General features: G+C 31.7%; 46 protein-coding genes and 1 pseudogene. 6 read left to right on the top strand and 41 right to left on the bottom strand.

Going from position 1 to position 49,613, the window contains the following annotated elements:
• Positions 1-73 precede the first annotated feature (73 nt).
• From ACFCYN_RS19320 to ACFCYN_RS19275, 10 genes and pseudogenes are all read right to left on the bottom strand, one after another.
• The gene (locus ACFCYN_RS19320) at positions 74-226 is read right to left on the bottom strand and encodes a hypothetical protein (RefSeq protein ID WP_375951116.1); all 153 of its coding nucleotides are present in this window, start codon (positions 224-226) and stop codon (positions 74-76) included.
• Between the two features lie 33 nt (positions 227-259).
• Positions 260-553 carry a putative quinol monooxygenase gene (locus ACFCYN_RS19315; protein WP_172444605.1) on the bottom strand — a complete coding sequence of 98 codons (294 nt, stop codon included), beginning with the start codon at positions 551-553 and terminating at the stop codon, positions 260-262.
• Positions 554-588: 35 nt separating this feature from the next.
• Positions 589-1,227, bottom strand: coding sequence for a nitroreductase family protein (locus tag ACFCYN_RS19310; RefSeq protein ID WP_172444604.1), 639 nt, complete (start codon positions 1,225-1,227; stop codon positions 589-591).
• Between the two features lie 27 nt (positions 1,228-1,254).
• Positions 1,255-1,707 (bottom strand): MarR family winged helix-turn-helix transcriptional regulator, encoded by a 453-nt coding sequence (locus ACFCYN_RS19305; RefSeq protein WP_375951114.1) that lies wholly within the window; start codon positions 1,705-1,707, stop codon positions 1,255-1,257.
• Between the two features lie 875 nt (positions 1,708-2,582).
• Positions 2,583-3,395, bottom strand: coding sequence for a VOC family protein (locus ACFCYN_RS19300; protein WP_375951112.1), 813 nt, complete (start codon positions 3,393-3,395; stop codon positions 2,583-2,585).
• A 127-nt stretch (positions 3,396-3,522) separates the two neighbouring features.
• Positions 3,523-4,725: an aminotransferase-like domain-containing protein gene (locus ACFCYN_RS19295; RefSeq protein WP_375951111.1), complete on the bottom strand. Its 1,203-nt coding sequence runs from the start codon at positions 4,723-4,725 to the stop codon at positions 3,523-3,525.
• A gap of 221 nt (positions 4,726-4,946) precedes the next feature.
• Positions 4,947-5,348 (bottom strand): annotated as a pseudogene (locus ACFCYN_RS19290) (aminotransferase class I/II-fold pyridoxal phosphate-dependent enzyme); the annotation flags it as partial.
• Between the two features lie 251 nt (positions 5,349-5,599).
• Positions 5,600-6,004 (bottom strand): arsenate reductase (thioredoxin), encoded by a 405-nt coding sequence (arsC, locus tag ACFCYN_RS19285; RefSeq protein ID WP_375951109.1) that lies wholly within the window; start codon positions 6,002-6,004, stop codon positions 5,600-5,602.
• 22 nt (positions 6,005-6,026) lie between these two features.
• Complete coding sequence (gene arsB, locus ACFCYN_RS19280; protein ID WP_375951107.1) at positions 6,027-7,085, bottom strand: ACR3 family arsenite efflux transporter; 1,059 nt, start codon at positions 7,083-7,085, stop codon at positions 6,027-6,029.
• An 11-nt stretch (positions 7,086-7,096) separates the two neighbouring features.
• Positions 7,097-7,447: an ArsR/SmtB family transcription factor gene (locus ACFCYN_RS19275; RefSeq protein WP_375951105.1), complete on the bottom strand. Its 351-nt coding sequence runs from the start codon at positions 7,445-7,447 to the stop codon at positions 7,097-7,099.
• 495 nt (positions 7,448-7,942) lie between these two features.
• Here ACFCYN_RS19275 and ACFCYN_RS19270 point away from each other — a divergent pair, with 495 nt between their 5' ends.
• On the top strand, positions 7,943-8,647 hold the full coding sequence (locus ACFCYN_RS19270; RefSeq protein ID WP_375951103.1) for an FHA domain-containing protein: 705 nt from the start codon (positions 7,943-7,945) through the stop codon (positions 8,645-8,647).
• A gap of 131 nt (positions 8,648-8,778) precedes the next feature.
• Here ACFCYN_RS19270 and ACFCYN_RS19265 read toward each other — a convergent pair whose 3' ends face one another.
• From ACFCYN_RS19265 to ACFCYN_RS19170, 20 genes are all read right to left on the bottom strand, one after another.
• Positions 8,779-8,946 carry a hypothetical protein gene (locus tag ACFCYN_RS19265; RefSeq protein WP_375951102.1) on the bottom strand — a complete coding sequence of 56 codons (168 nt, stop codon included), beginning with the start codon at positions 8,944-8,946 and terminating at the stop codon, positions 8,779-8,781.
• Between the two features lie 621 nt (positions 8,947-9,567).
• Positions 9,568-11,232: a beta-N-acetylhexosaminidase gene (nagZ, locus tag ACFCYN_RS19260; protein ID WP_375951100.1), complete on the bottom strand. Its 1,665-nt coding sequence runs from the start codon at positions 11,230-11,232 to the stop codon at positions 9,568-9,570.
• A gap of 343 nt (positions 11,233-11,575) precedes the next feature.
• Positions 11,576-12,811, bottom strand: coding sequence for an MFS transporter (locus tag ACFCYN_RS19255; protein WP_375951098.1), 1,236 nt, complete (start codon positions 12,809-12,811; stop codon positions 11,576-11,578).
• Positions 12,812-12,966: 155 nt separating this feature from the next.
• Positions 12,967-13,347 carry a VOC family protein gene (locus ACFCYN_RS19250; RefSeq protein WP_375951096.1) on the bottom strand — a complete coding sequence of 127 codons (381 nt, stop codon included), beginning with the start codon at positions 13,345-13,347 and terminating at the stop codon, positions 12,967-12,969.
• Between the two features lie 137 nt (positions 13,348-13,484).
• Positions 13,485-14,507, bottom strand: a complete 1,023-nt coding sequence (locus ACFCYN_RS19245; protein WP_375951094.1) for an ROK family transcriptional regulator — start codon at positions 14,505-14,507, stop codon at positions 13,485-13,487.
• A 218-nt stretch (positions 14,508-14,725) separates the two neighbouring features.
• On the bottom strand, positions 14,726-14,851 hold the full coding sequence (locus ACFCYN_RS19240; RefSeq protein WP_375951092.1) for a hypothetical protein: 126 nt from the start codon (positions 14,849-14,851) through the stop codon (positions 14,726-14,728).
• 434 nt (positions 14,852-15,285) lie between these two features.
• Entirely contained in the window at positions 15,286-16,662 is a 1,377-nt protein-coding gene (gene fumC, locus ACFCYN_RS19235; protein WP_375951090.1) for a class II fumarate hydratase, read from the bottom strand.
• A 361-nt stretch (positions 16,663-17,023) separates the two neighbouring features.
• Positions 17,024-17,422 (bottom strand): DoxX family protein, encoded by a 399-nt coding sequence (locus ACFCYN_RS19230; RefSeq protein ID WP_375951088.1) that lies wholly within the window; start codon positions 17,420-17,422, stop codon positions 17,024-17,026.
• A 128-nt stretch (positions 17,423-17,550) separates the two neighbouring features.
• Positions 17,551-17,949 carry a DoxX family protein gene (locus ACFCYN_RS19225; RefSeq protein ID WP_172444590.1) on the bottom strand — a complete coding sequence of 133 codons (399 nt, stop codon included), beginning with the start codon at positions 17,947-17,949 and terminating at the stop codon, positions 17,551-17,553.
• A gap of 64 nt (positions 17,950-18,013) precedes the next feature.
• Positions 18,014-18,436, bottom strand: coding sequence for a MarR family winged helix-turn-helix transcriptional regulator (locus ACFCYN_RS19220; protein ID WP_375951086.1), 423 nt, complete (start codon positions 18,434-18,436; stop codon positions 18,014-18,016).
• 346 nt (positions 18,437-18,782) lie between these two features.
• Positions 18,783-19,013, bottom strand: coding sequence for a hypothetical protein (locus tag ACFCYN_RS19215; protein ID WP_098118324.1), 231 nt, complete (start codon positions 19,011-19,013; stop codon positions 18,783-18,785).
• A 113-nt stretch (positions 19,014-19,126) separates the two neighbouring features.
• Positions 19,127-20,197, bottom strand: a complete 1,071-nt coding sequence (gene pseI / locus ACFCYN_RS19210; protein ID WP_375951084.1) for a pseudaminic acid synthase — start codon at positions 20,195-20,197, stop codon at positions 19,127-19,129.
• A complete protein-coding gene (gene pseH / locus ACFCYN_RS19205; protein ID WP_375951082.1) occupies positions 20,190-20,747 on the bottom strand; it encodes a UDP-4-amino-4,6-dideoxy-N-acetyl-beta-L-altrosamine N-acetyltransferase in 558 nt (185 codons plus the stop codon). The genes pseI and pseH overlap by 8 nt, the downstream gene beginning before the upstream one ends.
• Positions 20,734-21,849: a UDP-2,4-diacetamido-2,4,6-trideoxy-beta-L-altropyranose hydrolase gene (gene pseG / locus ACFCYN_RS19200; protein ID WP_375951080.1), complete on the bottom strand. Its 1,116-nt coding sequence runs from the start codon at positions 21,847-21,849 to the stop codon at positions 20,734-20,736. Before pseG ends, pseH begins: the two co-directional genes overlap by 14 nt.
• Positions 21,839-22,585 (bottom strand): cytidylyltransferase domain-containing protein, encoded by a 747-nt coding sequence (locus ACFCYN_RS19195; RefSeq protein ID WP_375951078.1) that lies wholly within the window; start codon positions 22,583-22,585, stop codon positions 21,839-21,841. The genes pseG and ACFCYN_RS19195 overlap by 11 nt, the downstream gene beginning before the upstream one ends.
• A 36-nt stretch (positions 22,586-22,621) precedes the next feature.
• Positions 22,622-23,827 carry a UDP-4-amino-4,6-dideoxy-N-acetyl-beta-L-altrosamine transaminase gene (pseC, locus tag ACFCYN_RS19190; RefSeq protein WP_375951076.1) on the bottom strand — a complete coding sequence of 402 codons (1,206 nt, stop codon included), beginning with the start codon at positions 23,825-23,827 and terminating at the stop codon, positions 22,622-22,624.
• Positions 23,820-24,788: an NAD-dependent epimerase/dehydratase family protein gene (locus ACFCYN_RS19185; RefSeq protein WP_375951074.1), complete on the bottom strand. Its 969-nt coding sequence runs from the start codon at positions 24,786-24,788 to the stop codon at positions 23,820-23,822. Before ACFCYN_RS19185 ends, pseC begins: the two co-directional genes overlap by 8 nt.
• Positions 24,789-24,799: 11 nt before the next feature.
• On the bottom strand, positions 24,800-25,804 hold the full coding sequence (locus ACFCYN_RS19180) for an SDR family NAD(P)-dependent oxidoreductase (RefSeq protein ID WP_172444582.1): 1,005 nt from the start codon (positions 25,802-25,804) through the stop codon (positions 24,800-24,802).
• Positions 25,804-27,222 (bottom strand): CDP-glycerol glycerophosphotransferase family protein, encoded by a 1,419-nt coding sequence (locus ACFCYN_RS19175; protein WP_375951072.1) that lies wholly within the window; start codon positions 27,220-27,222, stop codon positions 25,804-25,806. Before ACFCYN_RS19175 ends, ACFCYN_RS19180 begins: the two co-directional genes overlap by 1 nt.
• Positions 27,219-28,001 carry a glycosyltransferase family A protein gene (locus tag ACFCYN_RS19170; RefSeq protein ID WP_375951070.1) on the bottom strand — a complete coding sequence of 261 codons (783 nt, stop codon included), beginning with the start codon at positions 27,999-28,001 and terminating at the stop codon, positions 27,219-27,221. Before ACFCYN_RS19170 ends, ACFCYN_RS19175 begins: the two co-directional genes overlap by 4 nt.
• 311 nt (positions 28,002-28,312) lie before the next feature.
• On the opposite strand from ACFCYN_RS19170, the gene ACFCYN_RS19165 reads away from it, so the two are divergent.
• Both ACFCYN_RS19165 and ACFCYN_RS19160 read left to right on the top strand, forming a co-directional pair.
• Positions 28,313-28,528, top strand: a complete 216-nt coding sequence (locus tag ACFCYN_RS19165) for a hypothetical protein (RefSeq protein WP_172444579.1) — start codon at positions 28,313-28,315, stop codon at positions 28,526-28,528.
• Positions 28,529-28,531: 3 nt separating this feature from the next.
• Entirely contained in the window at positions 28,532-29,500 is a 969-nt protein-coding gene (locus ACFCYN_RS19160) for a CgeB family protein (RefSeq protein ID WP_375951068.1), read from the top strand.
• A gap of 106 nt (positions 29,501-29,606) precedes the next feature.
• Here ACFCYN_RS19160 and fabF read toward each other — a convergent pair whose 3' ends face one another.
• On the bottom strand, positions 29,607-30,839 hold the full coding sequence (fabF, locus tag ACFCYN_RS19155) for a beta-ketoacyl-ACP synthase II (RefSeq protein ID WP_375951066.1): 1,233 nt from the start codon (positions 30,837-30,839) through the stop codon (positions 29,607-29,609).
• 107 nt (positions 30,840-30,946) lie between these two features.
• Between fabF and ACFCYN_RS19150 the strand changes: the two genes are divergently transcribed.
• The gene (locus ACFCYN_RS19150) at positions 30,947-31,786 is read left to right on the top strand and encodes a helix-turn-helix transcriptional regulator (RefSeq protein WP_172444576.1); all 840 of its coding nucleotides are present in this window, start codon (positions 30,947-30,949) and stop codon (positions 31,784-31,786) included.
• A gap of 132 nt (positions 31,787-31,918) precedes the next feature.
• A complete protein-coding gene (locus ACFCYN_RS19145) occupies positions 31,919-32,356 on the top strand; it encodes a VOC family protein (protein WP_375951063.1) in 438 nt (145 codons plus the stop codon).
• A 454-nt stretch (positions 32,357-32,810) separates the two neighbouring features.
• On the opposite strand, the gene ACFCYN_RS19140 is transcribed toward ACFCYN_RS19145, so the two are convergent.
• The 4 genes from ACFCYN_RS19140 to ACFCYN_RS19125 form a co-directional block, all read right to left on the bottom strand.
• Positions 32,811-36,758: a S8 family serine peptidase gene (locus ACFCYN_RS19140; protein ID WP_375951061.1), complete on the bottom strand. Its 3,948-nt coding sequence runs from the start codon at positions 36,756-36,758 to the stop codon at positions 32,811-32,813.
• A 485-nt stretch (positions 36,759-37,243) separates the two neighbouring features.
• Complete coding sequence (locus tag ACFCYN_RS19135) at positions 37,244-37,534, bottom strand: SAV0927 family protein (protein ID WP_375951059.1); 291 nt, start codon at positions 37,532-37,534, stop codon at positions 37,244-37,246.
• 599 nt (positions 37,535-38,133) lie between these two features.
• Positions 38,134-39,135, bottom strand: coding sequence for an HD-GYP domain-containing protein (locus tag ACFCYN_RS19130; protein WP_375951057.1), 1,002 nt, complete (start codon positions 39,133-39,135; stop codon positions 38,134-38,136).
• A gap of 167 nt (positions 39,136-39,302) precedes the next feature.
• Positions 39,303-39,863: a GNAT family N-acetyltransferase gene (locus ACFCYN_RS19125; RefSeq protein ID WP_375951055.1), complete on the bottom strand. Its 561-nt coding sequence runs from the start codon at positions 39,861-39,863 to the stop codon at positions 39,303-39,305.
• A gap of 343 nt (positions 39,864-40,206) precedes the next feature.
• Between ACFCYN_RS19125 and ACFCYN_RS19120 the strand changes: the two genes are divergently transcribed.
• On the top strand, positions 40,207-41,004 hold the full coding sequence (locus ACFCYN_RS19120) for a formate/nitrite transporter family protein (protein WP_375951053.1): 798 nt from the start codon (positions 40,207-40,209) through the stop codon (positions 41,002-41,004).
• Positions 41,005-41,128: 124 nt separating this feature from the next.
• Here ACFCYN_RS19120 and ACFCYN_RS19115 read toward each other — a convergent pair whose 3' ends face one another.
• The 6 genes from ACFCYN_RS19115 to ACFCYN_RS19090 all read right to left on the bottom strand — a co-directional run bounded on the left by ACFCYN_RS19115 (position 41,129) and on the right by ACFCYN_RS19090 (position 49,558).
• The gene (locus ACFCYN_RS19115; protein WP_375951051.1) at positions 41,129-42,364 is read right to left on the bottom strand and encodes an MFS transporter; all 1,236 of its coding nucleotides are present in this window, start codon (positions 42,362-42,364) and stop codon (positions 41,129-41,131) included.
• Positions 42,365-42,515: 151 nt separating this feature from the next.
• Positions 42,516-42,989: a MarR family transcriptional regulator gene (locus tag ACFCYN_RS19110; protein WP_375951049.1), complete on the bottom strand. Its 474-nt coding sequence runs from the start codon at positions 42,987-42,989 to the stop codon at positions 42,516-42,518.
• Between the two features lie 194 nt (positions 42,990-43,183).
• Positions 43,184-44,206: an NADH:flavin oxidoreductase/NADH oxidase gene (locus ACFCYN_RS19105; RefSeq protein ID WP_375951047.1), complete on the bottom strand. Its 1,023-nt coding sequence runs from the start codon at positions 44,204-44,206 to the stop codon at positions 43,184-43,186.
• A gap of 202 nt (positions 44,207-44,408) precedes the next feature.
• Positions 44,409-46,043 carry a hypothetical protein gene (locus ACFCYN_RS19100; RefSeq protein WP_375951046.1) on the bottom strand — a complete coding sequence of 545 codons (1,635 nt, stop codon included), beginning with the start codon at positions 46,041-46,043 and terminating at the stop codon, positions 44,409-44,411.
• 3 nt (positions 46,044-46,046) lie between these two features.
• Complete coding sequence (locus ACFCYN_RS19095) at positions 46,047-46,844, bottom strand: ABC transporter ATP-binding protein (RefSeq protein ID WP_375951044.1); 798 nt, start codon at positions 46,842-46,844, stop codon at positions 46,047-46,049.
• A 608-nt stretch (positions 46,845-47,452) separates the two neighbouring features.
• Positions 47,453-49,558 carry a HelD family protein gene (locus ACFCYN_RS19090; RefSeq protein ID WP_375951042.1) on the bottom strand — a complete coding sequence of 702 codons (2,106 nt, stop codon included), beginning with the start codon at positions 49,556-49,558 and terminating at the stop codon, positions 47,453-47,455.
• Positions 49,559-49,613: the final 55 nt, after the last annotated feature.

The raw sequence follows: 49,613 nt of genomic DNA, 5'->3' as shown, positions 1-49,613 counted from the left end.
TGGAAAAAGAGTCCAAAATCTTTAGTTTTGGACTCTTGGATTTTATCTTTCACTTTTACTTTTGAAAATAAGTTCAAGAATGGTTGATTTGTATAATGATTTTCTTGAGGTTATGTCGATACTCCTCGTTGCCATAAACATCATTTTCTATATCTTCTAAATTTCTATCTAGCTCAGTACGTTGATTTAGGTTAAATGTTTCAAAATATTTTTCTAAGTTTTTCATTAAACTTTCTCCTAAATTTAGAAAGTTAATAAATTACTTTATTTTATTCGCTTCATAAATATTTAATTGAATTGGCGCAGTAAGATAAACTTTAGCTTTTTCAGCAAACGATGTAAAATGAGCACTCGTATTATGTGCCGCAACAGCACTTAAATCTTTCCAGATTTCTACCATAATGTATTCATTTTCTTTATGTGAAGTTTTTGTTAAATCGTATGAAATATTACCTTCTTCTGATCTTGATGCTTCTAAAAGTGAAGTCATTTCCTCTAAAAATATATTTTCTTTTTCTGAATCAATTGTCATTGTCGCATGAATAATAATCATTGTATTTACCTTCTTTTCATTGTATTTTGTATTATTTATTTCCACTCTGCTACACGTTCAACTGGTAAACGTACAGATTGATATCCTGCATCAACAGCTTTACCAATTGAGATCAACATAACAGGAACATATCGATTTTTATCCATACCGAATGCTTCTGCAATTTTGTCTTTTTCGAATCCACCGATTGGACAAGTGTCATAGCCATAAGCACGTGCAGTTAGCATAAATTGCATAGCTACCAATCCACCATCAATTAAAACAGTATCTTTCATTTGCTCTGTTGTAATGTTTGCAAAGAAGCCACTAAGTGTTTCAAGTTGTTTTTCTTTAACATCTGCTGGCATATAACCTAATTCAACTGCACGACCATAAATTTCTTTTGCATAGTCAAAATTATTTAAGTCACCGAACAGCGCAATCATCGCAGAAGATGTTTCAACTTGTGATTGATTAAATCGAGCTAATGGTGCTAGTGTCGCCTTTGCTTCGTCACTTTCAATTACTAAAAATCTCCACGGTTGCATGTTTACTGAAGAAGGTGCTAAAGTAGCTGTTTCTATAATTTCATGCATTTCCTCCATTGAGATCTTTACATTAGTATCATATTTGCGGATTGAGCGTCTTCCTTTTAATATTTCGTTAAAATTATTAGTTAATGTTGTTAAAGTCATTGTTGTGTTCTCCTCTGTTACTAATTTTTAGGAATTGCTAAGAGTATCTCGATCCGAATTAATTTGATTCATATTAATTTGAATACGGTTTAAATAGTCAAGTGTTAAGTCAATTTCTTCTACGGAAAAACCTTTAAGCATGTTCTCTACAAACTCTACTTTTCCCTTCCATAATCCAGACATTTGATCTTGTCCGATTTGAGTTAAGCTTACTAAGGTTATTCTGTTATCAGTTTCACATTTTCTTCTTGTAATCTTTCCATTTAACTCAAGTTGTTTTAAGTGTCTAGTAATTGCTGCACTATCAATTTTTAAAGTTTTTTGAAGTTGGGATTGACTCATTTCACCGCACTCAAACAATTGATTCATAATTTCTAATCGTGATTGACTAATACCCATACATTTTTCAAATGTTGTTTCAATTTGAACTTTTAGTTCTTTTAATAATGATAAAACTTCGGTTTCTTTTGAATCAGGCACGCGCTACCTCCAAAAAAATATGATGAATGTTTATTAACGGTTAATAATGATTGATATATCAATTGTTGATGGGTCAATGATTGATATATCAATTAATATATACCTTCGATCTAAATGAATCAAGTATAAAATCAAACATTCATGAAGTTTTAAATTTCAGATGATTCAATTCATTAAAAATAATTGATTCAATGCATAGCAATTAAACTACTTAAATGAGCTTTACGAGGATAAATAAGAAGTTTAAGTAAAATAACCAGTATTGTTTTTGTTTGATTAGGAAGGTTACTAATGCACACTATATATACCAGTGGGAGTCATTATGTGGCTTAGATTTTGGCTCCAGTAATTAAGAAGTATGCATCTAAAAAACAGAATGAATAATTAAGGTTAATTGCTTTTTTTATATGCTATAGTTTTTATTATTGCTAATTTATTTTATCTCAAATCTGGATTTCTTTTCCCTATTGATCGTGATAGGTATAATCATAAAACCATATAAAAAATGGTCAACAAGAATGTTAACTGTTTCACTTTATAATACGAACGTATACTTTAATTGAATAAGATCATGTTTAGAATCGCTCTTTAAAGAAGGCAATTTTAATATAATTAGTTCAATAACAGCATTGAATCAGAAATCATTTATAATTTATTGATTTCCTATGTAGAAGAATCCATTTATGTAAATATAACTAATCTTTAGTCATCGAGAACAAGAAGATAACGAGAAAATTAAAAAAGCGTCAAACCGGTATTTCACCAAGAATTTGACGCTTGTTTTTAATGAATAAGAGAATGGCTCCGCTGCCACTTTCAAACTTATGTAAAATTATTATTGTTTTCACCATCAATCAACTAAGCTTTTGAAAATATTATTGGAAATTCCAATATCCATCCAACATTTCAAAAAAGTGACTTTGATTCGTGTCTGTAAGGTTCACTAAGAAAGGAGTCTCCCCTTTATCTTTTAAAACCATAGCAGCAGGCCCATCTCCAATTGGTGTGCAAAATAATAAATTAGTTCCGTTTAATTTTAATATTGCACATCGAGCATTGATTTTTTTATCAATAAACTCGGCGCCTTGTTTAAGGTCAAATAAATTCTTCCAAATTTCTAATGTCTTATCTAAATTATTTACGACAAAACCAACACTTTCCAATTTCGGCTCGCCTAATATGTGTGAACTTATAAGCCCTTGGTCTTCTAATTCCGAATACCTTTCTTCATCTGGTTTTTCCCATTCAATAAAAAATGGTAAACTAACCTTCTTTTCCACATATTCAGGAAATAACAATGACCACTTAATTAATTGACCATCAGCACGAACTCTCTCACCAGTAAGTGGTCCGTATAATTTAAGTCCCTTTGCTTTAAGTTTTATTGCTAATTCTTCAATTTGATTAGTTCGGATCGCAATTGTCGCAGGACCTTCCTGATTTTCTTTTGCTAGCTGTTCAACGATTTGTGTAACCAATCGATTTTCACTATGTTTTTCAGCTATTGATAAATTTTCAATTCCTAAAAATTCAATATAATTTAAGCCAAAATAGCTTAGAGTATTATATGTTCCCCAAGATTCATGACGTCCTCCCTTCGCAACATGAATTCCTTTTTGTTTTAAAGGTATTATTGCATTCTCTGGTTCTTTAAAGAACCAAACAAGGTGATCAAAGTATAAATCCATTTTCGTACTCCTTTCACTCAACAATATGTGTTGCTTGAGGAGATAAACGACCGTTATGTCCTCATATCTACGCCACTTTCTTGTTTATGTTGTTCCACCTTATTGACTATTCGTAAACAACTCTGAATTATATAAGCGTGGTTTCTTTTTCTAATTCACGATGCAATACTTCTCCTAATAGCTTTATACCTTCTGAAATTTTTTCTTTAGGCATATTCGAGTAATTTAATCGTAAAGTATTTTTCGTTGTTCCATTTGGAAAAAATGGAGCTCCAGGAACAAACGCAACATTATTTTCCAAACATTTAGTGAATAATTCCCCAGAATCAACATGTTCTGGAAGTTCAACCCAAATAAATAATCCACCCTCTGGCGTGCTATAGTTAATACTTTTCGGGAAATATTCTTTGATACAAGATAACATAGTTGTGCATCTTTCTTTATAAACAACTTTGATTTTATTAATGTGTTCTTCGATATTGTATAGCTCCAAATACTTCGCTGTAATTCTTTGAGCAAAGCTATCAGTATGTAAATCGGCAGTTTGCTTAAAAGCAATGTACTTTTCAATGAAAGATTCGTCAGCACAAATCCACCCAAGACGAAGACCTGGTGTAAAAATCTTTGAAAAGGTACTTAAATAAATTACTCTATTCTCAGTGTCAAAAAATTTCACAGGTGGGAGCTCCTCTCCAGCAAACCTTATAGCTCCATAAGGATTATCCTCTACAATCAGCACATCATATTGATTAGCAAGTTCAATCATTCTTTTTCGTCTTTCTAGTTTTAATGTACGGCCAGTAGGATTTTGGAAGTCTGGAATCGTATAAATAAATTTTGTATTAGAGTTCTCTTGTAATTGTTTCTCTAGCTCCTCCATAATCATTCCATCATCATCCATTGCTACTTCAACAAAATTAGGATTGTATAACTTAAATGCATCGATTGCTGCAAGATAGGTTGGGCTTTCACAAATAATCGTATCTCCCTCATTTATAAATAATCTTCCAGTAAGGTCGATTGCTTGCTGGGATCCTGATGTGATAAGAATGTTTTCAATTTTAGGATTAATTCCAAGTAAACCCATCCTTTGACAAATTGCTTGTCTTAAAGGTATGTATCCTTCAGTCGTGCTATATTGTAGAGAAGCTGCACCTTGTTCATTCAATACTGCATTGCATGCATCCTTTAGGGCTTCAACAGGAAATAGCTCTGGTGCAGGCAGACCACCCGCAAAAGAAATAACTTCGTGTCTTTCTGTAACTTTCAATATTTCACGAGTCTCAGATGAGATTACTAATTCAGTTCGATCAGAAAATTTATTTTTCACTTAAAACCATTCCTTTTTTTATAATTTGTGAGTGATTACATTTAAGCATATTCTAAAATTATTATTCGCTAACCTATAACCATTAAACCAATCATTCTATAAAACTATTTCTATTTCATATATTTCACCATATTTTCAAACATCTTAACATGCACAAAAAAGCCATACAACATTATAATTGTATGGAACACAATTTTATGATAAGCGTTACATAAGTAATTTTAATTAAGATTTTTTAGTAAACCTTTAAGAATAATCAATCCTCGCTCAAGCTCTTCATGGGTTTCTGCTGCACTGATTGAAACTCTAACAGCCCGCTCTGGACAACTATTTCCAACGACAAAATGTTCCGCCGCATACACTTGCACCCCTTGTTGTGCAGCTAACTTTTCAAATTCAGCACCAGTTATGTTTACTGGTAATAGCAACCAACAAAATATACTTGTTTCAGAACCTAAACAAGTATATTCTGACAAATGTCTATTTACGATTTTGTTTCTAAGTATCGCTTCTTCCTGGAGAACCTTAATGATGTTTTCAAATTCATTGGAAACTATCGTACGTGCAGCTAATTCTGAAAATAATGGAGAAACTGATATATTTAAATTATAAAGTACCTTTGATTTTGATGAATTTTTTAAAATACATTCTGAAGAATATCATCAGCATCTTCTTTGTTTTTAACTTTTCCTCGTATAAAAAATAATAACTTATCACTAAATACATTCCAGCGTTCTACAGTTTGAATTTCCATGATCTCACTCCTATATATAATTCAATACTTCAATTTTTAAATTTCACGTTCTTATGTCTCTAAACTTCCTATAAAAAAAGCCGAGAATTAACTCGACTTTTTTGATTGAATACGAATTATTTACCAGTTTTTTGCAAACGTTTTGATTCGATCTCCAATTTGGTCTCGAACCTTTTGGAATACTGCCCATTCTTGACCTGCTGGATCATCAAACCCCCAATGTTCACGTTTAACATGAGAGGGAGTAACTGGACATACGTCATTCGCATGGCCACAAAGTGTAACAACTAAATCTGCATTATTTAAGATTTGATTATTTATAACATCAGAAGTTTGGTTACGTATATCGATTCCTACTTCGTCCATTGCTTTAATTGCATTTGGGTTTACCCCATGTGCTTCAATCCCAGCAGATAAAACATTCCATTCATTTCCTAAATAATTTTTGCCCCAAGCTTCAGCCATTTGGCTTCGGCAAGAGTTACCAGTACACAAAAAGTAGATTGTTTTTTTGTTGTTTGACATGATTTATTCCACCTTTGTTGAATTAGTTTGTAGTTTCTTTTGTAAAATATTTTCTTCTCATCCATAACGCTGCGTTAACCAGCGCAATCATTACGGGTACTTCAACCAATGGACCAATTACTGCTGCAAACGCTGCTCCTGAATTAATTCCAAACACACCTACGGCTACTGCAATAGCTAATTCAAAATTATTACTTCCAGCTGTGAAAGCTAATGTTGTTGAAACTCCATAATTCGCTCCTGATTTCTTTCCTAAGAAGAAAGAAACGAAGAACATAATAATGAAATAGATTAATAAAGGAATTGCAATATGAACTACATCTAGAGGAAGTTCAACAATGACTTCTCCTTTTAATGAAAACATAACAATGATTGTAAACAGTAATGCAATTAATGTAATTGGACTTATTTTAGGGATAAATTCTTTTTCATACCATTCTCTACCTTTGGCTTTTACAAGAATTAACCTTGTAAATAAACCTGCAAAGAATGGAATTCCTAAATATATAAATACTGATTTAGCCACTTCTGGCATAGTAATATCAATTGACATACCTTCTAAACCAAAAATTTTTGGTAGTACTGTAACGAAGAAATATGCGTAAACTGAAAAGAAGATCATTTGGAAAATAGAGTTAAAAGCTACCAAACCAGCAGCATATTCCCTATCGCCATCTGCTAAATCATTCCATACGATCACCATTGCGATACATCTTGCTAAACCAATCATTATTAAACCAACCATGTATTCTGGATAATCTCTTAAAAAAATGATTGCTAATAAAAACATTAATACTGGTCCAATTAACCAGTTTTGAATTAAAGAAAGAAATAATACTTTTACATCTTTAAATACTCTTCCGATTTCCTCGTATCTAACCTTAGCTAATGGCGGATACATCATTAAAATCAATCCGACAGCTAAAGGTATTGAAGTTGTTCCAACTTGTAATTTGTTCAGTCCATCTACAAATTCAGGGCTTGAAAAACCAAGAATTATCCCAATTGCCATAGCTAAAAAAATCCACAATGTAAGATAGCGATCTAGAAAACCTAAACGTTTCTTTGATGTTGTGGTCACATAATCTCCCCCTACTCACAACATTTTTGTCTAACAGGACTATTTTTTATTAATTTTTCGATTAAATCGGTTTGAACAGGAATCTGTTTTAAAATATTATGGATCATTGGATAATAAGCTGATTCTTTATTTAATGAATAGTAAACCCATTGCCCTTTTTTAGTTTCATTTAATATTCCACCAACTTTTAGTTTGCGCAAATGTTGACTAATAGATGGTTGACTCATATCAAATGCTTCGACAAATTCACAAACACAGCATTCTTGATGATCTAAAACTGCTACAATTGATAACCGTGTTTTATCACTTAAAAGCTTAAGTACATCAGATACATCTTCTATCGATATTCTTGTATTTATCATATTTCTATTCCCCCTTCATTCAATATAAGTATACACTTATATAACTATGTACTTATATTAATATCAAAAAAAATGAATAGCAACTATTTCCTATTTAATTTACATAAATTTCACTTAGTGATACAAAGGGTTGTTTCAAATTTAAAGTCTAGTTCATTTTCTTGATGAACTCTACTGCTTCACTTTCATTTAAATTGAATCAGCTAGAATATTAAAGAATTTTATTATATTGGATTATCGTTTGAATGTTCAAATGTTACTGTAATGTTAAAAAGTTGAGGAAATGATACAAAATAAATAGTGAACCAACTAAACAAATATAACTAATCAAAAAAATCTATAAAACATGAGTTTAGTAATGAAATTGAAGTACTCTTTATTTTCTTAAAAGTTAATAATCTAGTTCTTACTTTAATGAATTATCTTTACAAATTAGCGGCATATGATATACTCTTTATTTGGTTTAACTAGATTAGTTTTCAAAGGAGTAACTTCATGAGTATTCAAAACGTGTATCTTTCGTTAAAACAAGGAGAAACGGCCACAAACCAGAATAGATTTCCTATTACAAATAATGAAACATTGCTAGGGCGTACGTGGGATAATGAATTCCCAGATATTCCTTTTACAAGTCAATATATTTCAAGAAAACATGCTTTAATTAGTTTTGATAAGGAAGAAAATTACACTATCGTTGATCTCATGAGTAAACATGGAACACAAGTAAATCATATTTTAATAGAGAAAAACAAACCATTTTTCCTTCGAGATGGCGATTGCATAAGTCTTGCAAGTGGTGCCGCTGTACTTATTTTTCATAATCTATCAGAGCAGAACCTTGGAGACACACTTGATATGCCTTTAATCTTAGATAAACACATAAACGATTTCAAGGGTTTAACTGTGAATATAGTTAAGAGAGAAATTTTAATTGATGGCGTAAGAATCCATTTAACTAGTAAAGATACAGAATTATTTTTGTTGTTATATCAAAGAGCCAATAGCGCAGTTAGCTATAGCGATATTAAAATTAATGTTTGGCCGGAACGAATGACTAGTGTTATTGGGCAGCCTGATGTAGGGCGGGAAGAAATTAATACCCTTTTATATAGATTACGTAAGAAATTAGGTAAATACGGTCAATTGATAGTTTCTGTGCCTAGATATGGATATATGTTTGAACAAGAGGATATGGAATAGATTAAACCTATTAATCGAATGAAAAAGAGTGTAGAAATTTAAAAAATCTACACTCTTTTTAGCATATTATTATATTTCCATTTTTGTTATTAACTAAAAACATTTATATATTTTCCTATTAATTAGATAGCTTATAATAAATTAGATTTTACTTTTTTCTCTAAAATCGTTAATTCAATATAAATTGCCATAAAAGAGCACAATGAACCAACTAAAAGAAATATTGCGCATACATATACAGGTAGAATTAACAGAATGTACCCTAATAAAGTTACAGCAATCATTAATAAATATAACATTACAATTCACCCTTTTTCACATTAATTAAATTTAAATCAAATCGTCTATAAAAAAATTATGTACTCATGTAAAGGTATTACATCAGGCTTTCTTACTCAATATCACATTGGTAACAAAACAGTAACATTTTAAAATTAATAATAACTATAGACTCAAAGCTCGATCAGGAATTGTAGTTATTCTTTTCTGTTGCCAGCTCACTCAGTAATCTTCAATAAAAATATACACTGGGGTTACGACTTTTAGCATTTTCACTTCATTGTTCTTATAATTTTGAAATGAAAAAATTTACCATCTTTATTTAATCTTGCACGGTTATTCATTTAGTCACTTCTTTGTATAGTAAAAATAACTAGCAAAAATGTTAGCTTTTTTACTTCTTTACATGTGTGTCAGAGCAATTCTAAATTAAATGGAACACTGTTTTCGTAAAATTTGTTGTTTTTGAAAAAAGAAAAATTTGCGTTTAAATAAATTCATGGACAAATTCTAATACTAATCTCCAGAGGTGATATTATGACTAAATGGAATGAACAAGCCGCAGCAAATAATAATTTGCCATCACTGGTTCTCAACAGAAAAAAGAGCTAGTCGGATATTTGCCGATTAGCTCTTTTTAATTAGTTTTTAACATTTTTAGGATTATAAATTGAATAATGGTCTAAAATTAGATTTTTATTCTTTAAAGGGAAAACCAATTTAAGTTTATATGATCCAGTAGAATAAGTTAATATTTTTTCATTATTTGAAGTAGTAACTTCTGAACTTGGTGAACCAAAGTAATTTTTTACATTCGTAATAGATAAATACTTTAACTGAGGATCAAAAGAGCGTAATTCAAATATAGGATGGCCTTTTTGATAACCAACTACTACATTTTTTTTTGTATATGTGTTATAAGTTCCTTTTGCAGCGGCGACATATACGCTACTGTCTTCTTTACCCCATTTATTCTTTATTGAATCAATAGTTGAATTCATTACATTAAATTCTGCATTGATTATTTTTCCTTCTTTAGCGTTTGTTGAAATACTTTTTAATATTGTGTTCTGTATAGAATTGGCTTTCTTAATTTCGTTATTTAAATTTGTCACATTAACAGGCTGAACTTTATTATTATTTAATTTATATTTTTGTTTTAAAGATAGAATTTTATATACACTTTTATTAATTGTGTCTTCTGATATTTTGTGATTTATTACGGCTGAATAGATGCTATTATAAATAGTTTTAACATTTTGATTACCATGTCCGATCAAAATTATATTACTTCCGGCATTAATAGATGTTACTGCTGCATTACTTAAGTTATAGTGTTTAGCTATAGCTCCCATTGACATATCATCAGTTATTACGACCCCATTATACCCATATTGTTTTCGTAAAAGATCCGTTATCACTGCTTTAGACATGGAAGCTGGATATTTAGAATCTACTTTTTTTACTAAAATGTGTGCTACCATCAGCATATCAGCATGATTTTTGATTGCATTATCGAAAGGAACTAACTCGAATTTCTTCAAACTTGATAAGTCTTTGTTCACGATCGGAAGTTCTAAATGAGAATCAACTGAAGTATCCCCATGCCCAGGGAAATGTTTAATAACAGGAATTATGTTTCCTTTTCGAATTCCTTCCATCATTCCCTCACCAATTTTTGAAACGGTACTTGAATTTGTACCATAAGAACGATCTCCGATTACTGTATTTTTAGGATTACTTTGAATATCTAATACTGGTGAAAAATCAGTATTGAAACCAAATGATGATAGTTCCTTAGAAATTATATCCCCTATGTTATAAGCGTATTGTACATTATTTTTATTTCCAATTGTTCTAGCAGCAGGTGTATTAATAACCGTGGAAGGCATCCGATTTACCCTACCGCCTTCTTGATCGACGGATATAAATAAAGGAACCTTGTTATTTTTATTGTATGTTTTTATATCATTTGTTAAATTTACTAATTGACTTGGACTTTTTATATTTGTTCCAAATAGAATTACGCCACCTAACTTATAATTTTTTAAAAGAGTATCTGCATTACTTGATGTTGTTCCATCAAAACCTGCAATAATCATTTGACCAATTTTTTCTTTAAGCGTTAATTTATTTAGTTCAACAAGGACTGGGTCAGTTTTTGAAACAGTTACATTTTTCTTTTTAGTAGATCCAGTATTATTAGCCGTACTTTCATTTTTTTGAGCATTAACTACCATACAACCTGATAATAATAGGAAACTACTAATCGCAATCACTGATAATCTTTTAATCTTATTTTTCATAATTTCACCCCTAAATTCAATATGGTATAAATGTCAATATTGTCTTCGGAAAAATTATAGCAAATAAATGTTTCAAAATTGTAAATAATTTGTAAGAAATCTATAATCTAATTCAAATCTAATCTTAAATCCAGTTATGGTTAATAAAGTGTACGCCTTCAAATGCTGTATTTATATGAAAATATTCGTTAAATAATTTTTCTATTGAATGTAGTGATTGCCGTTTACATGGTTTTAGGTGAAACATTTATCCTAGTGCCGGATCACAAAAAATCCTTATAGACTGAGTCGTATAAGGATTTTATTACAGCATGATATCTTAACAGCTAGTACTCACATACTACTACTTCATTGAATTAGATACATTCTCTAATTCTACTTTATTTTGATTACTTATAGGAGTAGCTGCTTTAGAAAGTAATCCTGAGATGGTTACAGCAATAAGGACGAAAATTAGGGCTCGTAGTAAACCTATATGTTCCCCAATAACTCCTAAAAATGGTGGTCCTACTAAAAATGCTAAATAACCTGCCGTCGATACCGCACTTACTCTTGCTGCAACTCTATGTGGATCGTCTCCTGCAGCAGACATTCCTACTGGAAATCCAAATGCTGCACCAAGTCCCCATAAAACAATTCCAACAGTTGCTACCCCGTAACTATTACCCAATATAACGATAAGCAGTCCTGCAATCGCAAAAAGCGCTGAAGATCGTAATATAATAACGCGGCCGAAACGGTCAAGTAATTTATCGCCAGCTGCACGTCCTATAGTCATAGAACCTACAAATAAACCATATGCGAACGAACCCATAGCTGGCGTAACATTGTAGCCATCAACCATAATAAGTGGTAACCAGTCATTTGCTGAACCTTCAACAAAAGCCATTCCAAGAACGATAATTCCGATCATAACTGTTCGTCGCTCTTTCCAAACAGCCAAATGTTCTTTACTTCTCTTTGCTTTATCTGAATCACTAGCTTCCTCTTTTGCAGTGTCAGCAGGTACAAAACGGTATAAATATAAAGTAATTAAGACTATTACCACAGCAGTAATTGACATGTGAATCGCTACAGAAATATTTGATTTAATCATGATTGATCCAATTAATGCTCCAAGAAGGGTACCTAAGCTAAATGCGGCATGAAAACCTGTTAAAAGTGACTTTTTAGCGGCTTTCTCAACTGCAGTTCCCTCTACATTCATCGCTACATCGCATATTCCTTGCCCAAAACCAAAGACACTTAATCCCAAAAATATTATTATGCTATTTGCAAATAATGAGCTACTGATTCCGACAATTAAGATCCCAATTGATGCTACCGATAGACCTAATAACATGACAAAACGTCCGCCCTTTTGAGCAATAAGAAAACTAGCACTTGTGAGTCCAATTATTGATCCTACTGCAAGCCCAAATATGATTATACCCATCTCTGCTGTTGTAGCTCCAAGAGCATCCCTTATTGCTGGCGTTCGAGATACCCACGATGCTGCAGCAAATCCAGACAATGCAAAAATAAAATAAATGGCCACACGCCATAATTGAATTTGACGATCATTTAATGAATATTTCATACATGACCTCCTCGTTAAATTAATGGTTAAAAGATTAATAAATAATGCAAAAAACTTATTAAAGACATTTAAAAAGTGTCGAACAAAAACTTATTAAACGTATTTAATAAGTTGCTATTCAAGTACATTACGTTTTCTATCATTCTAGTATTGTATTATACAGTCAACTCAATTAGATTACCTTCTGGGTCTTTTATTACACTCTCATAATACCCATCTCCAGTGACACGAGGACCATCAACAAGAGTATAACCATTATTTTTAAACTTGTTTGTCATCTGATTAACTTTCTCCTGGCTTCCTAAGGATATTGCAATATGTGCCCAACCAAATTGATTTCCGTTATTCGTCTTATTTATCCCATCCTTTCGCATAATCTCTAATCGTGCGCCAGATTCAAAAGTAAGAAAATAAGATTCGAACTTCTTTTCGATGTTATAATATTTATCGTTTGACTTACAGTTAAAATAAGTCTGGTAAAAGTCCTTCATACCTTCCAAATCGTGAACCCATATCGCAATATGTTCAATTTTCATTTATATTTCACTCCCAAATATTATTTATGACTAAATCTTAGTATTAAAAGAGGATCACCACCTAAAATAAACTAATTGTTTTTTTAGCTATATGTACGCGAAAAAAATTAAATGCAACCAGAACCTGATTAAATGATTCAATCAATCATTAGTTTAAGACAAAGACTTTGTAGACCAAATAAATAGTCTTGTTTCCAATCACTCGTCGTAAGTGCTGGAAGATGTTCGGAAGGTATGTAATTTGTACTAGCAATTCTAATTTTATCTAAGATTGTGTTATCAACTTCATCAATACAAAAAATGAAAATATGAGGGTTAATAATAGCAACAAATGAGGCTATTAACCTGCTAATTGCATCTATTTCATGATCTTGACTTATTATTAGCGTTTTATTTCTTTTTCCATTTCTTAATGCCTTCCCAAAATTTTTGTCATCATATTGAGGAACGAATGAAACCTCTCCAGAGAAAAAAGTACTTCCTCGAACAACATCACCGTTTACCATAATTCCTGCACCTGGTCCATTTTGACCTGAATACAAATAAACAAGTGATTGCTTCTCTTTTATTCCTCTATAATTGTGAAAACCAAGAACTGCGGCATTCATATCGTTCTCTACCACGACAGGAATCGAAAAATGCTCCTCATAATATTCTTTTAAATTAATGTTTTGAAATTGCTCGTATCCTGGGATATAAAATATTTTTCCATGTTCAACGGCTCCTGGCACACCAATTGACATTGAACTTATTTTTGGATAATTGGTCATTATATTTTCAATCGTCGTAGTTAAAAAATCTAAACTTTTCTCTAATAGAGCACTAGGCGCATTACCTTTTTCTTTTACTTCACCCGCACAATTAAAAATAATAAAATTCGTCTCTGTTCTTTCTAAAAATATGACCAAGCCTAACATATGCTCAGGATTGTAAGAATATCTTTTTGCTCGCCTTCCACCACTAGAATCATCCAGACCGACTAAACAAACTTCTCCTTCTTTTTCCATCTCTGCTAAAAACTTACTAATTGTCGGGAAACTAATTTCTAACATTTGACTTAGTTCCACTTTTGTTGCACTACCTATTTTTAAAAGCGTAGAACGAATTCCACGAAGAATCACTTTCTTCATAGAACTTGGAGTTGGAATAATTTCACTCACTAAAATCACCACCTTAAGTAACTTATTAAACGCATTTAATAAGTATTGGCGTTAATATAACATAAATATGTTGTTAAAACAATGAATCCTGATTAAATAAACACAACGAAGATAATAGCCTATATGTATATGCTCCTAATGTTGAATTTTACTAACTCATAAGCGCTTCATGAGTTAGTAAAATAAAAAAAAAGACATAGTATAAATACTTTTGTCTTTTACAAGTTACTTACGATAAACGGAATCGTAATCACCGTTACTAATATTAAGATCCAGTTATATTTTTTAAGATTCTCTTCAATTTTTTGCATCTCATCTACTGTACTTGTATTAAGGTTTTCCATTTAGTCCGCCTTCTTTCAATTTAATTTTTATTTAAGTATGATGTCATTATAATTAAAAGATGTGAACTTAATGTGAATTTATGTTAACTTTAGTTAACTTAATCCTATTTCTGGTAAAAATTCAATAATTCGTCACATTTAAATAAATCCTCTAACAATTCATTTTATATTTCAAACTAATTTCCACCTAATCGATCGGCTTTTTTAAAGGCTTGATAAACAAGCAATAACAAAAACAAAATTGGTATATAAAAATAAAGAAAACTAGAGGTAACGTATGTCATGAACGTTCCTATTCTCTCAACATCCAATTTACTTTTGACACTGATGACCATGAAATGAACAATATAAAAGCTAAAAAAAGAAGCTCCCAACTTCACATAAAATTGGAAGCCCCTATTGAATTCGTCCATTACAATTGTTAACTTTTCAGACTAAATCATATTTTCAGGTCTAACGATTTGATCGAACTCTTCTTCTGATAAATAGCCTGTTTTTATAGCTGCTTCCTTAAGTGTAGTACCTTCTTTATATGCTAATTTTGCGATTGATGCTGCCTTTTCATAACCAATGTGAGGGTTTAATGCTGTTACTAGCATAAGTGATCGATTAAGATTTTGTTCAATCACTTCTATATTTGCTTCGATGCCTTTTGCACAATGATCATTAAATGAATTCATTGCGTTTGAAAGTAGTCGAACTGATTGTAAAAAATTATAAATGATGACGGGTTTAAATACATTCAATTCAAAGTTCCCTTGACTAGCGGCAAAGCCAATTGTCATGTCATTTCCTATAATTTGTGTTACCACCATAGTGAGTGCTTCTGATTGAGTTGGATTTACTTTTCCTGGCATGATTGAGCTTCCTGGTTCGTTTGATGGGATGGTTATTTCACCGATCCCACTTCTAGGTCCACTTGCCATCCAGCGGACATCATTCGCAATTTTCATTAAATCTGCAGCCAATGATTTTAAAGCGCCATGAGTAAAAACGATTTCATCATGACTTGTTAGAGCTTGGAATTTATTTTCAGCAGAAATAAACTGATAACCAGTTAATGAACTTATTTCTTCTGCCATCAATTTAGCAAATTTTGGATGTGTATTGATCCCTGTACCTACCGCTGTCCCACCAATTGCTAACTCAACAATAAATTTCATACTATCTACAATCATTTGTTCACTTTTTTCAAGCATACGATGCCACCCACTTATTTCTTGACCTAGCGTTATTGGTGTCGCATCTTGTAAGTGCGTTCGTCCGATTTTAATAATATTATTAAATTTACTTACTTTTTCATTTAGTGTATTTTTCAAGCAACTTATTGCGGGTAATAATTGCTTATTAATTGAAAGAGTACTGGCAATATGCATTGCTGTTGGGAACGTATCATTTGAACTTTGTGACATATTAACATCGTCATTTGGATGAATTTGCTTATTGCTTCCTCTCTCTACTAAGAGTTGATTCCCACGGTGAGCGATTACTTCATTTACATTCATATTTGTTTGTGTACCACTACCAGTTTGCCAAACTACAAGTGGAAAATGATCGTCATACTTGCCTGTTACAATCTCATCCACAGCTAAAATGATTGCGTCTGCTTTTTCATGATCTAATTTATCTAGTTTTTTATTTACAATCGCAGCACTTTTTTTAATTAGTGCTAAAGCATAAATTAATTGAATAGGCATTTTCTCTGAACCAATTTTAAAGTTTTCAAAACTACGCTGTGTTTGTGCCCCCCAAAGTTTATCTACAGGAACTTTTATCTCACCAATTGAATCTTTTTCAATTCGAAAATCCAATTTTATGCCTCCTAGTTTTTATTTACTAATTAAAACAAATAGTTTTTCAATCTAATTCATGAAAGTAATTATGGAATATTGTCTTGTACGTACTTTATTAAACTTATGTATAATGTATTACCGTGAAAACTAGTTTTAAAAAAGATCCTTGAATGGTGCAAATATAGTCAATGATTATGTATTGTTTAAAGTTTTAGTTAACGATAAAAAAATTATGTACTTGCCTTTCTTTGAGTAAAAGTTCTTTTTTATGTCTAGCCTAAAAAAAATTAAGCTAATCGAATAAATCTTGATTAGCTCAATTTTTTTGTTGATATTTTTCACACATTTATTTAAAGTGTAAAACTTAATTCATAAGTTATTAGAATAAAAATGTATCTAACGCATATTGACCAGGACCAATTAAAGCTACTCCGATCGCAACTGCAACCAAAGTTAAGTTGTATTCATATCCATTAGATGTTGCCCATAACCCATTCGGCCCATGAACTTTAATAATCGCCATGACCATAGTTCCAGTAATTATAATTGCTGCAAGTGGTGTAAATAATCCTAAAGCAAACAAAATTCCACCAACAAGTTCTGCTAATCCTGCGAAAAGTGCAATTGTTACTCCTGGTTTCATACCAATCGAATCAAACCATCCACCAGTACCTTTCAATCCATGGCCACCGAACCAACCAAATAATTTTTGCGCACCGTGACCTACAAATAGTAAACCGATTACCAAACGTATAATTAATAAACCAATATTTATCATCTTAAAATCCTCCTAACTGTTATTTATCTTTAATTCGAGATAATTTATTAAAAAAAATAAACGATTACACATTTTTCCTTACTTTTTTCAAAAGCTGTTCAAATAAACATTTCCTAATAAGGGGGTTATTAGAATAAAAATGTATCTAACGCATATTGACCAGGACCAATTAAAGCTACTCCGATCGCAACTGCAACCAAAGTTAAGTTGTATTCATATCCATTAGATGTTGCCCATAACCCATTCGGCGCATGAACCTTAATAATCGCCATGACCATAGTTCCAGCAATAATAATTCCTGCAAGTGGTGTAAATAATCCTAAAGCAAACAAAATACCACCAATAAGTTCTGCTAATCCTGCGAAAAGTGCAATCGTTACTCCTGGCTTCATACCAATCGAATCAAACCATCCACCAGTACCTTTCAATCCATAACCGCCGAACCAACCAAATAATTTTTGCGCACCGTGACCTACAAATAGTAATCCAATTACTAAACGAATAATTAATAAACCAATATTTATCATCTTAAAATCCTCCTAATTGTTATTTATCTTTAATTCGAGATAATTTATTAAAAAAAATGAACGATTACACATTATTCTTTACTTTTGTTAGAAGCTTTACTAAAAGCTCTGCCTCGTCAGAATCTAATAATTCAAACATTTGATTAACAATTACATGGTATTTCGGCATGATTTCATCCATTAAACCATTTCCATCAACAGTTAATGTAACATGAATCATTCGACGGTCATCTGGACAGTCACTTCTAATTAATAAACCTCTTTGCTCAAGCTTATCAATAATATACGTCATAGAACCACTTGATACCAATATTGAATTTCCGATTTGTTGGATTGTTTGTTTTCCTCTTTGATATAGTACCTCTAATACCGAAAATTCTGTAATACTTATATTGTTTATTGCCAATTCTTTCTTTATTCGATCATGAATTGCTTTAGATGATTGCATTAAAAGTAAAAAAGATTGATTTTGGCATTTTTTCTCCAACTATTTCACCTCCCTGATGTATTTCGAATTTAAGTATCTTGAATACGAGATAATCATAATACGTATACAACTTACTGTCAATAATATAATTATATTTTATTACAATGAAATTAATTTTGAGAACATTTTATCGATATAATTAGTTAATTTAACAAGCATTTTTCAACGTTCCCCTCAGCTAACTCTTTATTTTCCTTACTCAAGAATTTATAGGTTTTAATTTATTCATCAAAATAGTTACGGGATCTTTTTTATATTGAGTTCATCATTTCGTTCAATTGTATTTATGTATTTTCTATTAATATAAAAACCTTGCTTTTTCAAGCAAGGTTCAATGTGAAAAGTATTAAGCTCCCGGAACTCCTACTTGTGAGATTCTTCTACAATCTACAATAACTAGTCCTCCACTTACACTAGAAAAATACGCCAGATTTGTGGAAGAATCGAAAGTAATAAAGAAATTTACGCTTTCTGATACGCCATCTACTATAATTTCATTAATAGGATATTGTGGCGGTAGAGTAGATAAAAACTCACAAATACTTCTAGGTCTACTAAATTCTTCATTTGATCCCAATTTAATCCATCCCCCTCCTTTACCTCTCAATCTATTATATTGATTGATTAATATTTTGATTAGATTAGTATCTCTCAAGTTTAAAAAATAGTTTTTTATTAATTTTAATAGTTTTATTCCTCCAAATCTCCTTCCATAAGCATGTCCCAGCTTAGGGCAGTACCTTTTTCGATTACTCTATTAACTTTTTTCCCTAAGATTAGCTTTAAATATTTCGGTGCAAGTCCATAGCCTGGACGAATAATCTTTATATTTTCTTTCGTTAATGATTCTCCAGCATTAATCTGTTCAGAAATATAAATGGATCTTCTAAATTGCATTGATTTTTTCTCTTCATCGGTAGGACCAATAAAGATAGACCCTAATGATTTCCATGCTGAATAAGTTTCAGTAACTAGATTTGAAAATTCATCAGGCTCCAATGAGAAAGCTGCATCCACACCTCCAACTGAGCGATCTAATGTGAAGTGCTTTTCAATTACTGTACTTCCAAGCGCAACACTAGCTACAGCAACACCGTTGTCCAACGTATGATCTGATAATCCTACTTGGCATTGAAATATATCTTTTAAATAAGGTATGGTTCGAATATTGGAGTGTTCTGGTGTAGCAGGATAGCTACTAGTGCATTTTAATAAAATAATCTCTTTGCAGCCCGCTCCTCTAATTGTTTCTACCATCTCACTAATCTCTGAAATTGTTGCCATACCAGTAGAAATAATAATGGGTTTTCCTTTTGAAGCGACTTTTTTTAAAAGTGGAAGATCATTATTTTCAAATGAAGCAATTTTATAGCAAGGAACTTCGAGTGTTTCTAAAAATTCTAGTGAGGTTTCGTCAAACGGAGTACTAAAAGGAATCATGCCAAATTCTTTACATCGTTTAAAAATTGGCTCATGCCATTCCCACGGGGTATATGCTTCTTCGTATAATTCGTATAAAGATTTTCCTTTCCAAAGCTGATTTTCCGGATTTACGATAAATTCATTTTTACGAATGTTTAAAGTCATTGTGTCAGGCAAATAAGTTTGAATTTTAAATGCATGTGCACCTGCTTTAGCGGCAGCCTCTACAATCTTTAAGGCTCGTTCAAGTGATTTATTATGATTACCTGACATTTCAGCAATAATAAACGGGGGATGATTTTGTCCGATTTTTTTATTCCCAATTAAAATTTCATTCAAAGTCTTTATTAACCTCCTTTTTTAAAAATGCACAATATTGTTGCCATCTTTCTTTAAATAATCCAAATATAATTAAATCTTCAAATTGATTGTTTTTAAGAATCTGTTTTTCAAGTCTACCTTCTTCAATAAATCCTAATTTTTTATGATAATTTAAACTAATCAAATTAAATTCAAGTACATACGCACTTACTTTCCTCATGTTTAACTCATTATAAAGATAATCCAATGCTAATATCCCCATAACCGTTCCAGAACCACGTGGTGCATTCTTTTCTCCAATATAAAAGCCCCACTCACAAGTTCTGTGTAATTTATTTAAATTTGTAAATTGAATAAATCCAATTGGTTTATTCTTATATAAACAAAGTTTTGCGATTTTCGTTTGGTCATCGTTTAAAGAATGAAACCAATTCGTATGCTGTTCGATTGTAATCGTTTCATCTGAGTTCATAACAGATCTGATTCGATCGGAATTTCTCCACGCTAAAATAAGATTTAAATCTTTCTGTTCTAAATTACTTAGTTTAAAACCCTCAATTTGTATCATTTAAACATTCAACAACTTTCTCTATAAAACTATTTAAGCGATTTTCTCCCATTAATTTATAAGCGTTTTGAGACATCTTTAATACGTTTAAAGGATTCTCCATTAATAAATTCAGTTTTTTCTCAATTAGTTCTGAAGTTACTAATGTACTTTTACCTAAATGATAGATTGAGCCAGTTTCGTTTACTAAATTTATAATATCGACTTGATTATCAGCTGTGGCGATTGTTAATGTAGGCAAACCTAAATAACATCTTTCCCATGTAGTTGTCCCACCTGCACCGATGGAAAGATCAGCCAAATTCATTAATTTAGCCATATGACTAATTTGACAATGAAAATGAATATTTGCTTTGTCTTTACAAAGTAATTTAATAGCTTCCTTATTTTTATTACTATTTCCAACAACAATATCAATATGGATGTGTGAATAGATAGATTTTATTAATACGTTTAATGTTTTAAGTGTTTCATTAGTAGGATCACTACCGCCAAAAAAAACAAGAATTCTTTTTATATTCCCGTTTCTGTTACGTATATTTATTTTTTCATCCATGAATTCTTTACGTAATATGACATATGGCGTGCCTATGAATTTCACACAGTTTGCAGGTACTAAATCTTGATACCGCTCACTATTGTTAGAAAGATTCTGATCTAAAAGAATATGACAAAAATGATTTCGATTTGCTAAATCATCTATTACGATTATTTCTTTTCTGACTAGCTGATAAAATAATTCTTCCCATTTGGAATCAATCGAATAGTGGTCAATAATGAAACACGACTTTGATGGATTATTATTCATAACGTTTACTGTTTGCAATACATCTGTCTTCCAATCAACTGACAACCAGGCTTCATAAGGATTTTCTAGTTTTTGAGGAAAATCTTGATTACTTGCTCCACTTGGTAGAGTACACAATTTATAACCATGTTCTTCTATCAAATAATTTAAATTACCTTGTAAATCTCGACAAATAAACACAATATTAATCCCATATTTTGAAAATAAATTAGCAAGAGTCAAGCAGCGCATAACATGACCAGTTCCGATTTCATAAGAAGCATCAACTCGAAAATAAATCGATTTACTGTTCATTAAATTCCTCTATTTGCTTTTGCTTAATATGGTGATTAATCGTTAATAATTCAGGCTTTCTTTCGAATAAATCGTATAGTTCCTGTAATGTGAAGAAAGGATTAATTGGATAGATTTCCTCGATAATCGTACTGATCAACTTAAAATCTTCAGGAGTATCAACGGTAAGTCGAATATGACTTTTATTTACTTTTTGAACGATTTGTCTAATGGTATATTTTTGTGAGCGGTATATAAAAGGGGTAACATGTTCTCGATAAGATTCAGGTAGTTGTAACTGATTAATTGTCTTTAATAAAGAAAAAGACATCACTTCAATGTCCATCCCAATAGGGAAACTCCTTTGAACAGTATTCGAAGCATAGTCAATATGATGCATATTTAATATGAATTCATTGATAACCTTGTCGATAATAGTTGGATCGATTAAAGGACAATCAGAAGTGAGTCGAACGATTAGATCTGCATTGTACAAAGACGCTGCTTCAAAATATCTGGATAAAACATCATCCTCTGAGCCACGGTAACAAGATATAGACATGAATTCACAAAAATTCACGATTTCTAGATCTAGTTCGTTTGTAGTTGTTGCTACTATGATTTCGTCAATTAGCTTTGCTCTTTTTACCCGTTCTATTTGATAGGCTAATAAAGGTTTATTCAATACTTTTAACAGTACTTTACCAGGTAATCTTGTAGAACCCATTCGTGCTTGAATTATAGCGACAACTTTCATTTTTACACTCCCTTTTAAATAGAGATTGATTGTTACTTACAATCTACTTTTCGAAAAGTAATTTAAAACTTTTTTTACAGCATTTACAACGTCCTTGGCGTCTTCATCACTCATTCCTGCATGTAATGGCAATGTAATGAACTCTTCATAGCAAGTTTCCGTCACTGGCCAACTACCTTTTATATAACCTAAACTTTCGTAATAAGGATGGTAATAAACAGGTACATAATGAACGTTTACCCCAATATTTTCTTTTTGTAATGCCTCAAAAATTAATTTGCGATTGGCATTGAGATTACGAGATTTAAGTTTTATTATATACAAATGCCAACTTGAGTCTCCGTTTTTATCTTGGTAAGGTAAGATAAGATCTTTAAGTGATGCTAATTCATGCGTATAAAAACGACTAATTTGTTTTCGTCTAACAATAAATGAATCTAGTTTTTTTAATTGCGATATGCCAAGTGATGCTTGAATATCTGTCATTCGATAATTAAAGCCAAGCGAATGCATCTCGTAATACCACGGACCATGATTTTCTTTCAATAAATGTTTAGCTCGCACAATTCCATGAGATCTAAATTGAATTAATTTTTGATAGTATTCTTCATTGTTTGTTGTAATCATTCCGCCTTCACCGGTTGTGATATGTTTGACAGGATGAAAACTAAACATTGTCATATCACCGATTGATCCAATTTTCTTATTTTTATATTTAGCTCCTAAAGCATGCGCTGCATCTTCAATCATAATAAGATTATTCTCTTTTACAATTTCCAAAAGTTGCTCAAGATCCGCTGGTTGACCTGTAAAATGAACAGGAATAATCGCTTTTGTATTTTTGGTTATCTTCTCTTTGATCTGTGAAGGGTTGATATTATAGGTTTTTGGATCAATATCAACAAATACTGGAATGCCTCCTTGATATAAGACACAATTTGAAGTTGCAGCGAATGTCATTGGTGTTGTGATAACCTCATCACCCTTACCAATTCCTGCTGCGAAACAAGCACCGTGTAAAGCAGCGGTTCCACTTGAGAATGCCACAGCATATTTAGCCCCTGTATATTCAGCAATCTCTTTTTCAAACTGTACAATCGTTGGACCTGTTGTAATAAAATCACTACTTAATACTTTTATAACTGAGTGAATGTCGTCTTCATTTATGACTTGTTTCCCATATGGTAGGAAATGATCGCGCACAGGTTGTCCACCATAAATAGCTAATTTCTCTTTATCCATTTGTAGAATCACTCAAATTTGCAATCGTTTTTTTGATCCAATCTTCTGTTTTTTGTAGACCTTCATCAATAGTTATTTTTGGTTTCCATAGCATAATCTTTTCGGCTTTTTGAAAATTACATAATAGTTTTGGAATTTCGCTTTGAGGATGAATATGAGGAATGTGGTAAATAGGAACTTGTTTTTTCGAAATTTTTGCCGCTAATTCATTAATTGAAAGATCTTTTCCAGACCCGGCGTTAATAATTTCTCCGTTTAAAAGATCATTATATCCTGCTTCTACAACGAAATCAGCACAGTCTTCTACATAAAGTAAGTCTCTAGTCTGAGTCCCATCGCCATAAATATTAATTGGTAATCCTTTTAATTTATTATGGATAAAAATGGAAACGACGCCACCTTCACCACCAGTTCTTTGAAATGGACCATACGTATTAAATGGTCTTAAAACGACTACTGGTAACCCATAGGAAAAAAAGTATGACAAAACCATATTTTCTGCAGCAATTTTAGAGCCTGCATAAGGTGAAGCGGGTTTAGTTGGAGATTTCTCATTAATTCCATCATCATTGTAGGCTTTCTCATATACCATACAAGTGCTCATAAACACTAATTTCACATGATAGTTCCGACATTCTTCCAATAAATAAAAAGTTGCAAGTGTATCATTTTTAAAAGTTGTTTCTGGATCATCAATACTATCTTGTACATTAATACTTGCTCCTAAGTGATAGCAAATATCAAATTTTATACTACTAAACAGGTCCTGAATTGATTGTCGGTCTTTTAAATCGATAATTCTTAACCCTTTGAGATTCTCATTCCCAATAAATTCATTCACATTTTCAATAGATGAATTCGATAAATTATCTACAATCCATACTTTTTGGCCATCTTTTAGTAATTTTCCAACTATCCACCTACCGATAAACCCAGTACCACCAGTCACTAATACGTTCATTAAACTCCTCCTTAGATCAGATTTTCTTTTCGTATTATTTCTCTTACTTGATCTTTATTTATAGGGATTTCACCTGCTGAGCTATATGTTCCTGGTTTTGTCTTCTTAGCTCCTATATAAGTTTTATTTGCTGAAAAAAATGATGGGATAATATATAAATCTGGCAATTCAAACGAGACGAGTGATTCTTCGTAAGTCATTAATTCCTCATATTTTTTTTCACCAGGTTTTAAACCAATTTCGATCATTTTCACATCAGAAGGATCGATGCCACATTTTATAGACGTTTCTTCAATGACTGTTTCAGCTAAATCTTTTAAATTAATGACTGGCATTTTTAAGATAAATGTTTCGCCACCTTGAGCAATTTTTAGTGATTCAATAGTTAGTTTTGTAGCTTGTTCTAATGTCATCATAAATCTCGTCATATTTAAATCAGTTACTGTCACGATTTTTTTCTCTTTTACTTGGTTTATAAATAATGGAATGACTGAACCTCGCGAGCCAATTACATTGCCAAATCGAACACTTGAAAAAATTGTGTGTTTTGACCCCTTAGAATATTCCGCTGAAGAGATAAGTTTTTCTGCAGTTAATTTTGTTGCGCCATAATTATTCGTTGGTGAAATAGCTTTATCGGTACTTGTAAAAACGACCTTTTTAACATTTTGATTTTTTGCAGCAGAAATGACATTGTATGTTCCGATTACATTCGTTAAGACAGCTTCAAATGGATTATATTCACAAAATTCAACATGCTTCATCGCAGCTGTATGGAATACATAATCAATATCTTCCATTGCACTTACTAAACGTTCATAATTACGAATATCGCCTATTAAAAATCTTAATCTTGGATCATGATTAAATTCAATTTTTAAATTAAATTGTTTATATTCATCTCTACTAAATATTCTAATCACATCTGGCTCTTCATTTAAAAGTTCCTTTACGATACTTTTACCAATCGTACCTGTTCCACCGATTACTAAAATTTTTTTATTCTTAAAAAACATTAGTTATCACCTCTTGCTAATTCGCAAACTAAGTTAAAAAGTTCTTTGCCAGAATTTTTCACATGATAGGAATCTGCTAGAAAGTTATTTTTTATATTTTCATAATTTTGTTTTTCATCAGAATTGTAACAGTAAGTGGATAGTGTTTTTACTAATTCATCTGGATCTTTTTGTGTGTATTTATCTAATCGATTGAAGTAATCATATTGCCGATTACTTATGACAAAGTAATAGACAAAAGTAGGTTTATTGAATAAGCAACTTTCTAAAGCTACAGTAGATAACGATGCAATTATGATATCTGAATTCGCTATTAATTCATGCGTATTAACAATACGATCTGTAACTACTTGAACAGACTTATATTTCCTCATTAATTCTACATATAACTTAACTCTATTTTTTGCTAGCTCCCAAGGATGTGGCTTTATCAATAATTGGAAAGTATTATTATTCACAAGTAAATCAATCATTTTTTTAAACTGATTCGAATTTGTATTTGGACCAGTTGCAATTAAGATTGTTGTTTTATTTTCATCTAGATTATATTTTTTAAGAAATTCATTTTTACTAACTTTTGGATAGTTAAAAATGTCATCATATCTAGGATGACCGATTGTAGCAATTCTTTTTGAGTCAAGTCCACGTTCTATATACCATCTCTTCTCATATTCACCATAAACGGCGACTTTGCTAGTAAACACTGGCATAAATGCTTCTTCACCCATTAGGATTCCATGTTGAAGACAGATGCTAGGAATACCGTTCATTAACCCGACAATTCCAAGAGCGCGACTAACCATATCCTCTGTCGTTCCGACGATCACTGTAGATATAGCGTTTTGTTCGTATAAATTAAATACTGTCGCAATCGCATCTACAATTAAAGGAATTCTTTGTAAAAATGTGTTTTTAAAAAATGCATTACCAAATGCTGGATGTTCTTTCAATTTATTAAATAGTTCGTAAGCAGTTTCGATTATTTTTTTTGAGGATTCGGTTGTATCGATTTTAAAGTTTCCAATAAATAAATTTGGGAGATCTGAGTAGGTAGGATTTTTTGAGCGGGATAGAATGACGGTTTTTTCTTTATTGAAACATTCGTTTATTTTTTTACCCGTAATTCTAAGGTAGTCTAGGTTAATTAACACATTTCCATTTTCAACATTTTTAATCGAATTAGTCATTTTAGGAATTAGATTAGCAAAAAAAGGTTGAATATCAGTAGTGTCGTTTATCGTCGCATGTTTTAATTGTGTTTGAAAATCTTTTTTCTCCATACATAATTTAAGTTCTTCATCGATTTGTTGATAAAAATTGGTCATGATTGCTATTGGTATATTTCTATATGTCAAAGTTTTAAAGAGGTTGATAAATTCACTATAAAGTAACCAATAGTTTGAGAGATAATGACTCATCTTATCCCTCCATTTTTTTTCTTAAATCTTATATCTTCTCTTAATTCTTTACATGTTCTCTGCTCTGGCAACAGTTTAATAAATTCATTTTGTTCTTTTTGTGCCAATTGAAAATGAATTGATTGTTCAGTAATAAAGTTATCATCTAATATTTCCGTAATTGGATAAAAATCCCAAAAATGATTTAATCGCCAAAAAAATCGAGCGTCCCCAATTCGATAAAATGTTGGATCAACATCCCAATAAGAACCAAACTTTTCATATATGATAGGTAGAATTGATTTCCTATGCATAATAGAACAATGATCAATTTGGCAAGATGCTACTGAAACAATACCATGAGTTGCTCTTAATTTTGTATTAATTATTTCTTTATTTTCATTTAAAATATTTACTAATGAAGCTGAGTAGGCAATCATTACCTTAGGGTGATTCTCTAAATAGTGGACCATTTTTTCTAATCGGTTTTTTCGATAGCAATTATCGTCAGTCGCATATGAAATATATTCACCTTTTGCGATCGTTAAGGCTTGATTTATTAAATCTGCATATCGAACCTTTTCTACTCTTTGTTTCATAGTTTTTATATTACTTTGAAAAAATCGAATTCGCTGATCACTTAGAAACGGCCTGATCTTATCTAAAGTTTCTTCGCTGGAATTATCATCCATCAATAGCAGTTCAAAATCAGTAAAAGTTTGATTTAGTATCGACTGAATTGATTTTGAAATATATTCTGGTTTATTAAAACTAGTCATTATGATTGAAACCTTTGTCAAAACTTCCCCTCCTTTTTTTAACATTCTCTATACAGTATGAACTGTCTCATTAAATGTAATAGGAAAGAAAACTATATTAAACAAGTTTAGTAGAATTATCGTAAAAAATAGAACGATCGGTAGACTAATTGCGCGACTAATTTACTATATTTCATATTAATACTAGTAATTAATGCTATACCTTTTACGTTTTTTAACAAAATTTTAGTTAAATCTACTAATTTTCAACTAATACATAAAAACAAGTAACTTTTTTAAAACTTTTCATATATTAGTTTTGAATTGAAAATTTATAATAAGGTGGGTAAAATTTGAACAGTTTCCAACACTTAGTTGAAAATCTTATAGCAGGACAAGTTATTATTATCACGACAGACTCGGGAGACACTATTGGACCAGCACAATTCGTTACATTTAACGCGCTGACAAATATTATAACATTGAAAGAATTTAGCTCACTTTCTCCGAGTGAGGAAGTCATCGTAGCTTTGATTGCATCAAAAATAGAATCTATTAGATACCATTAGTAGATGAAAGTTTTATATTTTCAGTCAGCTTATAAGGGCATCTATTCTTATTTTGATTTATGGCTAAAAGAAGTATCTTCCGAAAAAATTGATCTAATCAGTATTCCAATAAGTACGAATCAGACAATGTTAAAGAATTTGATTTTAACAATTAAACCAACGTATATATTTATGATGATTGGTAATTCAAAACCAATCCATTTACTAAAACTGATAAATGAGATGAAAATCCCTCTTATTCTATGGTTTACAGAAGATCCTTTCTATATTGATGTTAGTTATGAATTGCTACCATATGCAGATTGTATTCTTTCCATTGATCAGTCATCTTGTGAATTTTATTCTAAACTTGGAGATAAGCAGATTCATTATCTCCCTTTAGCAACAAACGAGAATATTTTTAAGCCGATTAATCGAAATAAAGATTTCGATTTGTTATTAATAGGTTATCCTTATCCAAGTAGAATTAAATTAGTGCAATCAATCATTGATTTAACAAATTATTCAATAGTCCTAATCGGAAAAAATTGGAGAAAATCCTTGAATATTTCAATTCAAAGAAAGAAAAACATTCGATTTGTTACGAATTGGATTCCTCCAAATATTGTTAATTATTGGTATAATCGAGCAAAAATCATTTTAAACCCTCATAGAGAGTCTACTTTTTTGTTAAATAAAAATAGATTTCATGTAATCAATCGTAGTGTAAATAATCGATTTTTTGATATTGCTTTAAGCGGAGGGTTTCAGTTGATTAATGACAAAATAGATCCCTTTGTCGATGAGGAAATAGAAAGTTTATTTCGATATTCTGATGAGAAAAATTGTATCGATTTAATTCATAAATTTATTAATGAGTCTTCTAATAGGGACAAAATCACAACTGAAATACGATCAAAAATGATAGGAAAAAACACATTTTCTGACAGATTAAAGACGCTAAAAAATATACTGGGACAAAATTCTATATAATAGGTTAAATTGAAAAATATTTTAAGTAATAATATGAATGAGATTAAATCAAAAATAAAAAGCCTTTGTTAAAAAAGGCTTTTACTTTTTTATCTTTTACAATGTATCATTCATACTTTTTCAATACAATTGCTGAATTGTGTCCACCAAATCCAAATGAGTTGGAGATACCAATCGTCAAATTTTTCTTTCTTGCTCCTTCTGATACATAGTCTAGATCACATTCTGGATCAGGATGTGTTAAATTTATCGTTGGAGGTATTATACCTTCTTGTAAACTTTTCACTAAAGAAATTGCTTCTACCCCACCTGCTGCACCAAGCATATGGCCAAGCATTGATTTATTAGCTGTGATTGGAATTTGCTTAGCTTGTTCGCCAAACAACTTTTTAATTGCAAGTGTTTCTGAAACATCGCCTAACGGTGTGCTTGTAGCATGTGCACTGATCACATCCACATCTTCAATCGTAATATTTGCTCGGTTCAATGCGTTTCTCATCGCAATATAAGCTCCACGCCCTTCTGGATGTGTGGCTACCATATGATACGCATCCGAACTTGCTCCATATCCAATTACCTCACATAAAATTGGTGCATTTCTTTGTAATGCGTGCTCTAAAGATTCCAATACTAATAATCCAGCACCTTCACTCATGACAAATCCATCTCTTTGTGCGTCAAAGGGTCTGCTAGCTATAGTAGGATCTGTATTCGTCGATAAAGCTTTTGCGTTACCAAAACTAGCTAAGGATACTTGTGATATAGCTGCTTCTGTACCACCCGCAAATATCACGTCAGCTTCTCCGTTACGAATTGTATTAAAGGCTTCACCGATTGACGAATTGCCTATTGAGCACGCTGTTACGGGAGATAATGAAGGACCTAGTGCACCTAATCGAATACTAATTTGAGCTGCTGCGGCATTTGAGATAATCATTGGTACTAGGCTTGGACTTACTCGACTTGGTCCACGTTCATTTAGAAGATTTACATTCTCAATGAACGTATTAATTCCTCCAATACCTGAACCTACATAAACACCTAATCGTTCGAGATCAATTTTATCAAGTTGAATTTGTGAGTTTTCCAGTGCTTGTTCTGCAGCTGCTAAAGCAAATTGACAAAAACGATCTAATTTTCTAGCTTCTTTTCTTCCCCATCGTTCTTCTGCATTAAAATCACGGACAATACCTGCTACTTTTGTTTTAATATTTGACACATCAATCGTATCAATTGTACTGACACCAGATTGACCTTTTAATAGGTTATTCCATACCGTTTCAACATCATTGCCTAAAGGTGAAATAACACCCATACCAGTAATTACAATTCTTTTCATACTAATTCCTCCAAGTGTTTTTCTTTATTTTAACGCGTATTTATCCTATTACAAGTTGTAGTTTATCCTAGTATAATTTATACTACGTTTTAGAAAGGAGTTTAAATATGAAACCAGAGACCAGACTTCAAGCACTATCAGAGTTTTTAAAAACACAGCGTTCTAAGCTTAGTCCGCAAATGGTTGGCTTGCCACTTGGAACTCGTAGAAGAACTCCAGGGCTACGAAGAGAAGAAGTTGCTCAAATCGCTGGAGTGAGTACTACTTGGTATACATGGCTAGAACAAGGACGAGATATAAAAGTCTCTACTTCTGTATTAGACGCCATTTCAGATGCATTGCAATTAAATAAAGATGAACGCAATTATTTTTATGCACTTGCCTTACCAGAAGTGGAAAAGCGTTCATTTTCAGGTGAAGAGGAAACAATTATTAGTCCAGCGCTAAAAAAAATAGTCCAGGAACTACGATATTGCCCCATTATTATTTCAGATCGAAGATGCCATATAGTTGGGTGGAATCAAGCAGCGGCCCACGTTTTCCTAGATTTTTCTCAAATTGAACCAGAAAAACGCAATCTTATTGAGCTCCTTTTTTCTAGAAAAGAGTTTAAAACTTTAGCAGTAAATTGGGTGCATTTTGTAAAAGGATTTTTATCAATTTTCCGTACATATTACGGGCAATATGTTGGAGATCGGTGGTATACATTATTTATTAGTGAAATGGAGGAAAACTATCCTGAGTTTCATGAGCTATGGAATGAAAGCGAAGTAAGTTCAGCACCTGAAGTGTTAATTGAATTTAGACATGCAAAAACAGGGAAAATGCAATTTAATTTAACTTCATTACAAGTGCAAGGAAATGTTGATCTAAGATGCAGCGTCTATACACCTGTTGAAAATACGAACACAGAATCGAAGCTTATAAAATTGATGGGTAATGAATGAATATAGCTATTTTATTATTTAAGTAAATGGGTTCCTTAAAGAAGGATATTTTCTAGTTTAAGCGAATTAGAATTTCAAACAAACCTTATACAAATACAAGTATGGAAATAACAAGAACTAGGAGGTATGAATATGAAAATTAATCGAATAGATCATGTGAGTATAAACGTAAATGACCTTTCAGAGGCCAAAGCGTTTTTTCTAGATTTAGGACTTGAAGTGCACGCGGAATGGGAATTGGAAGGTGAGCAGCTGGACAGAATAGTTGGGCTTAAAGGTGTTAAAACGGCATGTATAGGATTGGGCATGCCAGGTGCTCAGACATGGATCGAGCTAGTCAAATTTGTTACTCCAGCAGATGAAAGAGATCATCAGCAACCTTTTGCAAATACGCTGGGTATACGACATATTTGCTTTGCTGTCGAAGACCTTGAAGCTATTATTGCAAAATTAAAAGATAAGGGCACGGAAATCTTTAGTGAAATAGAGCAATATGAAGAAAGTTATAAATTATGCTATGTTCGTGGTCCAGAGGGAATTATTTTAGAGTTGGCGGAGAAACTCGGTTAAATATTAGATGGGTATTTTAAAGATTTCGTTCAAACAGTAATTTTAAATATAACAAGATAAAAAAAGAAAGCTTGGCAGCACCAAACTTTCTTTTTTTTATTCAAATATCAATACTATTTTCAAAAATACCTTTAAATTATAAAATAATTACTCTTCACTTGAAAAAGTGACAGTTAGTACCAAGCTATTTTCAATAGGTTAGCATATAAGTATGTATTGTAAAAACACTATTATTAAAAGACTAGACTAGCCAACGAATGACCATCCTATTTTTGCTTAATTTTACCAAATTCATTTATAAAACGTCTTTATTATTCGGAAAATTTCATTAAAACCTCCAACATTTATTTTCCTTTAAAAAAGTAAATTTTTATATAGGAAATAAAGCAAACAAAAAATCCTGTTACCCTAAAAAGGGTGAATCAGGATTTTTTTGTTTCAATCGATGGCTTTGTTATTTAACGATCGAATATTGTGTAACTTTAAATGAATCAACATTTATTAATTTGTTTGTTGCAGCACGAGATTTTGTTCCAGTAGCAACAATTTTAATCGTATGTGCTTTATTTGATAGACTTTGAGTATTAAATACATTTACTTTATATTTGCGGCATGATGAGTAAAGATCAATTTGTTTTACTTTTTTACCGTCAATATAGATGTCAGCTTTACCCATATTTTTATCTTTTAAAGCATATACTGTAACTCCTGTTCCAGTGAAATTGTATTGAAGAGATCCTTTAGATCCTTTTGTTTCATTAATCGTTCCACCAGAAGCATTTGTATATTTTAGTTTATTCCAAGTTCCAGTATATTTAACATTTTTATCTGTGTTTTCTACTGTTTTCGTTGTTTGAACCGAAACAGAAATACTATATTGTCCTGATCCTTTTAATGCAGTAGGAACGATATAATATTTTCCAGTTTTAGATGGTTTAAATACAATTTTTTCAGAAGAAGCTGAACTTGTTGATGTTTTCAATGCTTTTTTACCATAAATTGTTGTAGTACCAATATCGAATAATGAAAGATTAAAGTTAGTGTTAGTAGAACCAGTTAGGGCAATTTCATATGTTTTGCCTTTTTCTAGTGTTTTAGACCATACGTCGTTTAAATCTTTTGCATCTCTGTTTAATGTTCCTTTTGCTGTACCTGTTAATGGAAGACTACCTTTAATATCATCATCAACAACATAAGTTATAGCAGATGAGAAAGGTGACTCTGTTTTATCAGGTGTGTTGATTACCACTACATAGTTATAAGATTTTCCTGGTACTGCAGTCGTATCCGCAAAAGATGTTGTAGTAATAGGTGTTTTATTTAATTGTACATAATCAGTTTGTTTAGATTCTTTACGGTAAATGCTATATGATTCAGCTAATTTCGTTGCTGTCCATGAAATAACTGGACTTTTCTTAAAAGTATCATAAGAAGACTTCAATGAAATAGGGTTACTTTTAACAATAAATTTATCAAAATTGATCCCTGTAGCAGATTTTCTAGCAGCTGGGTCATTTTTACCAGTCCAAACAATTTTAATTGAGTGTGTACCGTAATTCGTAAAATCATATTTCAATAGACTTTGATTAGACTTTAATGTACTAGAATAAAGTGATGGTGAAGCAACCTTTTTACCGTCAATATAAACATCAGCAATACCTTGAGATGAATCTTTGAAGCCTTGCCATTCAACGCTATATCCTACAAATGAAAAACTAGCATCACCAACTGAATTAATCATTGCAGCCATTTCGTTTGGTTTTTTTGGATTAAATGAAGGCATCCATCCTCCATTGTAAGTGATTGCACTAGATTCAACATCATACGTTCCACCGAAATTACCAGTATAAAGCTTATATTTTCCTGAACCGCTGTAGTCGTACACATTCACAAAGTAAATACCTGTTTCAGGTGCTACAAAATTAATTGTTTCATTTGATGTTTTTTGATTTTCTGAGTAAGCAACCATGCCATTTTTATTATTTACAGTAGGTGTTTTTTCACCATACACATACAAATCGAAATCGCTTCCTGTTTGACCGTTTAAAGTGAAATTAATACCTTGTCCTTCTTTTAAAGCTACTGCATATACATCATTTTTATCAGTTTTTGAATTTAAACTACCATTTAATACACTTTTATCTAACGGAACTCCTGGTGTTTCATTATCATCGAATTTATCTAGATTTGATGTTTTTACAATGGTTTCCGTGCCGACAAGACCTTTTAAGGAATCAAGTTTCTTACCTTTTGCACTAGTGTATAACTTAAGCATCTCTGGAGACATGTTTGGATTTAATCCTAATAAAATAGCAGCTGCTCCAGTTGTATGAGGAGTTGCCATAGATGTCCCGCTATAATAATCATATGCTTGTGAATAATCTGAAACATATTTTGAATTGACAATTGTTTTTGGATCATTTGATTGTACAAAATCAGCCATATAGTACGGGAAATCAAATTTATTTACATCAAATTTTGTATCTTTATAGATTCCTTCAGTTAAACCTTCTACATTCAAACTAGGTCCCATATCAGAGTATACATTTAAATGTAACATATCTTTTACTAGTGAAGATTTCTCTTGCCCTGATAATGAGTTAACACCAGATAATAATAATTTACCGCCATTAGTTAAATAACCTTTTAACAGATCAGTATCAGTTTTTGTTAAAGTGCTGCCATCATCAGACATAAATCCAACAGCATTACCTGTAAACCAAACTACTGCATCATACGTTGATAAGTCGCTTGCGCTCATATAATCAGAAATTGACTCATCAGAGTTAATTGTAACTGTTTTTACAGAATTATATTTTGATAATAGAGTTTGATAGGTTGGTAAATAGTTTTTAAAGATTTTTGAAAGTTCTGGGTCGTCTGAGAAGAATTGACTCATATCATTTTCATCGTCTTGTACAAGTAAAATTTTCTTATTCGTATCCGTTAAATCTAAATAATTTAATGCTTTGTCAAATGCCCCTTGTCTTTCTGAATCAGATATTTTTTCATACCCAATACCATCAAAGATCGCCTTGTAATTATCACCAGTCGTTTGAGCTGATGCTCCTGCTTGATCAATTTTTAATGATTTTGTAAGTTCATCAAGTGGGTATTTAGGAACTGAACTGAAAACATCAACACCAGGTGCAGCTACATCAACAGAATCAGCGCCATAATTCGAGAAATCTGCTAATTTGCCTTTGTTATCAACTGCAGCTACTGATAAAATGTTTGAACTTTCAAAACTTGCAGGATATGCTCCGCCTTCATCGTTATCCCATCCGTCATTACCAGCTGCAGCTACGAATAAACTATTAGAATTCTCAATTGCTTCTTCAAGTAGTGGATCGTATTCATCACTACCCCAACTGTTATTCGTAATTTTTACACCCATATTTTTTGCATATTCAATTGCTTCGATCGCATCAGCTGATGTTCCACCAAAAGGACCAATGAATTTTAAAGGTAATATTTTTACGTTCGGAGCAACACCGACTACACCTTTGTTATCAGCTGTAGTTGCTCCTTCTAATGCAGCAGCAATTGTTCCGGATACATGAGTACCATGCTCGTCTCCATCAAGTGCATCATATACAGTGTTATCATCGTTATAAAAATCCCAACCATGGACATCATCAACATATCCATTATTGTCATCGTCTATCCCATTATTAGGAGTTTCCTTTGTATTTGTCCAAATTTTACCAGCTAAATCCGGATGGTTTATATCTACACCTGTATCGATAACACCAACAACAACTTCTGATAGCTTAGAACTATATTGATTCCAACCTTCAGGTGCATCTACGTCAATATCCGTTACTCCATTACTTCCATTTATTGTTTGACCAGTATTGTTAAGTCCCCATAACTGATCATAATAGTTAGGAGCATTATTTAAGTCAGAAGCAAAATATTTATAGTTAGGTTGGACAGATTCTACGTTCTGATCCTTTTTTAGTTTAGTTATGTATTCATTCGTACTTTCGCCAGAAGGTATTTTAACTAATTCTGCATTTAAAGACTTGAATTTCTTTGATGATTTTAATGAATATTTTTTCTGAAATGACGAGATTGCAGCCGTAGTCACATGCTTTTTATATTTAACAATTACTTCGCCTGTTTGGTAATTATGATTGATTTGAGATTGGTTATTTTTTAACTTTTCTCTTAATTTTGATTCGATTGCAGATTCAGACTTTTTAGCGTGTACTACTTTATTGCTCGCTTTCGCTACTTCCTTCATTTGGCTTTTTCTAAGACTTTTCCCAGAGTTTACCTGATTCGCCACTACCGAATTTGAACCCGTTAGTGAAGAAGCCTGAACTGTTCCAGCATAAATACTAGAAAATAACAGCATAGTCGTAACAGGTAAAGCTAAATAATTTTTTTTCTTCATTGTTGCGCCCCTTTTACCTATTTAATAGTAAAAAACTTAAGCAATTCTTTGAAAGTTTAAGGTTTGATTATATTTATCTATGAAATTAATTCGAATTAATTTCATTTTTTTATATCAACCTCTTAAACTATCATATCATTTACCTCCTTTCCTTTGGAATTATTTTCTAGTGAACATTTGTAAATTCCTTTTAAATCCGCCAAAAATAGAACTTTTGAATTTGAAATTTTATATATTTGGAAATTTTTCACACGGAAATACCTACCTTCTTGAAATTGAAACAGGAATAAAGAACTACTAAAAAACATTCAAAAACGGAATACTTTTATTTCAGTACTTTAATTTTTAATTAATATAAATTAAAGAGTAGCGTTTAAAGTCGTAAATTTTTTTAGTGTGAAACATTTTTCCATAGATTCTTCTATTAAATATGTATTTTTTTATTACATAAAAAGAGTCTCCGAAAAAATCGGAGACTCTTACTTCTAATATTGATCACTAAACAATTTTTGGTCCAAGATTGAATGGAAAAACAGCTCAAGTTCTGAGATGTCTTCGGTTGCAATTCCAAGTTTTTGATCCCAATGTTCTGGGTGGTCGATATCTTCTCTACAAAGTAAGACCATTCTTCCACTTTGGATCGAGACTACCATTGCTTTCCCGAGAAATTTTTCTGAAAAGATAATTGCAAAGTCGTAGCGATGGCTACCTGCAGCTATACAATAATAATGAATATTTTGGTTTTCATGTTCTTCTGATAAAATATAGAAATTCATCCCTACCACTCCTCTTTTTTCACTATAATTTTCCTTTGGACATCCTACAAATAAATAAATTATCGAAATTAGAAAAGAGAGTATAAAAACTTCCTTTACTTACTAATTAGATAATAATTGCCAAAATCCCTTTATTTTTATTGTTAAAATTTTGTAATATCTTGAAAATATTGTCGTAAACTCTCGAAACACAGCAATAAAATGATTTGTTAAATCCTTATTTTTTTATTTGTATACAGAGAGAAAGTGTAACATTTATGGGCTCTTTATTTTAGAATTATAGAAAATAATTCAAAGAATGAGTAATTGAAATAAAGGTGGACGTGCAAATAAGGGCGTTGATCGAACGATTAAAATATCGAAAAGCGCTAATAAGAACTCAAATACTACTATAAAAGTCAAAGTGAAAAATCTACAATAATAAAAAATGAAAAAATTAAATCTAATTTAAAAACGCAGCTAAGATAACTCGCATAATACTTCAAAATAAATTTAAATCAACTCTTTTTAAATTAAAGACGGAAATGAATCAGTTCAGTTGTCCATCAAAAAAAACGGCTAATTATTTTAAAATCAGCCGTTTCTTGATATCAAATTATTTAATGTCCGATCAATAAGTTTCTTCTTACATTTTCATCGATTTGTTTTGTTAAGATATTTGGACCTTCTCTTTGTAAAATTTTCAAGAAAGTGTCAGCAATATCTGAATCAAATTGTAAGTTTTTATTGATCGTTATTTCATTTATTACCGAGTCAAAGTTTAGCTTATTTCGATAAACTCGATTTGAAGTCATTGCATCGAATGTATCAGCAATTGCTGTGATTTTGGCAACGATTGGAATTTCTTCCCCACTAAGGCCGAATGGATAGCCTTTCCCATCAACTCGCTCATGGTGATACAATACCATATCTAATACTCCATTTTCGATAAAAGAAGTAATGTGGGCCATTGTTTTGTAGCCAATTATTGGATGATCTTTAATTACCTCAAATTCTTCTTTTGTTAAACGACCGTTTTTAAATAGAATATGTTCTGGAATACCAATCTTACCAATATCGTGAAGCAAACCACCAATATATAATGCTCGACACTGCTTTTCTGTAAAATTCATTTCCCTAGCAATTAAAAGAGAATATCTTGCTACATTTTCAGAATGATTTCTTGTATATGGATCTTTTGATTCAAGCGTTTTAGCTAAAGAGATAATCACATCTAACTTTTTTTTATTTGTTTTCAAATAGTTTTTTACCAGTTCAACAGATAAAAGTGTTCCAATTGAAAACACAAAGAACAAAATAATAAAATTTTGTACATTTAAGATTGAATCTGTAAAATACAATCGAACAAATATGATAACAGATAGGTTGAGAAACAAAAAAGATTTAGGCTTTTTCCAAAATCCTAGACCTAAAAGAATCGACTCAACATGGTAAAGTGGATATAATTCTATGTGAGTTAATCCATATACAAAATAATTTAGCAAAGGTACTAAAATTAAACTTACAAAATATGCATAACGAAAAAGCAAAGTATTATCTAATGATATTTTAAATTTACTACCCATACTACCACTTGTTTGATTCAAATTATATTTCTTCATTTCGAAAAAATCCTTTATATGCAATATTTAAAATTCGAATCTCTTTATTATTATTTGTTTCCTTCTACATGATTTTTATCAATTAAACATATTTAATAACAACAATTATAAGTATTTGTTCATCAAAAAAAGATAAACAGATAAACTGCCTATCTTTTAAAAGTATTTTAACTATGTGCAATCTTTTCCGCAAACTCTTCCTCTAAAATTGCCAAGCAAACATGGTCATACCACTGATCTCTAATTTTTAAATTTTTTCGATAGTAGCCCTCCTTTACAAATCCAACTTTTTCAAGTACTCGTAAAGAAGCTAAGTTTTCTGGATTAACTTCTGAAGTTACACGGTGAAATTTCAATTCTACAAAAGCAATTTTTAGAGCTGCTTTTAAAGCTTTTGTCATATATCCTTGACCATTAAATTTTTCTCCAATATGATAGCCTACCATGCAACTTTGTTTAGGACCTCTTGTAACAAAAATAAACTGAACTTCTCCTATTAAAGTAGTAGCATCATTATCTTTTACAAAAATGGCAAAATCGTAGCGAGCATCTTCTGCACTTTTTTCCATAAACTCTTTGATCGTATTTAATTGTCCTTCTACTGTATAGAAGTCGTCTTTTCTTAACGTAGGTGACCATTTTTCAAAATGATCTTTATTTTCTTGATGAAGCTCAAGCTTTGCTTCTACATCTTCAAATGTATATGGTCTTACAATAACCTCTTTCAAACTAACTCCCCCAATATGATCGTTTCTATTTATAAAAAGCTTTTTCCAATTAGTTTCAAATCCTATTACTATTAAAAAAGAAATAAAGAAACACTCGAATACTTGTTACTAGCGGAAAATTCTTAATAATTAAATTATACTATAAAAATATACAAAAGTACGAAATTGAGCGCTCATTTTATAAAATCCAAACCTTTGCTAATCTAAATCAATACTCTCTGTTTTTGTGAAGAACACCGAGAATAATTCCAAACTTGTTTATAGAGATTATTAGATTCTTATTCAAACTAACAATTTCGTATATTTCTTTATCTTTAACCTCAAATTAATAAGGGGTGATTAGATGGAAATTAAACCATTATTAGAAGTTGAAAAATTGGCCTTAAAGAAATTAAAAATATTTGAACAAAGTCATTTACGCTATGTATTAAGAAGTATGCTTGCAAGTATGTTTATTGGTTTTGGTGTAATGGTAGCATTCAAAACAGGTAATGGGTTTTTCTTAGCAAATTCCCCTGTTGCTTATCCAATTGCAGCATTGACCTTTGGTTCTGCAATTGTTTTGATTTGGTACGGTGGAGGAGACCTATTTACTGGAAATACGTTTTATTATACGTACGCTGCATTACGGGATAAAATGAAGTGGCCCAAAGTTTTTGAACTTCTAATATACAGTTATATCGGAAACGTTTTAGGTGCCTGTTTATTTGCATTTATCATTTATACTACTGGACTATTTGACGCACCCGACTCAAGCGCGTTTCTACTATCAGTTGTTGAACATAAAATTGATAATTCCATTTTTCATTTGTTTGCTAGAGGTATCTTATGTAATTGGCTTGTGTGCCTTGCTTTTTTTATCCCCATGGCTTTTGGAGAGACGGAAAATGGAACAAAAATAACAGCTATGATGTTATTCGTATTTTGTTTCTTTATGTCTGGTTATGAGCATAGCATTGCAAATATGTGTTCTTTTGCGATTGCACTTGTAATTCATCACCCTAATACGATTTCCGTAACTGGAATTCTTCATAATCTAATTCCAGTTACAATTGGAAATCTTATCGGTGGAGAATTTATGATGGCGGTAATGTATTTTTACGCAAACAAACCATTTTTTAATGAATTAGATTCAAAATAAGATTGTTCATTAATAAATATTTTTTACTTATGTCTATAATCTTCAAACTAATTAAAAAGGATTTTGAAACGAATTCGATCCGTTTCAAAATCCTTTTTGTTCGAAAATTTTTTCAAGGCATAATTTATCCTTTTATAAACGGTACCTTATACAAAACTGGTATTGCTGCTGAAATAAGAATGACTCCCATTATAGCAGGAGCGGCATGACCAAGTGAGACATAGATTTGACCTCCAATGATTGGACCAATTATTCTCGCTAATGATTGAATTGATTGGCTACCTCCTTGAATTCTTCCTTGTTCACTTGAGTCGACAGATTTGGATAGCATTCCATTAAATGAAGGACCAAAGATCGAATCTCCAAAACTAAAGATAACCATTCCAATGATAAATAGAGGATAAAATGTAAATATAGCTGCAGCTGCAAAAAGAATATAACCTAAAACTTCCGAAACCATTCCAAGAATTGTTATTTGTACATCACTAAACTTCCTTAACAGTTTAGGCATAATAAATCCTTGTGAAATAATGTCTTGCACACCCAAAATCGAAAACATAAGTCCGATAGCTGCAGGTTCCCAGTTGAAAGTATCCATTGAGAATTGTGAAAATACTGACTGCAATGATCCATTAGGTATCCAAAGTAAAAATGCTGAAACAAGAAGTCTACTTAAATTTTTTATAGAAAGTACGTTAACAAGTTGTGTAAAAGGATTCAATCTTCCAAATGTAATCTTTTTCAGTCTATTCTTCTTGTTTAGACTCTCAGGCATATAAAAGAATCCAAAGACAAAATTTAATAAAGTAATAATTGCACCAAAATACATCGGTACCAAATAGCCAAACTTGGCAAGTAATCCACCTAATGTTGGTCCAATAGCAACTCCCACTCCTGAAACTGCACTGACCCACCCAAAATATTTAGTGCGGTGTTCCCTTGGTGTAATATCTGCAAAATAGGCAAAAATCGTGCTTATGCTTCCACCTGTTATCCCTTCTATTATGCGTCCAGCAAAAAGTACCCAAAGAGCTCCTCCAATCCCAAAAACAAAGTATCCAATTGCTGAACCTAAAAGGCATACTAAAAGTAATGGACGGCGACCATATCTGTCACTTAACGCTCCAAGTGCTGGGGCTACAAAAAACACGCAGATTGCATAAACGGAAGTTAGCATCGTAACATAAATAGCTTGATCTTCTGGATTACTCACATATGGCTTTATTAAGAATGGGACGACAGGTGCAATAATGCTGAACCCTAATCCGCATAGAAATACTGACATAAGTCCGAATAGTAAAGCTTTTTTATCTACTGTTTGTTTTATTTTCATTTCATCGTGTGATTTAGATTTGAACATCAAGTTCTCCCTTCAAGAATCGTATTTTAGTTTCCTCGGAAACATATTCATCATATCGACATTTTGTTTCCTCGTCAACAAAAAACAAAATAAAAAAAACAGCCCTTTCAATTAAGCTGGCTGCCTTTGTTTCCATTATTTTATTGTTACTTTATTCTGATTTAAGATCTATACCTTGTTTCTTTATTTCCGTATCCAAATGTACATTATATTTTTTTATAAAATGAAGCATGCTATCATATTGTTCCTCGGTTACTTGCTCAAATACTACTTTATCTCGTTCACGAAATTCTTGATGTAGTTCAGCATGGACTTTGTCAATTTCTTTACCTTGCTCTGTAAGCCTAAAATAGATTTCTTTCTTATTTTCAGGCTTCTGGTAGTTTTCAATAAGTCCTTTTTGCATCAGTTTTTTAGTAATTTTTGTTATGGCACCTCTTGTCATATATAAAGACTCCGCAAGTTTTGTTACGTTTGGATCAACAATTCTACCAATTGATTCGATACAATGTACTTCTGAAGATTTATGACCATTCAGACCGACTTCCATCTTAACCTTATTAAGCCAAGCCATTTTGTTATATAGTTCCCTGAAACCCATTAATACCTGCTCTTCTTTGTTCATAGCCAGTCCGCTCACCACCCGTCTGTTCTTTACCTATATTATAGTAAATATTGTATAGATTTCAAAAATCTATTTGTTTAGGAATTGAATTATTATACAAATGAACGCTATTTTTTCCAAACAACGAAAAAACGACAAGCAGGGCAAGTATCAATATACTTGCCCCATGACTAAAAAATTTATCTACTTTTTAATTAATAAGCTCTTTCATATGGCTTAGGAGTAAGAGGTTTTCCGTCAAGTATTATTGAAGCATTATTTGCCCAATAAGGATTACTTAACATTCCACGACCTACAGCAATTAAATCAGCTTCTTGATTACCAAGAACAGTTTCTGCAACGTTAACATCATCTAATTTCCCGACTGCAATGACAGGAACATCCACTTCTAGTTTTATATGTTCAGCCAATTTAACTTGGTAACCAGGATGAGACCCAGGTCTTCCTCCAGAACCAATTGGACCTTCACCACCAGAAGAAATATGGAAAATATCCACACCAGCATCACGGAATGCCTTAGCCATTTCAGTTGAATAATCGAGGTCATAGCCTCCATCTACATATTCTACTGCAGATACTCGCATAATCAGTGGCATATCTTCTGGCATTACGCTTTTTACAGCTTTGATGACTTCTTTCCCAAATAAAAACTTATCTTCACCGTATTCATCTGATCTATGGTTTGTATATGCAGAAGCAAATTGGTGGATTAAATATCCGTGTGCTCCGTGAAGTTCAATCGTATCCACACCAGCAAGTACTGCACGCTCAACACCTTTTTTGAACTTTTCTACCATTTCTTTAACTTCATTAGTCGTTAACTCATGTGGAGTTTTTGAATTCTCATTAAAAGCGATTGGTGATGATGATACTGGATTTTGCGCATCCTCAGCTTTACGGCCCGCATGAGCAATCTGAATCGCTACTTTTGCACCATATTTATGACACTCATCAATAATTCGCTTAAAAGCAGAAATATGCTCATCGCTCCAAATTCCTAAGCAATAATCTGTAATACGACCTCGGTCTTCAACATTTGTCATTTCTATAATAATTAAACCCGTCCCCCCAATTGCACGGCTAGTATAATGAACAAAATGCCAATCAGTTGGAATTCCATCCTTCAAATGAACTGAATATTGACACATAGGTGGCATTACAACTCGATTTTTTAATTCTAATCCTTTGTATTTAAACGGTTTGAATAAATTCGACATAGTCAACTTCCCTTCATAAACATTCTAATAAGTGTACACTCCCATAATATCCCACTCTTGTATAAAGTACTAATTAACTGCTTAGTAGTCATCCCTAGTAAAATTTCCAGCATGTTCCCTCAATAAGTCCATAAATTAAAAAAGTAGAAAGCATTTGCTTTCTACTTTTTATTATGAAGTAATTATCCCACATTTTTTTATTTCAATACTTCCAAATCGTTTTATATGCTTGCTTCCATGAAATGAAAGTTACAATAATTAAGACTAGTAAGTAAATAAATACACCAAATGGAATAAATGTTACGCCATAATGAATTAAAGCTAAAATTCCACCAATTATCATTGCAATAAAAATTTTAATTCCAGAATTTGCTTGAGCATCATCAAACGATTCAGAAAATGGCAGTGTTCCTTTAAGATAATTTGAACAGATTACTGTATACAATATTGAACTGACAAATACAACCAATAAATGTGGTATGATTTTAATACCAAAAATACCAATAAAAATTAAACTTAAAACAATATATACAGGAAAATATAGATTCGCAATAAATGCTTTTAAAGTTGCGCTATATAATGGAGCTAGATTTGTTACTGGTGCAGTTTTATAAATCCATGCTCCTTTATATTTACCAGAATACTTTAACATTGAGATTGCATTAGGAATAATTAAACAAGACATATAGATTGTTAAATAACTTTTACCTGATGCCAAATGATGATATGAAGACAATTGTAATTGATTAAATAAAAAAACGAACGGTAGAACAATTGATAATCCTAAGGATGGGTATACCTTTAAACGGAATTCCCGTTCATTTCGCATCATTAGATCTGCAAATCTAAAGAAAACCCTCTCTTCATTACTTCTACAAATTACACTAGACAGCCAATTTTTCCATTTGTTTTCCTTTTTCTTGACGATGCCACTATTATTTGTTAATTTTTGAAGATTTTTTTCAAACGAAGGCATCATTGCGTTATACACTCCGATTGCAATAATAGGAATTATGATTGCCAATAAGGAAAAACAAGTAAGATAGATACTCGAGTGGCGATTTAATATTAGCTCAAAGGGAGCACCAAACCAAATAGGTGGGATTAGAAATTGCCACCAACTTGGAGAAAATTTAATATCTAAATTAACTAAGCTAAAAGCTCTACCAACGAGCTGATATCCAACTAAAATTGAGATTGATAGGCCAATTTGAACGTAATTAATTATATCCTTTAGTTTTTCACCATCAAAAAATCGTAATATAAAATAATAAATAATCGAAGTTAAGACAACGATAAATAAATTGAGTAGAATAAGTTCAAAAATTGCCATTATTAAAAACAAAAATCCATGCTTAAATGTACCAATAACTATTGGCAAAGCAGTTAGGGATGCAGTTATTAATAGCAAGTAAATTGATATATGTACAGTTTTTGCAGCAGTAACCGTCTTTTTTGCAATAGGTTTCGTATGGAGAATCCCTTTGTCTTTAATATCAAGTAAAACATTCGAAAAGTCGGAAATCATCGATGTCATCACGAGAAACATAACGATTCCGAAAAAAGCACTCATACTAAAGATGTAGCTTTTTCTAAAAATCACTAAAGGAATGAGCATAAGACTTAGTAACACATACATACCTAAGGATTTTATTATGCCATTATCTTCATCCTTATGTTTTTTCTTGTTGTTTTGATTAAAAATTGTCGGTGTCCTCCGGCTATCCATTGTTAATTTTACATTTAAGATTTTCCGCATGATTGGATACTCGACACCAAATAATTCAAATATAGGTCGGAATAAATCTAAGATTTTTAACATCGGGAAGTCTTTCACTTTTTACCCCCCTTTTACGATGGAAACAAATTCCTCAGCTAATGCTTGGTGCTCATTGAATCCTGTGAGCTGATTAAAAATTTGTTCCAACGATCCTTCTACATTTTGTTCCTTTAATTCTTTAAAACTACCATCCGCTACAATTTTACCGTCATTGATTAATATAATTCGGTTACTAATCTTCTCAACAACATCCATAATATGTGAAGAGTAAAAAATAGTTTTTCCATGAGCTGCTAGAATATCTAGTATTTCTTTAAATACCATTACGCTGTTTGCATCAAGTCCACTGAGTGGCTCATCTAAAAACAAAAGGTCTGGATTATGGATTAAACTAGAAATAATCAGGACTTTTTGCCTCATTCCTTTTGAAAAAGAAGCGATTCGTGATAAATAAACTTCCTCCAAGCCAAAGACCTTCATTAATTTTTCAGCCTTTTCATCCGCCTCATTAAATTCCATTCCATATAATTCACCAATAAAAGTTAAATACTCTCTAGCCGTAAGATTATCATATAGCTCAGCAATTTCAGGTACATAGCCAATCTTCTTTTTATATTCCACACTTTGAACAGTGACCTCTTCGCCAAAAATTTCGACTCTACCAGAATAATCCCCTTCTAGACCCAATAATATTTTAATAGTCGTACTCTTACCAGCTCCATTCGGTCCAATATAGCCGATAATTTGTCCACGATTTACGGTTAAATCAATCCCTTTTAAAACTGATTTTGCTCCATAATCCTTTCTCAAATCCCTTAAACATAATACAACTTCTTCATTTGCTTCGATGATCGTCACCCACTTTTTAGTTATTATCTTAATATTAATAGACTAATATTCAAGTTGAAATGAGTAAGAAATACCAAATTTAAGGCTTATTTGGAAAATTATGTAAGAACTATGAACTGGAGTTTAATTTCCAAAAGTATAAATCTAAGGTTTTATCGATTTTCGAATAATTAATTTGGACAGCATTAACTGAACATAATATGACCCTAAATAAGAGCCGCCACTTTTATATCCATAATCATAACCGCTGAACTTCTATCCTATGTTTTTGTCGTTCGACTTTCTTTCTTTATCTGTAGGTTAATCAAGTATCACATTTCTTTTTTGTAATAGATATATCGTACGTTTTATTGAGAAGTAGCTGATTTTTCTCATTTGTTTGCTCGAATCAGATAGAATAAAAGCAAATTTGATTTTTTCATTGAAATGAACTGAAATAGTATCCATTTAGACTGATATACCTTGTCGGGTTTGGTGATTTTATATTTTTATTGCGATTCTCCTTTTTTAATTGCGATTACCCAATTTCTTTACAAAAAAAGAGCCCCCTAATGCTTAAGGGGGCCTCATTATATAAACAATTGAAAACCGTTCTCCAATAACAAAGAACTTTGGCGTTATTCTGATGCACTAATATTCTCAAGAAGCGGAGACTTATTTCCTGAGTAGAATACTAATAAATTGTGAAGTGCACGGGTACAACCTACATAAAGCAATTTAGCGTTCTGTTTAGACTCTTCGTAATGCAGATCATCTACGTCGACAAGGAGAACGGCATCAAATTCTAGTCCTTTTGAAAGATAAACTGGTACTACAGAAATACCGCCTTCGTATTTTCTCTGTTTAGCATGAATAAAGGTCGCCTCTTGTCCTGCGTCCGATAAGGCTTTATGCAATATTGCACACTCATCCTCGGTACGCCCGATAATTGCAATCGTATCCATATTATCTTTTTGCAAAAGTTCAATTGATTTGATTATTTTTTGAATGCGATTTGTTTGATTAACTTCTATTATTTTTACTTTTTCACCACTACGAAATACTGGATTAGCTAGACTAACAGGTATGTTGGCCTTATTAATAATTTCGTTAGCAAAGTGAATGATTTCCATTGTAGAGCGGTAGCTTCGATTTAATTCGTAATATTTTACTTCTTTCTCTTCAAAAACATCTAAAAATTCATCCCATGTATTGATGCCTTGGTATTCGTGGATAGCTTGAGATAAATCCCCCAAAATGGTAAATGAATTTCCTATAGTTAATTGCCTTAATAAGGCTATTTGAAAAGCTGAGAAATCTTGTGCTTCGTCTACAATTACATGATGAAATTTTTGCTTTGACTCAATTCCAAAAAGCCGATTATGTATATAGACAAGAGGAGCTAAATCTTCTTGGTCCATTTCTTTCTTTTTACAACTCAAAGAAGTCGTTTTAATAATATCTTTTGGTATTTCATCTACTTGTGATGTATTTGTAAATAGTGTTTTATAGAAAGAAAGTGCTGTATGCTTTGGCCATTGCTTCATATAAGTATTTAAATATTGAGTTGCTTTTTTCTTTTTCTCTTTTTTTATGTTCGTCTCTTCAATATACTTTAATTCATTATCAATCCATTGCTTAAGCCTTGCTATAATACGCTCTCTTCGTTTAGCAAGTGGATAATGCTTGTATTCAATGTTAAACCAATTTTTTAGTGTTTCTTTATCAATCAATTTATTTTTCCATGGTTTAAAATCACTATCAGGAACAGCTGAGGCTTCGTAATCATCCATGCAACGATCAATAAAATTCATAAAATGGGTTGAGCCTTTCCATTTCCCTGGAGTAGTATCATTGATTTCAAGGCGATCAGCACCAATTGCGAACCACTTTTTTTGATTTTCGGATGAATCCTTAAGTTTTACTTCATAGTCGAGAATAGTTAATGCCCAATCTGAAAAGGTTGTTTGTTGAATCCCTCCTACTCCTAACTCTGGCAGTACGTTTGAAATATAATCAAGAAACATATTGTTTGGTGCAAAAATAATCATTTTATCGGCCTTTAATGTTTCACGGTATTGATAAATCAAAAATGCAAGTCGATGAAGAGCGACAGTAGTTTTTCCACTTCCTGCAACCCCTTGTATGACTAAAGGTGTATTTTTAGATGAACGTATTATATCATTTTGTTCAGATTGAATAGTAGAAACAATATCCTTTAAACGATTATCTTTGTTTTCGCTTAAACGATAAAGAAGAAAATCATCAGTAACTGATAAATCTTGATTTCCTTTAACATATGTATCTACAACGCGTTGGAGATTTTTTTTGCGGATTACGATGTTTCGTTTTAAATAGATTATGCCTTCGATAATACCTTCAGGAGATTCATAATAAGCCAGATCATCTCCACCTGTAAACGAATAAAACATACTGGCAATAGGAGCACGCCAATCGATTACCATTGGATTTTCTGTCGCTTGGTCCGATACGCCTACTTTTCCAATATAAATCGGTAATGCATCCTTTTGCTCTTCTTCAAAATCCATTCTACCAAAATATGGTTCATTTTTAGCTAAACGAAGATTTCTTCGATTGTTTTCTCGAATTCCTTCAAGTACTTGCTCAGTTACGTCACTACCAGAATAAACCGGAATCCCTTCAAGCTTTGTTAGCTGCCGCTCCATTTCATCTAAAATTGTGTTTAAGTATTGAAGTTCTTCTTCGAATTGTTGTGTAGACATTTTTCAAACCTCCTTATATGTAACTAAATAGCCGAATTTTCAGACGGAAAAATAT

Origin of the sequence: Gottfriedia sp. NPDC056225 (assembly GCF_042267765.1) — a bacterium.
Lineage (GTDB): Bacteria > Bacillota > Bacilli > Bacillales > Bacillaceae_G > Gottfriedia.
Note: the sequence above shows the minus strand (reverse complement) of the source record. Positions and strands in the feature narration are given on the sequence as shown.

What these genes read in the sequence shown, in the direction of transcription:
- ACFCYN_RS19320 (WP_375951116.1), bottom strand. Translation starts at nt 226, where the DNA reads ATGAAAAACTTAGAAAAATATTTTGAAACATTTAACCTAAATCAACGT.
- ACFCYN_RS19315 (WP_172444605.1), bottom strand. Translation starts at nt 553, where the DNA reads ATGATTATTATTCATGCGACAATGACAATTGATTCAGAAAAAGAAAAT.
- ACFCYN_RS19310 (WP_172444604.1), bottom strand. Translation starts at nt 1,227, where the DNA reads ATGACTTTAACAACATTAACTAATAATTTTAACGAAATATTAAAAGGA.
- ACFCYN_RS19300 (WP_375951112.1), bottom strand. Translation starts at nt 3,395, where the DNA reads ATGGATTTATACTTTGATCACCTTGTTTGGTTCTTTAAAGAACCAGAG.
- arsC (WP_375951109.1), bottom strand. Translation starts at nt 6,004, where the DNA reads ATGTCAAACAACAAAAAAACAATCTACTTTTTGTGTACTGGTAACTCT.
- ACFCYN_RS19275 (WP_375951105.1), bottom strand. Translation starts at nt 7,447, where the DNA reads ATGATAAATACAAGAATATCGATAGAAGATGTATCTGATGTACTTAAG.
- ACFCYN_RS19270 (WP_375951103.1), top strand. Translation starts at nt 7,943, where the DNA reads ATGAGTATTCAAAACGTGTATCTTTCGTTAAAACAAGGAGAAACGGCC.
- ACFCYN_RS19265 (WP_375951102.1), bottom strand. Translation starts at nt 8,946, where the DNA reads ATGTTATATTTATTAATGATTGCTGTAACTTTATTAGGGTACATTCTG.
- nagZ (WP_375951100.1), bottom strand. Translation starts at nt 11,232, where the DNA reads ATGAAAAATAAGATTAAAAGATTATCAGTGATTGCGATTAGTAGTTTC.
- ACFCYN_RS19255 (WP_375951098.1), bottom strand. Translation starts at nt 12,811, where the DNA reads ATGAAATATTCATTAAATGATCGTCAAATTCAATTATGGCGTGTGGCC.
- ACFCYN_RS19250 (WP_375951096.1), bottom strand. Translation starts at nt 13,347, where the DNA reads ATGAAAATTGAACATATTGCGATATGGGTTCACGATTTGGAAGGTATG.
- ACFCYN_RS19240 (WP_375951092.1), bottom strand. Translation starts at nt 14,851, where the DNA reads ATGGAAAACCTTAATACAAGTACAGTAGATGAGATGCAAAAAATTGAA.
- ACFCYN_RS19230 (WP_375951088.1), bottom strand. Translation starts at nt 17,422, where the DNA reads ATGATAAATATTGGTTTATTAATTATACGTTTGGTAATCGGTTTACTA.
- ACFCYN_RS19225 (WP_172444590.1), bottom strand. Translation starts at nt 17,949, where the DNA reads ATGATAAATATTGGTTTATTAATTATTCGTTTAGTAATTGGATTACTA.
- pseH (WP_375951082.1), bottom strand. Translation starts at nt 20,747, where the DNA reads ATGATACAAATTGAGGGTTTTAAACTAAGTAATTTAGAACAGAAAGAT.
- pseG (WP_375951080.1), bottom strand. Translation starts at nt 21,849, where the DNA reads ATGAACAGTAAATCGATTTATTTTCGAGTTGATGCTTCTTATGAAATC.
- ACFCYN_RS19195 (WP_375951078.1), bottom strand. Translation starts at nt 22,585, where the DNA reads ATGAAAGTTGTCGCTATAATTCAAGCACGAATGGGTTCTACAAGATTA.
- pseC (WP_375951076.1), bottom strand. Translation starts at nt 23,827, where the DNA reads ATGGATAAAGAGAAATTAGCTATTTATGGTGGACAACCTGTGCGCGAT.
- ACFCYN_RS19185 (WP_375951074.1), bottom strand. Translation starts at nt 24,788, where the DNA reads ATGAACGTATTAGTGACTGGTGGTACTGGGTTTATCGGTAGGTGGATA.
- ACFCYN_RS19180 (WP_172444582.1), bottom strand. Translation starts at nt 25,804, where the DNA reads ATGTTTTTTAAGAATAAAAAAATTTTAGTAATCGGTGGAACAGGTACG.
- ACFCYN_RS19175 (WP_375951072.1), bottom strand. Translation starts at nt 27,222, where the DNA reads ATGAGTCATTATCTCTCAAACTATTGGTTACTTTATAGTGAATTTATC.
- ACFCYN_RS19160 (WP_375951068.1), top strand. Translation starts at nt 28,532, where the DNA reads ATGAAAGTTTTATATTTTCAGTCAGCTTATAAGGGCATCTATTCTTAT.
- fabF (WP_375951066.1), bottom strand. Translation starts at nt 30,839, where the DNA reads ATGAAAAGAATTGTAATTACTGGTATGGGTGTTATTTCACCTTTAGGC.
- ACFCYN_RS19150 (WP_172444576.1), top strand. Translation starts at nt 30,947, where the DNA reads ATGAAACCAGAGACCAGACTTCAAGCACTATCAGAGTTTTTAAAAACA.
- ACFCYN_RS19145 (WP_375951063.1), top strand. Translation starts at nt 31,919, where the DNA reads ATGAAAATTAATCGAATAGATCATGTGAGTATAAACGTAAATGACCTT.
- ACFCYN_RS19140 (WP_375951061.1), bottom strand. Translation starts at nt 36,758, where the DNA reads ATGAAGAAAAAAAATTATTTAGCTTTACCTGTTACGACTATGCTGTTA.
- ACFCYN_RS19135 (WP_375951059.1), bottom strand. Translation starts at nt 37,534, where the DNA reads ATGAATTTCTATATTTTATCAGAAGAACATGAAAACCAAAATATTCAT.
- ACFCYN_RS19130 (WP_375951057.1), bottom strand. Translation starts at nt 39,135, where the DNA reads ATGAAGAAATATAATTTGAATCAAACAAGTGGTAGTATGGGTAGTAAA.
- ACFCYN_RS19120 (WP_375951053.1), top strand. Translation starts at nt 40,207, where the DNA reads ATGGAAATTAAACCATTATTAGAAGTTGAAAAATTGGCCTTAAAGAAA.
- ACFCYN_RS19115 (WP_375951051.1), bottom strand. Translation starts at nt 42,364, where the DNA reads ATGTTCAAATCTAAATCACACGATGAAATGAAAATAAAACAAACAGTA.
- ACFCYN_RS19110 (WP_375951049.1), bottom strand. Translation starts at nt 42,989, where the DNA reads ATGAACAAAGAAGAGCAGGTATTAATGGGTTTCAGGGAACTATATAAC.
- ACFCYN_RS19105 (WP_375951047.1), bottom strand. Translation starts at nt 44,206, where the DNA reads ATGTCGAATTTATTCAAACCGTTTAAATACAAAGGATTAGAATTAAAA.
- ACFCYN_RS19090 (WP_375951042.1), bottom strand. Translation starts at nt 49,558, where the DNA reads ATGTCTACACAACAATTCGAAGAAGAACTTCAATACTTAAACACAATT.